Below are 56,688 nucleotides of genomic sequence, written 5' to 3'. Positions count from 1 at the left end.
GCAGCGCTACCCCCACGTCTTCCTTGTCCGGGAAGTGCGTGACCGGCGGTCGCCTGAACATGAGCCGTTTTTAGGCTGATTTAGGAAAAACACATTGAAAAGCCGTCCTGCCGCTCCGCAGGGCGGCTTTTTTGTTTAGGCTCTTTTCCAAGCCTAAAGCAAAGGCCAGGATGGAAGGAAAAAGGGAAGGAGGAAATGTATTGTATATTATGAATACTTACTATGTTAAGCAGAAAGGGAGAGAAGTGGCTTTAAGGGTTTAATCAATTAGGAGCATGGGAGTTAGGGGAGGTATCAGACGTGCAACAGCCCATAGAATAAGCTGGGTTAAATTGTAAATAACTCATCTAAAGTTGTATATTTAGATACATCATTCACTTCCTTTCATTTCCAACCCTAATTCCCCTTACTCATGAAACAGAATTGCGTGTATTTTGGAAAGTCTGCCCTGGCAGCCTCGGTGCTGGTGGGCGTTCTGTTCACCGCCTGTGATACAGACAAGTTGCTGGAGAACCATGACCTCACGGCCACGGACCAAGCCGAGGCCCGCAGTGCCGATGGGCAGCAGATGGTACCCAACGAGGTGCTGGTGAAATTCAAGGCCGGGGCAGCTGAGGAAGCCAAGGCGGCGGTGCTGGCACGCATCAGCGGCAAGGTGAAGGAGAAGATCCTGACCAAGACCATGCAGCGCCTGGGCGACCAGGAGGGCCTGGTGCTGGTGCACACCCCCATGGCTGCCCTGGAGGCGTTGGGCCGGCTGCGGGGTGCCCCGGGCATAGCGTATGCCGAACCCAACTACCTCTACACCCACGGGGCTACCGCTACTGATACCTACTTTACCAATGGTTCCTTATGGGGCATGTACGGCCCCGCCACGTCGCCCGCCAACCAGTACGGCAGCCAGGCCGCCGCAGCCTGGGCCGCGGGCCATACCGGTGGCGCTGCCGTGGTAATTGGCGTCATTGACGAGGGAATCCAAACCAACCACCCTGATCTGGATGCCAACATCTGGGTCAACCCCCATGATCAACGGGATGGGATAGACAATGACGGCAACGGTTACATTGACGACGTGAACGGCTGGGATTTTGACGGGGGCGACAATACCGTGTACGACGGTGGCTCCCGCGGCAGCCTGGATGACCACGGCACCCACGTGGCCGGCACCATTGGGGCAGAAAGCAACGGAACGGGCGTGGTGGGCGTGAACTGGAACGTAAAAATGATTTCCTGCAAGTTCCTGGGCCGCCGGGGCGGTACTTCGGCCAATGCCGTGAAAGCCATTGACTACCTCACCGACCTGAAGGACCGCCACGGCATCAACCTAGTGGCCTCAAACAACTCCTGGGGCGGCGGCGGTTACTCCCAGGCGCTGTTTGATGCCATCAGTCGGGCCAACGCCAAGAACATCCTGTTCATCGCCGCGGCTGGCAACGGCGGCAAAGACGGGGTAGGCGATGACAATGACAGAACTCCCCATTACCCCGCCAACTATGAGGTCGCCAACGTCATTTCGGTAGCGTCCATTACATCCTCGGGGGCTAAATCCTCGTTCTCCAATTACGGGGCCAAAACGGTAGACATTGCTGCCCCGGGCTCAGGCGTGAACTCCACCACCGCCTTCAATTCTTATTCTTCTTACAGCGGCACTTCCATGGCCACGCCGCACGTGACCGGCGCCGCCGCGCTGTACGCGGCCTCACACCCGGGCGCCACGGCTGCCGCTATCAAGCAAGCTATCTTAGGTAATACGGTACCCACTGCGTCTATGGCGGGTAAATGCGTAACCGAGGGAAGGCTGAATGCAAGTAGCTTCTAAGCCACCCACCCCCAAGAAAAGGGCCGTCCTGCTGTAAGCAAAGGACGGCCCTTTTTTCTTGGGGGCTAAGGAAGTTACTGAAAGCTCCGGGACTTATGCTGGCGGGCACTAAGGCGGGCCAACCGACTGGGTACTTCCAGGCCAGGTGGCATCACGGCTGCAGCATGACCTTGCGGGTGGTGGACTGGCCGTTGGGCTGAATGACCTGGAGCAGGTACACCCCAGGCGCCAGGCCTTCGGTGGAGAGCCTTAGCCGCTGGGTAAAAGTAGCCTGTAAAACCCGCGCGCCCACGCTGTTGCTCAATTCGGCGGTAAGCGGGCCGGGCAGGGTTGTCTCCACGGTGAGCTGGCCCCGGGCCGGGTTGGGGAACACCCTTACCGCTGCCTGCTCCAGGGCCGACGCGCTACCCGTAATGGCGCCGGTATACACCGAGTGGTCATAGACCTGGGCGGTGTCCTGGTTGGAAATGACCAGGTTGTCAAACCAGAGTTTGGCCTGGCCCAGGGGACCGTGCTCGGCGGTGATTTCCAGGCGGTCAATGCTGGTCCAGTCAAACTTGCCCTCGGGGTTGAACCAGCCGTTGTCCCAGGAGCCCGTTTCGGTGAAAAGGCTCAAGGGGAGGCGCACGTGGTGCCAGCGGCCGTCAAAGAGCACCTGCTGGGGAGTGAGCGTCACTGCAGCGCGCCAGGGGTGGTCGGTGGGGTCAGCGGTTTTGGTGTCCAGGAAGCGGAGGTCAAAGCGGGTGGCCGGACCTGTGCCCCGGAACAGGAAATCCACCGCGTAGCCTTCCTGCTTCAGGAGAGACAAGTCCAGATTGGGCGCAAAGTCAAACCCGATGCTGCTGTACTGCGGGGCGCCGGTCCACAGCAGGCTGTACCGGCCGTTGTTGGGCTTCTGGTCAAAGTAGAAATCTACCGAGCCGCCGAAGCTTGCGTTTCGGGTCCCTTTTCCCAGAAAATCGGTGTAAACGGCAAAGCCGGTGCGCTGGGGCTGCTTCACGTACGGCGTTTGCGGGGGCACCGTGAAGCCCAGGGCCTGCAGCAGCGGCACGTTGAGGTCGTGCTGAAACAGGTCGGTGCCGCCCTGGTTGAACAGGCCGAAGCCGTGGTGGTAGTCCCAGGTGGTCCAGCCAATCTTCTTCTCCTCCAGGTAGCGGCGCACCTCGCCGTACCAGAACACGCGGTCGGCGGGACGGCTGTTGTTCATCAGCACCCCGAACTCGCCGCAGAACACGGGCACCTGGCGGCTATCCCGGAACTGGGCGGCAATGTCTATTAACTGTTTTACTTTGGCCACGGTGCCGTCCTGGGCGTAGCTGTTGTAGGCGCCTTCCATCCAGGAGCCCCGCAGGCTGGAGGGCAGGGGCGGCATGTCCAGGGCCCGGTGGGGGAAGGGCATGTTGGCCAGCGACACCAGCGAAGGCTGTACCCAGCTGGCACCCTGGTGCGTGAACAGGAACGGATCATAGAAGTGGAAGGTGTAAATGAGCTTCGGGTCTGGGTACACGGGCAGCTGCGCCAGGTTGTGGTAGCTGTTGAAGTTGGTGGCGCCCACAATGAGCGTGTGTTTGGTGTTATGGCGGCGGATGGCCTGGATGATGCGGCCCTGGATGGCGCCCCACTGCGCGTCTGCAATGCCGTGCGGCTCGTTCAGGATCTCAAAGTACAGCTTCTCTGAGCGGTTCAGGTAGCGCTGGGCCAGCTGGGTCCAGACCTTCTCCAAGACGGCTTCTACCTGGGGCTGGGTACTGGCGCTGGGGTCAAAGGAGTGGTTGTCCAGGATGAGGTGCAGGCCCAGCTCCTCGGCCCAGTCCACGGCCTCGTCCAGGAAGGAGAGGAACAGCGGCTCCAGGGTATGGTCCGGCGCGCCCTTGGTCATGGCGTGCAGGTTGAGGGGTAGCCTGATCACGTCGCAGCCCAGGCTTTTGATCTGCGCAAAGTCCTGTTTGGTGTAGCGGGTGAACTCAATTTCCCGGGCGCTGTTGGCTTGAAACCAGTTGGTCAGGTTGATGCCCTTCTTAAAAGGCGTTTCCTGGGCGTTTCCCCGAAACGGGAGGAAAAACATAGCCAATAGGCAGAGCCACCACCACGGGGTGGCGTTACGAAGTTTTCCGGTTCTGGCGGTCATGTGGGTAGGAGTAGAGGTCTAAATCATGTAAGTCTGTAAGGGAAAGTGTTTAAGGTAGGAAAATTCTGGTATTTCTTTATCCTGTTCAGGTTGCAAGAGGCACACCTTTCCCCGGGTAGCCTCACCCTGTGGTTGGCGAAAGCCTGGCGCAGGCAAACGGATTAGATGGTCTTCTCCTGTTTTTGACCCGATTTCTGAAAAACGGGCCTGAAACCCAGAGCGCTCCGGTAACGCAAGGGACGTGAACTAATAGAACTGAACATCAACTTCAACAAGCTATTCCTGCCTCTTTCCGTACAGCAGGAAGTGCTGCATGGGCAGAAAGTCTTCCCGCTTAACCAAAGTAAACCCATTGGCGGCCAGTTCTTTGTTAGCCTGGGCCACGCTCATTTTATGCAGTTCTTTGATGGGCACATTGGGGTCCTCGGCGCGGTACTCCAGCAGCAGAAGCTGGCCGGTGGGTTTCAGGGCCCGGTGCAGCGCCTGCAGCATCTCGCGCGGGTACGCCAGTTCATGGTACACATCCACCATGATGGCCAGGTCTAGGGAATTCTCCGGTAGGTTAGGCGATTGGGCGCTGCCTTTCACCACAGTTACGTTGGAGAGGCCCAGTTCCTTTTTGCGGGCTTCCAGCGCTGAGACAAACGCATCCTGCACCTCCACGGCGTACACTTTCCCATGCGGCACCAATGGCGCGAGACGGAAGGTGTAGTATCCGGTACCCGCGCCCACATCGGCGACTACGCTATTAGGCTGCAGGTTCAGTTTCTGGATGGCCAGGTTCACGTTCTCTTCTTCCTGGCGGGTGTCACGCTCCAACCACTCGCCGCCCGCCGCCGACATCACATGCGCAATCTCCCGGCCCAGGTACACCTTGCCGGTGCCATCGGGGTGCGGGGTTTTGGTGGCGTAAACGGATGTTGTCGCCTGCTGGCTTTTCACCGGCTGCGAATCACAGGCCCCGGCAAAAAGAAGCAACGTGCCCCAAAGCAGGAGGAGAACCAGGTAAGGCGGAAGGAAGGTGTTTCTTTTCATGGGAGAGAAATCAGGTGCGTCTTATAAACCCAGCAAAGAGAGAATGGTTTGCCTGTAAGAGGAAGAAGGTCCTTAAACCTTCTAATGGTCCTACACAGTCCTATTGCTTTCTATCCTCTTGATGCCTTACCAATCCTTCTTTGTCACAGTATCTGATCGTCCCCCTTTGAAGGGGGTAGGGGGTTGATCACTCGTGCAGAAAATGGCCTTCATCCTACGCGAATTTGAAGTAACTACCCATTCTCAAAGTTGTCTGATGCTTTAAACTCCTTTTCATCCCCCAACCCCCTTCAAATGGGGACCATCTGCTTTCCCATCTTAAAAAGTTGAAAAAGCGAGTAAGGTGCATAGCTGTTCTGGTTCGTTTAGAGCCTGTTTTTCTGAAAATGGATGAAAAACAATTCAAGTCACACATTAAAATATTCCGATGAAGGTCATAAGTAGTAAGGGTCCAGGCAAACTTGGGACATTCTGCATAACCCACGGTTTGAAGCATGCTTTAAGGCGCAACCAAGCGACCTATTCCTAGAAGCAGCACCACTTCTTAGTTGCTTCTAGGAAATGACATTATGCGCCTGAGCCAACTTCAACGCAGGACTACTGCTTTGACAGGCGCTGCCAGATCTCGTTGATTTTGTTGCCGGTGCTGCTGAGGCCGCTGTGGTGCCAGTTACCGTCTTTCATGGCAAAGTTGAAGGACAAGGCCATGCCCACGCGGTTAGGGTCGCGGGAGAAGAACTCCAGGTGCTCGGTATATTTGCCGTTCTGGGCGGTGTAAGTGCCGCCGCCGGTGCCAAAGAAGCCGCCGGTTGCAGAGTTGAAGGCAATCCATTGAAACCGGTCCGAGGAAAGTACTTTGATGGTTTTCCTGGGGCCCGGTACCATGGCGTTCATCTGGCCGTCCTGCCCTTCGCGGTGGCTGATGCGCCAGGCGCCGTTCAGGGGAGAGTTGGTGTTTTGGGCAGGCATTTTCTCCCAGGCCAGCGGCGTGGTACCCGCTCCGTTTACCCCCTGGATTTGCCATTTTCCGTTCTTTTGGGTGTAACTTCCCGTAAGTGAGGAGCCTACCTTGGTACTGTCAAAGGTGTTGAACTCATAGGTGGCCGTGAGTTTCCCGTTAGTCAGGCGATAGGTGCCGCCATACGTGCCCATGAATTTCTTCCCGGCCTTGTCAAACTGCGCCACCGTGAAAAAGCCATCGGCGAGGAGCATGACCTGCGTGGCCTGCTGCCCGGTGCGGGAACTGGGCACGAGGTGCCAGGCTCCCTCCAGCTCCGTGGCCTTCGGGGTGGTCTGTCCAGGTGCCGCTGTCTGGGCCTGTGAAGCAGCGGGTGCCTGCGGGGAGGTCCCCAGGGGGCCGGTTGCCAAAAGTACCAGGAGGCTCACTAGTACCTGCGAGATGAAAACGGAGAGTGTTGCCATACGTGGAAGATCAGCTAGGTGGAAGATTTGAGTTTCAGGTACCTTTAATACGAAATCTGAGAGGCTTCCGCCGTTTCTGGCCTGTTTTCAGGATATTTGCGGCATGAAAGCAATTACGTCATCGCTGCGGCATTTTGTGGTGCAGAAAGCCCGGATGTCTAACCAGGAAGCGGTACAGGCCATTGCGGCGGGACGGGTGCTGGTGAACGGACAGAAAGGCCAGCTGAACCAGGCGCTGCGGCCAGAGGACGAGGTGCTTCTGGACGGGCAGGTGCTCAAGGCACCCCAAACCTTTACATACCTGGCCTACTACAAACCCCGCGGCGTGGAATCTACGCTCAACCCCGCCATTGAGCACAACCTGGCCCAGGCCCTGAACTTAAACGTGCGGGTGTTCCCGGTAGGGCGGCTGGACAAAGAATCGGAAGGGCTCATGCTGCTCACGGACGACGGGACCCTCTACAACCGCATCTGCCATGCCGAAAGCCATCAGGAAAAGGAATATGTGGTGACGGTAGACAAGCCCTTAACCCCCGAAGCGCTGGAACAACTGGCCGCCGGGGTGGTGATCATGGGCCAGAAGACGCGGCCTGCTCAGGTACAGCAAGTAAGTGAGAAGACGTTTTCCATTGTGCTCACGCAGGGACTCAACCGGCAGATCCGCCGCATGTGCTATAAGCTGGGGTATACCGTGGAGCGGTTGGTGAGGGTAAGGATGGTAACAATTGAGTTAGGAGAGTTACAGCCGGGGGAGTGGCTTACCTTAACAAATGTGCAAATACAGGAACTACACCAAGATCTCCCTCTCCAAAACATTCCTGATCTTCCAAAATAAAGTATGGATAGGTCGTGACCTGTCCACCCACGCATACCCAATCAATCGCCATCCAGATTCAATCTCCCTTTCTCGCATTTGCGTAAAAAGCAACCATGCGACCAGACCGGAAAAGAAATAGACTCCTCGGCTTCGACTATCGCCAGGATGCCTTCTACTTCGTCACCTCCTGCGTGAAAGAGATGGCCTGTGTCTTTGGCGATGTGGTAAATGGCGCGATGCACTTGAATGGGTATGGGCAGATAGCGGAGCGACAATGGTTCTGGTTGCTGGAGCAATATCCGTATTTGCGCTCCCATGCGTTTGTGGTAATGCCCAATCATATTCATGCTTTAGTAGAGATTAGCAGGGAAGATCTGGAAAGTGGGGCAGAAGCTGCCATGCGTGAAAGGACAGGTCGCGACCTGTCCGTACCTTATGGAATGCAGAAGATTAAATCTCTATCGGAGATCATGGGAGCTTATAAGACCACCACCTCAAAGCTCATCAGGCTGGCCGGTATGCCGGAGTTTGCCTGGCACCGCTCTTTCCATGATCATATCATCAGAGATGAAAAGAGCTTCTTCAATATCAAGAATTATATAGAACATAATCCCGCCAAGTGGAAGGACGATACCTTCAGAAGATAATTAGCCTTTCAGCAAGGAAAGCAAAGCAAATGAAAGGAAAGCAAATTAAAGTACGGACAGGTCGCGACCTGTCCTCCCACGCATTGCTTACGCATTCCCAATTTTCCACCTATTCCTGATCTCCACGTAGTTATAGAGAAATCTGGATAAGAGGCTCGGGAATGCGTGGATGGACAGGTCGCGACCTGTCCGTACTTAGGGGAATAAAAGCTAATTCGGTTTTATGGCAGGGGTGTAAGGGTTTGCCTGCCGCCGCTCCTTTTAAGATCTTATTTTCTAAATAGAAATACAGCATTTAGACCGTAATGACTAAATATAAGCTAGCCTTGCTAAATGAGCAGAAGAGAGAATCTATCTTTCTTTTAGGTAAAGAGAACGCAGGTTGTACCAATAAGTCGTGACCTGTTCTTTTTCTGGAATATGAAACTACCAGCTCAACAAGGGAAACTGCCCAACACCTAGTGCAATCCAACTCCGGCACTAATCTCACCTTCCCAACCCACCAAAGTCATTTTCCTGTCAGGCTCCTGTTTCTAACTTGCCTCGTATAGACAACAAAACGCTACAGGCCCATGAACATCACCTTCTTCAACTCCAAAGTCTACGACAAGCAGTTCTTCACCGAGGCCAACCAGGCGCACGGGCACACCTTAGAGTTCCTGGAGGTACCGCTTAATGAAAATACCTGCGTGCTGGCCAAGGGAGCTACGGCGGTGTGCGCGTTTGTGAATGATACCTTGAATGCGCCCGTGCTGCAGGGCTTAGCCGAGGCCGGGGTGCAGTTGGTGGCCTTGCGGTGCGCGGGCTACAACAACGTGGATCTGCCGGTGGCGGCCCAACTGGGGCTGCGGGTGGTGCGGGTGCCGGCGTACTCGCCTTATGCGGTGGCCGAGCATACCCTGGCCCTCATCTTAGCTTTGAACCGCAAAACACACCGGGCCTACAACCGGGTACGGGAAGGGAATTTCGCCCTCAACGGCTTAATGGGCTTTGACCTGCACGGCAAAACAGTGGGATTAATTGGGCTGGGCCACATCGGGCTGATCACGGCCCGCATTCTCAAAGGCTTCGGGTGCCGGGTTCTGGGATATGATGTGCAGGCCAACCCAGAGGCCGAGGCCTTGGGCGTGGAGTTTACCTCTTTGGAGAACCTGTACGGCGGGTCAGACATCATCTCACTGCATTGTCCGCTCACGCCCCAGACCCACCACCTCATCAATGACGCCTCCATCACCCAGATGAAAGACGGCGTGATGCTCATCAACACCAGCCGCGGCGGCCTGATTGATACCCAGGCCGTGATCACCGGACTCAAAACCGAGAAGATCAAGTACCTGGGCATTGACGTGTACGAAGAGGAGGGAAACCTATTCTTTGAAGACCTCTCGGGCAAAGTGATCCAGGACGATGTGTTCATGCGACTGCTGTCGTTCAACAACGTCCTGATCACCGGACATCAGGCTTTCTTCACCGCCGAGGCCCTGCACAGCATCGCCCAGGTCACCCTCCAGAACATCACCGACTTTGAGCAGGGGCAAAAGTTGGTGAATGAGGTGAAAAGCCAGTCCTGAATTTAGTCCTGAGTCTTGAGTCCTGAGTCCTGAGTTGGGATCGCTGGTTAAGAGGGGTAGTCTAAGGGTTTTGATTTACTAGGTCCATGCAGCCTGTAATAAAGTTGAAACTTGACCTGCATACCTCCTAAATCTACTGGTTGGTTTTAGGCCTGTTTTAAGAAAAGGACATAAAAAAAAGCCTCTCCGGGTGGGAGAGGCTTTTGAAGCAATTTGTCTTTATAGCGAAAGACTAAGCCAGTTTTACGTTGGTGGCGTTTAGTCCTTTTCTTCCTTCCTGAAGCTCATAGACTACCTCGTCGTTTTCTCTGATTTCATCTACTAAACCAGACACGTGCACGAAGTACTCCTGATTTGAATTGTTGTCTTTAATGAAGCCGAAGCCTTTTTCGTCATTAAAGAATTTTACTGTTCCTTGATTCATATGATTGTTATTATACTGTGATGACACTCCTGTACGGAGAATCGTTCAGCAGGGCTGGAAGATAAACCAGATCATTTTCCAAAACCCGCTTTAAAGCAGATCAAGGCCTATAAAAGTAGAAACTATTTTTCACCAGAGCCCAGCCTTTCTGCTAAATGCTAAAAAGTAGGCTCCGGGTGAACGCTCCGCTACTTTTTAGCCAGGGGCATGGGTTTGGGCGTGGTGCTGGGTCCGTCCACCACCAGTCGGCCATCTTTTTCAATGCGCATGGGGTCAATGAAAACCACCCGTTCCTCGCCAGTGGCGGTGGTGCGGCCGTGGTACACGCAGAACATCTGTTTGCCGTCTGGCGAGTACGCGATGCTGTTATGGCCCGTACCGGTGACCTCACCGCCCTGCTCGGTGTTCTTCTGCAGTACCGGGTTGTTGTTGGCTTTAGTGTAAGGGCCCAGCGGATGCTTGGCGGTAGCGTAGCCCACGGCGTAGTTCTTACCCCCAAAGTAGTTGGCCGAGTACATCATGTAATAGGTATCGCCGTGCTTGAAGGTGTAAGAACCCTCGGTCCAGCGGCGGTTCACTTCCTTGGAGGTCACCGAGCGACTTTCCCATTCGGCCTGGGCATCGTTCATCTTGAGCGGCGGTCTGAGCAGCAGCACCGGCTCGCCAATGACGCCGCTGAAATCGGGTTTCAGCTCCACGCCGTACACCCAGCTTTCCTCGATCTCCTTGAACAAGCCCTGATGCTTGGCCCAGTCGGCCACCTCGCTTTGCACCGGGTGCTCATAGGCGCAGCGCGAGTAGTAGAGGTACATCTTGCCGTTGGGCTCAAAGTACACGTTGGCGTCAATGATAGGGTAACCCGGGTCAAAAATAGGCTTGTCTGAGATGTTCTTGAACGGACCCGTAGGTTTATCGGCCACGGCCACGCCGATGCGGAAGTTCTCTTCCTCGTTGCCGGGGTTGTAGCGCCAGTCGGCAGAGTAGAACATGTAGTACTTGCCGTTGTGGTGGTACACCTCGGGGGCCCAGAAGTTCTTCACGTCCCAGGAACCGGCCGTGTTGCCGTAGAATACCTGCCCCTCGTTTTTCCAGTTCACCAGGTCCTTAGACGAGTACGTGCTGAAGCCCTCTTTGGCCCCGCCGCCCGTGCCATACATATAGTACATCTTGCTGGGTGCATCATACAACACATAAGGATCACCGAACTGCACATCCAGCGGGTTTTTGTACATGGCCTGGGCGGGGGTGCTCACCGCCGCAGGGGCGTCCGGAGCCTGGGTCTGGCTGGCCGGTTGGCAGGCCGCCACCAACAGCCCGAAGGAAAGGATCAGAGCGCTTTTTTTCAGGAACATAGGCAAGGGGTTGAGGTGAAGTAGCTAAATATACACAAAAGTTCGCGCACCCGGTTGCCGGCGCAGCGCAGAGCCGCGATCTCAAGGCACTTGGTCAACGACGGGAGTAAGTAATACGTGTCTCTGGGGCGCTCCGGTAATTACTGGCGGGCTGGCTCAGGTCTAGCCTAAAGCGGGTTTTGGGGCCACTTTCTGGAAAATGGCTATAAAATGGAGCGGCTGAGTTTTGTGCAGAACGACTGCTCCTAGAGTACGAGTGGGGCAACGGAGTTCGGGGGTTAGGAGGAGAAAATCTTTAAGCCTGGAGCCTGTACCTGGCGGCCAGAGGCCACTCGGTAACTCGTACACGCCTCTGGCGAACGAGGGAATGGGGGGTAGCATAAGGCGGTTTGGCGCTGGGGTTGTGGCTAATCTATTCGGCCGAGGGTGCGTGACATAGCAGAGGTGGGAGGGACTTGGTGGAGGTGATTGGCTCCTCGGGAGGGTAGCGGAGGAAATTACCTCAGAGGCTTTTTACCAGATAGAAGGCCTAAAAATTGAACGTAGGACTGTGAGAGTACGGTGTGCACCCAACGGGTTAGGCTTTCCTTTTAGAACTTTGCCCAAAAGCTTGTCGGTTTTAGGGCTGTTTTCCTAAAAAGAAGCCAAAAACAGTAAGCATCCTCCCGCAGAGCTATGAGGGCATCTAAAGTGGAAAAGTTCCAAGGCTATAGCGTGGGAGGGCAGTCTACCACCAGAACAGGAACTGGAAGCCTAGTCTTACAGGCCGCTTGGGGAGAGTAAACACAGAGCCGGAAACCGCTTTGTACCTGAAGGATAGTGCGCGCCCCGGGGATTGTTCCTGCCTCTGAAAACATTTCGGGGTGAATCTGGGTAAAATACCTCATACACCCTAACAGACTGCCTCCTACCTAATCTAACCTCTATGCATCCTTCCCCGGAGTTGTTTCAGGCCCTGATTGAGCGAACGCACCAGGCCTTCTTTGTCTATGACATCAATGCCGGCAGGTTTACGTACCAGAGTCCTGTTTTCAGGGCTACCTTTCCGTTGCCCGGGGATGAGATAGACCCCGGCGCCCTGCTGGCGTACATTCACCAGGAAGACCAGGCCTACCTGCATGAGTGTCTGCAGGAGTTGATAGAGCAGGGCAGCAGCCGCGAAGTGGAATTCAGGGTGCAGTTGCCCCAGCTGGAGCAGCAGTGGGTGTGCCTCAACCTGGCGTTGCTGCCGCAGGACCAGGCAGAACCCCAGATCCTGGGCCATGCCGAAGACATTACCACCCAGCGCCAGTACAACGACCACCTCAAGCGGTTCTCCAACAAGAAGGACTCCATCCTCAACATCCTTTCGCATGACTTGGCCGCTCCGCTGGGCATGATCCGCAACCTGACCGGTCTCCTGGCCGAAGAATTGAAGGATTCCTCCAACGAGGAGGTGCGGCACCTGCTGCGGCTCATAGAGCAGGGCAGCCAGCAGGGGGCAGACCTGATCAGGGAGTTCATGAACCAGGAGTTTATGGAGTCTTCCCAGACGCATGTTGTGACCCGCCGCGTGAACATGGTAAGGGTATTGGGCGAAATGCTGGAGGAGTACTACAACGCAAGGGGCGAGTTGCTGCGGACCCGCGTCTCGTTCCACTACAGCAAACCAGAGATCTACGCCGAGATTGACGACCTCAAGTTCATGCAAGCCATTACCAACCTGATCTCCAATGCCCTGAAATTCACCCCCGAGGAGGGGACTGTCACCATCAGCCTGGAGGAAAAGAACGACGGCGAAATTCTGATAAAGATAGCCGATTCGGGCGTGGGCATTCCGGAGCGGTACCACGTCACCCTGTTTGATAAATTTACCCCCGCCCGCCGCCCGGGCCTGCGCGGCGAGAAATCCATTGGGCTGGGCATGTCCATCGTCAAGACCATTGTGGAGTGGCACAAAGGGGAGATCTGGTTTGAGAGCGCAGAAAACAAAGGCACCACTTTCTTCATCAAACTGCCCCGGAGCTCCGCGCAATAACGGTTTGGCCCGCTGGGTCCTGTCTTCGGAATCCTCTTTGTTTGCCGCTTGCGGTGGAGTACTGTTTTGGCCCAGCCACCCTTTCCAGGGCCAGTTTGCCCCGTGGTGCGTCAAGCCGTCAGCTTTCGGCCCCGCATAACGCCCAGCACGGTGAGGTACAGCAGGGGTGGGTCCTGCTGAGGACAGAGGGTGACAAACCCTTCTTCGGCCAGTTGGCGGGCCAGCGTGAGCACCGCGTCTACCGTGAGGTGAGTGGCCTGGGCTACCTCCCCGCACGGGGTAGGATGGTCCTCGGGCACCGGAAACCCCTTTGCCTTTGCGTACAGCACCGCCATAATCTGGTCCTTCTTCTCCATGGTTTCCTAAGATAACAACTTTTTCTGATCCCGCCACCACCCGCCCATCCCGCCACGATGGGGCCGCCGTTTCCCGCCCAGATTTGGTAAAAGCCACTTAAAACCTAGTCGGCCCCAAACGGAACCTAAGCTGAGCTAAAACCAAGGTTTCAACCTCGTTTTGCCGGTGTTTTCTGGAAAATGGGTCGAAAACAGAATGGGGCTATGTGCCTACGCTAAAGCGGAAAACATGAATTGCCTTAAGGAACTGACCGGGAGCAAGTGCAAACGGAGCAGGGGAATTGCTGGGAGCTACACTTGTGCAGCAGGACAAAGAAAAAGCCCAATTACCTTTTCTGCAGGAAATTGGGCTCTGGTAAACGTTAGGTCTGGCCGCCTGGCGTGGGGAGTTGCCCTTGGGCTGGCGTTGGTCGTGTCTGAAGGCAACTGGTGCACAGGCGCCAGCTTAGAAGAAGCTTTTCAGTTTTGAGAGCTTCAGGATCTGTTCTTTTACCTGGAAATTGGCCTTGCTGAGTTGGCGGCCCGATTCGTCGTAGATCTCCACCCGGTGGTCGCCGGCCACAAAGCTGCCTCCCTGGTCGCTGCCCCAACCCGAGAGGTAGAGGTATTCTTCCTTGGGGTCGTACCGCAGGGTGGCGGCAAACGAGTACCCCGTTGGGGACGACTGGGGGTTGAAGTACAGCTGGCCGTTTGGTTTTATGTACTTCACCAGCACGCTTAACTGGCCGGGCGTTTGGGCAAAGGGAATAATCTTCATGCGGCTGAAGATGTATTTGATGTCCCCTCTCTCAAAGGAGGTGCCGTACTCCTTGGGTTTGTCTGAGTTGAAGAAGTCCATGTGCTCCACCAGAAACGGCTGAATGTGCCCCAGGTGGGCGTATTTTGCCCGCACGGCCACGGTTTCCTTTTTCAGTTCGGTAATTTCCAGCTGGTGGGTGGCCTTCTCCTTTTCCAGGGCAGTGATCCTGGCTTCCAGGCTGCGTTTCTGGGCCGCTTCTTTCTCCACCTCCTGTATCTTCACCTGCAAGGCCACTTGCTGCGCCTCTTGCTTCTGCTTTACCTCTTTCAGCTGCTGCTGCAACTCCTGCTTTTGTTTGGCGGCGGCGGCCAGGGTTTGTTCTTTCTGCTGCGCTTCTTTCCGCTCCTGGGTAAGCTGCTGCTCCCGCTCGCGCAGGGTGGCCTGTAGTTGAGCGGTTTGTTGGTGGGCCGCCTGGTATTGCTGCTGGAGCTCGGTTGTTTTCTCCGCCAAGTGGTGGGCTTCCCCGGTTTTTTCCTGGAGCTGGGCTGCCAGGTGTTCCTTTTCCTGCGCCAGGGCAGCCACCTGCTTGTACAAGGCTTGCTTCTGGCGCTCTACCTGCTCCAACTGTTGGGTGGTTTGGGCCAGGGTGGTCTGTAAGTCCTGCAGCTGGGCGGCCTGAGCCTCGGCTGTTTGCAAAGCCCCGTTCTTCTGAACGGTTTCCTGCGCCAGGTGCCGCGCCGAGTCTTCCAGCTTTTGCCGCAGGTGGGTGGTTTCCAGCTCCAGTTCGTGCACCCGGTTCTGCAGGGCCTGCCGCTGGCTGGTCAGTTCCTTGATCTGCCGGTGCGTGTCGTTGGGGTTAGAGCCGGGTGAAGGGTTGGTCTCCGGGGCAGGTTGCTGGCTTTTTTCCATTTCCTGCAGATTCTGCAACAGGGTGTGCTTTTGCTGCTGGGCAAGTGCCAGTTCCTGCTGTTTACGGGCTAACTCGGCGGTAAGTTGGTGCGCCTGCGCCTCTAGCTGCTGCAGCTTTTGTTTCTGCTGCACCGATTCCTTCAGCAGGGTTTCCGTCTGCTGGTCCTGCTGCTTGGCCCGGCTGACCTGCTGGGTGAGTTCCTGTACTTTTTTCTCCAGTGAGCGCTTCAGCTGCGCTTCCAGGGCCAGTTCCTCGGTCTTGCTGGCAATGCTCTGCTGGCACTGCTGGAGCTCCAGTTCCAGGGCCTGCAGCCTCTTTTGCTGGTTGGGTGGTTGGGGGGCGGCTGGGGCTTGCTGGCCTTTTTTCAGGGCCTGCTTCAGCACGTTCACCTCCATTTCCTGTTCCTGCACTTTGCGCTGCAGGGCACTGCGCTCGTTCTTTACCTCAAACAGAGCCTTCACGAAGTGGTCCAGCTCCTGCGACAAGGATTTTTTGTCCTGCTGTAACGCGGCTACCAGCTCATTCTGGTCCCTGAGGCGCATCTGCAGGCGCGTGATCTCAAATTCAATGTTGCGGGTGGGACTCTGCGAACCCACCCTGGGGGGGCTAAACCGGTTAGAGTCATAGGTCCGCTTTTTCTCCAGGTTAGATAGGGTGTCGTAGGCCTCCAGCACCTCTTTAAAATATTCCTCAAAGAAAGGCTCGCCCTGGTTCAGGTCCGGGTGAATCCGCTTAGACAGCTTACGGTAAGCATCCTTGATTTCCCCCTGTGAGGCCGTTTCTTTGATTCCAAGTAATTGGTAGTAGTTCTTCTGCATAGCTTGCTTTGCGGTGGTAATCCTTTATTTCTTAAGCACAGCCTAAAGCTGATGGGTACAATCTGGTATTCTATTCCATTTTTCTGGAGGTTCACCCGCAGGTGAATTCATGCACTAATATACTATTTTAATAATAAATTTATAATTTCTAATATTTTTTTACTTGTTTTAACCAGAAATAGATTATTTCAAAGATTAACTTGGTTGGTGAAAGGATTTCCCTAGCTGCTACTTGCGAAGACCAAGTGCCTGGAGTGATAGCCATTGGCAGGACGAGGGCTAACACCCGTGTTGCTGTGGAGCAGGCTACTTAGCCACAGCCAAGGTTGTAAGAACCATATGCTTTTTTGACGAGCCCTGTCGCTGCAGTAACCGGTCCCGGAAAATAGTACTAGTTGATTACCAGGAAGGTGAGGAAAGGGGCACAACTTATGGCTTCGGTTTTGGGTAGTATCCTGGTTTTTGCGTGAGTTCACCTGATCAAAACTGCTTCAATGCATTCTTTACTTTCCCTTATATTTGAGCATATGGCCTTTCATAAGCCTATTGCGTTGACCCTATTCTTGAGACTATGAACATAAGAAAAGCTGTGATTACAGCTGCCGCCCGTGGCGAAAGACTGTACCCCGTTGCTGATACGGTTCAAAAGGCGATGTTGCCGGTAGTAGACATTGACGGACTCACCAAGCCTGTTCTCCAGATTATTGCCGAGGAGGCGTTTGCCAGCGGCATTGAGGAAATCTGCGTGGTGTGCGCCCCCGGCGATGCCCCCCGCTACCAGGAAGCCTTTGCCTCTTTGCGCACCAACCTGCTGGAGTCTTTCAAGAACACCGACTGGGCCAGGGAAGAAGCCGAGAAGGTGGACCACCTGCGTACCCGCATCCAGTTTGTGGAACAGGAGGAGCCACTTGGTTTTGGGCACGCCGTGTACTGCGCCCGGGAGTTTGTGAAGGAGGAGCCTTTCCTGCTGCTCCTGGGCGACCATTTGTACGTTTCCTCGCTGGCGGGGCAACGCTGCACCTCCCAGTTGATCAACCTGGCCGTGCAGGAAGGCTGCGCCGTGTCGGCGGTGAACCCTACCATTGAACACCAGATCCACCGGTACGGTACCCTCACGGGCAAGCACCTTCCGCACCAGAAGGGCGTGTACCAGATTGAAAAAATCATTGAAAAGCCTTCTTTAAGCACCGCCGAACTGGAGCTGCAGACCCCTGGGCTGCGGGCCGGGTTTTACCTGTGCTTCTTCGGGATGCACGTGCTCACGCCTTCGGTGTTCAGCATTCTGCAGCAACAGATAGAAAGCGGCACCCAGAATGTTCAGCTCACGCCTGCGCTGCAGGAGGTGGCGGCCACCGAGAAATACCTGGCCCTGGAAGTGAAAGGCAACCGCTATGACCTCAGCAAGAAACAAGGCCTGCTGCAGGCCCAGATTGCCCTGGGGCTGGCCGGCCAGGCCCATGATGAAACCTTAACCTCTATGGTGGAACTTCTGGCCGAGGCAAACCAGCGCAAACAAGCCCAGCTGGTTTAACCCAGCGGTGCGGCAAACAAGAGTCCTGAGGTATAAGCAAGAGGCAAATGAATCCATTTATACAAACCATTACATCCACCAACCCCGTAGAGCGCAACCGTTCCTTCTTCCAGATGAGCCGGACTATGTCTTCCAACGACTTGTTCATAGCCCTGCGGGAATTAGACAGTTTCCGGAAAACCACCCCCAGTTTGTACGACAAGGTACGGGCCATCCAGTTCCTGTTTGCCGGCTACCGGTTCTTCCTGATGGAGTCGGCCGAAACGCCGCCTACCGGCAAGATCCCGTACGCCGGGTTTGAAGACCTGCTCTCGCGCCGGTTTGAGCACGCCATTGCCACCTTCCTGAAAGAGATAGACCTCCACGGCCCCAACGCGGCCCTGTTCAGCGGCCTGGCCGAAAGCTACCACCATCTCTCGTTCCAGATCCTGGCCGACCAGGTCAGGAAGAGTGTGCGCTCCAGCAAGGGAAACCAGTGGATGTTCAGGGTAGGGCACCAGGAGGAACACCCCATCAAGATCCACCCGCAGCTCTTGCAGCGCCAGGAAGGATCGCTGTTCTACCCCGTGCTGGAGGAGCAAACCGCCGTACGCATGGACCTGACCCACAGCGGTTGGTCCGATATCTTCTTCCTGGGCATGGACTACCCCGAAGGGGCGCGGGTGCTCAACATCTCCATTGACCTGGGGGTGTTCGGCCGCGACAAAGACATCCGGCCGCCGTTGCAGTCGTACGTGCGCGTAATTCCCGAGCCCGTCCTGCGGGTGACCAGCATTGACCTGAACACTTCCAAGGACATCCAGGACCTGGACGACTTGTTCAACTTCGGGAACGACTACCTGAGCCTGGTGAAGGCCGGGGTGATCGCCTCGGGCTTGGTTCCGCCCTCGTTTGAGGGTACCAACCAATCGCTGCCGGAGATCCTGGCCCGCATGGTGGCCCCGGGCATGGGCCTTGAGCTGGTGACCAAGGTGAACGATATTCCCAAGGGCTCCCGCTTTGCCGTGTCCACCAACCTGCTGGGCTCTATCATTAGCCTGCTCATGCGCGCCACGGGGCAAACCCGGCAACTGGTGGGCGGACTGGAGGAAAGCGAGCGCCGGCTGGTTGCCTCAAGGGCCATCCTGGGCGAATGGATCGGGGGCTCGGGCGGCGGTTGGCAGGATTCCGGCGGCGTTTGGCCGGGCATCAAAGCCATTCAGGGCACTTTCTCGCAGGAAGGCGACCCCGAGTTTGGCATTAGCCGGGGCACGCTGTTGCCCCGCCACCGGGTACTGCAGGGCGAAGACCTGCACCCGGAGATGGCCGACAGGCTGATGAACTCGCTGGTGCTCATGCACGGCGGCATGGCCTCTAACGTGGGGCCCATCCTGGAGATGGTAACCGAGAAGTACCTGCTGCGCGGCGATCAGGAGTGGGAGGCGCGCCAGAAAACCAACCAGGTATTTGACAATATCCTGGCCGCCCTGAAGGAGGGCGACATCCGGAAGCTGGCCGCCAACACGGCGTTCAACTTTGAGCAGCCCATCAAGACCATCATTCCCTGGGCCTCCACCCACTTCACCGAGGAGATCATCCGCCGGGCGAAAAAGGAGTTTGGCGAGGACTACCTGGGTTTCCTGATGCTGGGCGGCATGTCGGGCGGGGGCATGGGCATGTTTGTGAACCCAGACCGGTACCAGGAATACAAAGCCCGGGTGCTGGAGATTTTACGCACCACCAAAGCCGATCTCTCCGATTCCCTGCCGTTCGCCATGGAGCCGGTGGTCTACAACTGGAGCATCAACCACAAGGGCTCCTGGTCCTACCTGCACCAGGGCCCCGAGGCCCTCATGCCGGAGCAGTACTACGCCATCCACGTCTCTGAGCTGGTGAAGAAAGACCCGCAGTCCATCTCGTACGTGCGCCGCGCCGAGATTGACTACTTCACCACCCGGGTGGGCCAGCACAACCAGGCGTACCCGCTGCTGCGCACCATTGTGAGCAACCTGTTCAAGGTGTCTGATCCCTCCAGCCAGGGCAGCCAGCTTCAGGAGAACGAGAAAGCGGCCCGCATCAAAAAGGAGAACGGCTTTGACTTTATCCAGCACGAGGAAATAAGGGAGCAGCTGCAGAAGGGCTACATTGGGTTGTCGCGTAACCGCCTGCCTAATGAAACCACCATTGAAGATGTAAGCGTCGCTGACCTGGCTCACCTGCAAAACCTGCAGGGAGCGGTAGAAACCGGTGAGGCCGCCATCCGGGGCAGCCGGGTGGCCGTGCTAAGCCTGGCTGCCGGGGTGGGCAGCCGGTGGACCAAGGGCGCCGGGGTGATCAAGGCCCTGAACCCGTTTGTGGAGGTGAACGGCGTACACCGTAGTTTCCTGGAGATCCACCTGGCCAAGACCAAGGCCGTCTCTGAGAAGTACGGAGCCCTGCTGCCGCACATTGTGGCCACCAGCTACCTGACCCATGAACCCATCCGGAAGAAGCTGGAACTGACGCAGAAATACGGCTACGCTGGTCCGGTGTACTTGTCCACCGGCCGCTCCATTGGCCAGCGCTACGTGCCCATGGAGCGCGACCTGCGCTTCTTGTGGGAGGAGATGCCTCAGGAGACCCTGGACGAGAACAAGCAAAAGGTGCGTGAGGCGGGCCGCCGGGCCCTCATCAGCTGGGCCAAGGCCAAGGGCGAAGGCTCCGACTACGTAGACAACATTGCCTCGCAGCGTTTCTCGCCGCTGGGGCACTGGTATGAGGTCTCAAACCTGCTGCGCAACGGGGTGCTGGCCCAGATCCTGGAAGAAAACCCCCAGCTGGAGACCCTCATGCTGCACAACATTGATACCCTGGGCGCCGATGTAGACCCGGCCGCCCTGGGCTACCACCTGGAGTCCGGCAACGTGCTCACGTTTGAGGTGGTGCCCCGCCGCATTGAGGACCGCGGGGGCGGATTGGCGCGGGTCAACGGAAAGGTGCGCCTGCTGGAAGGCCTGGCCCAACCCCGTGAGGAAGACGAGCTGAACCTGAGCTACTACAACACCATGACCACCTGGATCCAGATAGATCCGCTGCTGGCCCTGTTTGGGCTGACCCGCGCGGAGCTCAGGAACGGAGATGAGGCGCGGCTGGCCAAAGCGGTGCGCAGCGTGGCGCACCGCATGCCCACTTACGTGACCATCAAAGACGTGAAGTACCGGTGGGGCCACGGCCAGGAAGACATCTTCCCGGTGGCGCAGATAGAAAAACTCTGGAGCGACATGTCGGGCTTGCCCGATCTCAAATGCGGGTACCTGGCCGTACCGCGGCACCGCGGGCAGCAGATGAAGGAGCCCGCGCAGTTAGACGCCTGGGTGTCCGATGGCAGCAAAGACCACATTGTGGCGCTGGGCAGTTTCTCCTGAAACTTGGCCGGTTAGCTAAAAAGAAAAGGAGAGGGGTAAGCCTCTCCTTTTTTTATGATTATACGGGTAACGGCTAGCCCATGGGAGCGGCAATGTAATAGCTGTGGCAGGAGGCGCAATGGATGGAAAATGCAACCGGGCCCTCTTCCTGGCCGGGGGGGGCGTCGGCAGAGTAGTAGCAGATAAAGGTGGTATCAAAGAGGCGATCCACTTCTTTTCGCAAAGGAGCCGGGTAATTTCTGATAATAATGTCTAAGGCATCCTTGGTAACCTCTTCAAGCACTTGCTTCTCCATGCCGAAATATACTTAACAACGTATTAGAAAGGTTCAACTCTTTCAATAATTTAAAAAAGTAAGCAAAAAAATTGAATATATAAAAGCGAGGCCCCGCCCGCAGTCCTCCTCCACCTAAGATTTTACCTTCCAATTCCTGCGCAGGAAGTAATTCCGTAAGCCAGTGGTTTACCTCCCTGCCGTGCTTTGGTGAGGAACTTCTTCTTCGTCCGCCTGCCATCTCCTGCTGTTGCTTACCGGGCACCGCCAGAACTAAGCGTAAAGGGGGCACGTAAAAAATGGTGCCCATTGCCGTTCTGCACTGCTTGTGCCGGGCAATGCAAGTATCAAACCAAACTGATCCCCATGGCTAAAAAAAAGAAAAAGCACCAGTCATTTTACAGAGCGGTAAAGCCCTTCATCAAGGATGACCGGATTGTGTATGCCCTGCTGGGAGCAGTTGGGGCCGGGGTGGCGTTGGCCTCCGCCATTGGGCCAGACAGGGCCAACTCCCTGCTGGAAAGGGTAACGTCGGCCCTGTGGGCGTTCGGACACAACACGCCCATCCGCCAAAAAGAGGAGAAGGCAGAAAAACCAAAAAAAGAGGGCAAGCAACCCAAAGAAGTAAAGCAGCCCAAGTTGGTAGCCGCCGACCAGGCGTAACCCGCCACCGGCGGAGCCAATCGGCAGCGCAGCCCGCGCCAACCTTGCGCAGGGGCAGGGCGTACCCTCAGTAACAAGCAACTTATCACGTACAGGCCAGCAGGAGCTCTGCTTCTGATGGGCACAAAACCTTGAACGCTATGTCAAAGGATAAAAAGAAAGACAAAAAGAGCAAAGGCAAAAAGAACCAGGGAGGCGCGTACAAAGGGGTGAAATCCATTGTGGGGAGCAAGCCCTTGCTGTACTCGCTTTTGGGGGCCGGGGTAGGCCTGGCCATTGGGGCAACGCTGGGCAAAGAAACCCGCCGCGCCATCGCCGATAAACTTACCGGGGGCACCGGGGACCAGGGCAGCCCCACCGGCACCTCGGGCGAAGGCATTTAGTACCCGGTTTATTCCATTCGTAAGTTATCTTCCGGCCCGGCCGACGAGTAGGTTGTCCTGATCAAAACGGGGCCTAACCTAGGCCTTGATTTGGGCTTGTTTTTGGAGAAAACGGCCCGAAACGCCGGCTGGCAGATGCTTTCCCCGTGTGCGCTTCTTCCGAGGCCTGCTCCCCTTGGCTGGGGAAGAAGTGCCTTTTCCATAATCTCCCGTTCAACTGCCGCTCTACCCAATGCTACAACGCCAGGTTTACCGCATGCCCAAGGCGGGTTCCATCAATGACTTGACCCTTGTGACCGAGCAACTGCCGCCTCCCCAACCAGAGGAGGTCTGCGTGCGGGTAAGGGCCATTGGGCTGAACTTTGCCGATGTCTTTGCCATGCAGGGCCTGTACAGCGCCACGCCGGCGGGCTCCTTTGTGCCAGGGCTGGAGTTTTCGGGGGAGATTGTGGCGGTGGGCGGCGCGCTAACGGAGTGGAAGGTGGGCGATCTGGTGATGGGTGTCACCCGCTTCGGGGGGTATGCCACGCACCTCAACCTGGACCAGAGGTACGTGACGCCGCTGCCGGCGCGCTGGAGCTTTGCGGAAGGTGCCGGTTTCCTGGTGCAGGGGCTTACCGCGTACTACGCCCTCACCCAGCTGGGAAATCTGCAGCCCGGCATGACCGTGCTCATCCACAGCGCGGCGGGCGGGGTGGGCATCCTGGCCAACCGCATCTGCCAGAAAGTTGGGGCGTATACCATCGGCACGGTGGGGCAGGCCAGCAAGGTTGACTTCTTGCAGCAGCACGAAGCTTTTGGCGCCGTACTCCTGCGGGACAAACAGTTCCCGCAGAAACTGCGGCAAGCCCTGCAGCAGCGTTCCCTGCTGCTGATCATGGAGTGCATTGGCGGGAAGATTCTGGAGCAGGGCTGGGAGGCCATGGCCCCCATGGGCCGAATGGTGGTGTACGGCAACGCCAGTTTCTCCAGCCACAGCCCCAGGCCCAACTATCCTATGCTCGTCTGGAAGTTCCTGCGCCGCCCCAAAATAGACCCGCTGCGCTTGCCCACCCAGAACAAATCCCTGATGGGCTTTAACCTGATCTACCTGTATGAGCAGGTAGACCTCATGCACCAGTTGCTGCGGGAGCTGCAGGCCCTGCACCTGGCGCCCCAGCACATTGGGCACACGTACGGGTTTGCCGAGATGCACCAGGCCATTCACCTGTTCCAGCGCGGGAAAACCGTGGGCAAAGTAGTGGTGCAGGTAGACGGCTGATCTGGGACTGTTTTTATAGGTTCGGCCCGAAAACAAAGCAGGCGTAAACCCATTTTTATCCCAGCCCTTCCTGCTCCAGCACGGCGCCCCAGGAAAACCGCTGGCACAAGCGCTGCAGGTTCTCGGGTGCTTTGGCCCTGATTTCTACCAATTGGCCCGTAAACGGGTGCACAAAGGCCAGCGAGGCCGCGTGCAGCAGCATATACGGGCTGTCTAATTCTTTCAGGAACATGCGGTTGTGCCGCCAGTCGCCGTGCTTTTTGTCGCCCACTATGTAGTGCCTGATGTGCGCGAAGTGCTTGCGGATCTGGTGCATGCGCCCGGTCTCCGGGGTGACTTTCACCAGGCTGTACCGGGCCGTCTGGTAGCGGCCCACAGCAATGGGCAGCTCCACGGTAGCTACCCGCTCATAGTGCGTCACGGCCTCCTGGGCCTCTTTGTGCTGGTGGTCCTTGTCGGGGCGGATGGGGTTGTCAATGGTGGCTTTTTCGGGGGTGTAGCCCCGCACCACGGCATAGTAGGTTTTCTGGGGCTCGCGCGCCTCAAAGGCCTTCACCAGCGGCGCCGTGGCCTCGGGCGATTTGGCGAACAGCAACACCCCAGACGTTCCGCGGTCCAGGCGGTGCACGGCGTGTACGCGGTACCCCAGTTGGTCGCGCAGCAACTGCAGGGCAAACTCCTTTTTCTCCTCGGCAATGCGCGTGCGGTGCACCAGCAAGCCATTGGGTTTGTTGATGGCCACGTAATGGGCGTCTTCGTAAATAATCTCCAGCACTGGTTTCTACGCTTAAAACCCCAAAACTACGCAGAAATACGCCCACCTTCCGAAGAAGATAAAGAACACTTCGTCTGAAAGAATGGAGACGGGATAGCCCTATCCCGCAGAACCCCAACTGAACATAGGCCAAAGCCCAGGTAAGCCCCAAAACCAGTGTATATTCTCTATGCAGCGCCAGGGAGTTTTGGGGCCTCTTGCCAGCAAATGGCTCCAAAACAGACGTCACGCCGGGGAACCCGCTGGCTGGGGCACGTGCAGCCGGATGAATTCCCGCAGGCCCTGCTCAAACAAGGCCACCTCGGCCAGGGAGTTGTAGGGCGCCAGGCCAATCCGCACCCAACCTCCCTGCGGGTTTACCTGGAGCTTCTCGGCCAGGGTAGAGGCGTAGAAATGGCCATCGGCAAGGCACATGCCGTAGTGCTCCGCGAACCAGCTGGTCACCTGCCGGGCTGGCACGTTGGCCACGGTGAAGGCAAAGGTGGGCGTTTTGGGCGTGCCGGCCGGAGCCCGGTACAGCCGTACCTCTGGCTGGCTCTGGAAGAAGTTTTCCAAACGGGTGGTGAGTTCCTGTTCGTGCGCCGCAATCTGCTGCATGCCGGTCTGCAGCCGTTCTCTGCGGGTGACGCCGCTGCCCAGCCCTTCTATAAAGGAGATGGCGCCTATCAGCCCGGCGATGGCTTCATGGTTCTGCGTGCCCGTCTCCAGTTTGTCGGGGATGTGCTGCGGGGCCGGGGCCAGTTTGTAGACCGGCAGCTTCTCAAAGAGCGAGGCAGCGATAGCCGCAATGCCCACGTGCGGCCCGAAGAATTTATAGGCCGAGCACAGCAAAACATCACAGCCCAGCTGCCGGAAATCGAGGGTGAGGTGCGGTACCGCGTGTACGGCGTCTACCACCACCCAAGCGTTTACCGCCTTGGCCCGGGCAATGATAGGGGCCAGATCAGTAACGGTGCCCGTCACGTTGGAGGACATGCCCACCGCCACCAGCTTGGTGCGTTCGGTGATGATGCTTTCCAAATGGGTCAGGTCCAGGGTGTACGTGGCGGGGTTTACGGGAATAAACTGCACGGCGGCGCCTTTGTCCTGGGCCAGGGTTACCCAGGGGTCTACGTTGGCGCGGTGGTCCAGCTCGGTCACCACCACCTCGTCCTGGTCCGTGAGGAAGGGGCCCAGGCTCCGGGCAATGGCGAACGCCAGCGAGGTCATGTTCTGCCCGAAGGCTACCTCGGCCGGGGCGCAATTCAGCAAATCGGCAACGGTGTTTCGGGCGCTTTCCAGCACTTCCTCGGTTCTGATGCTGGTGGGGAAGGCCCCGTGCAGATTGGCCATGCCAGCCGTGATGTAGCCTACCATGGCCTCCAGGGCCGGCTGCGCCATCTGGGTGCCGCCCGGACCATCAAAATAGATCAAGGGTTTTCTGTCTGGGGTTTCCTGAAGGGCAGGGAAGGCCGCCCGCAACTGCTGGATGGATAGCTGGCTCATGGGTGTGCGGTAGTGAAGTGGGTGAAGGCCGGGCAGGCAGCAACCGGTGCCTGCCGCCGGGCAATATATCCTTTTTCTGGCAAAACAGGGCAGCACCGGACCAGGCCTGAGTGCTATTTTGAGGCCCCGTTTCTGTCCTGATTTGATAAAATCGGCCCTAAAACCGCTTGCCCAACTGCAGGTAGCTTTCTTTGCTTGTGCACCCAGCTGGTCTGGTATTAGGGCAGTGTGAGCAGGAACGTGGTGCCCTGGCCCGGTTGGCTGCTCACCTCCACGTGGCCGCCCAGCGAGTCAAGGTGGGTTTTGATGAGGAACAGGCCCATGCCCCGCCCGTCGGTTTGGGTATGGAACCGCTTGTACAGCTTGAACACGTTGTCTTTGTTCTTCTCCATGTCAAACCCTGAGCCGTTGTCGGCGAAGGTGATCACGGTGCCGGCGGCGGGGTCGCGGTAGAAGGTCAGGTTTACCTCCAGCCTCCGGTCCTGGGCCCGGTATTTCACGGAGTTGGCCAGGAGGTTGAACAGGATGCTGTAAAGTGCGGCCTGGTTGGTGTGGAGGGTAAGCCCGTCGGGCAGGTCTACGTTGATGGTGGCGCCGGCCTCCCGGAGCTGTTCCTCCAGGGCCGACATGGCCTGCAGCACCACGGCCTCCGGGTCTACCCGCTCCAGGACCACCGCGCCGCGCCGGTCCCTGATGCTCAGGATGGTGTTCATGTCGCGCAGCACGGTGTCCATGCGGTACAAACTCAGCCTCAGGTAAGACAAGGACCGGGCAAACGCCTCTGAGTTTTTGTCGATGGTGGTGAGCAGGCTGGCGAGCCCCATGGCGTTGGCCACCGGGGTGCGCAGGTTGTGCGACACCATGTAAGTGAACTGCTGCAGGTCGCGGTTCTTTTTGAAGAGGTCTTTGGTGAGCTGCGACAGCTCCTGTTCAGTGCGCTTCTGGGCCGTGAGGTCGGTATGCATTTCCGCGTAGCGAGTGACCACCCCGTTCTGAACCAGGATAGGGAAAACCTCCACCGACACCCAGATGGCCTCGCCGCCTTTTTTCCGGCTCTGGAGCTCATACGCCACGGGCTCGCCCCGCAGCAGTTTCTCCTCCACCTCGGCCAGGGCCTCCGGCGCAGCCTCCAGGCAGGGAACCAGGGTTTGGGAGTGCCGGCCAAGCACCTCTTCCGCGCCATAGCCAAACAGGCGCAGAAACCCCTGGTTGGCCCATTCTACTTGCCCCTGGCGGTCGGTGACCAGCACGCTGTTGCTTGCTTTGTTGGCCAGCCAGGAAATGTTGTCAAAGGGAGCGGGGGCTTCTACCGTTTGGGGCGATAGGGAAAGCTCTACCTTCTCCCATTCCGTGCCTGTCGCCGCTGGTTGTTCCAGGGAGTGCCCCAGCCAATGGGTCGCGGCGAAGGGCCGGTCGGTTTGCCTGGATTCCTGGGTGTCCTCTGGTTTGGTTTGCCACTTGCTGTCCGGGCCGCACACGTTCCGGCCCACGCAGTAGTACAAGCCGTCTTCCTCAGACCAGGTGACGGCCCAGGAAACCACCACCTCAAAGCCATCTTTGTGGGTCAGGGTAGTCCTGAAGCCCCGGCTCACCCCAAACCTCACCATCTGAAACGCGTGCTCCATCCGGGGGACCTCGGCGGGCGGGAGCAGGTCGGAGAGGGCATGGTTGGTCAGTTCCCAGGCTTCGTAGCCCAGCAGGTCCAGGCTGGCTGGGCTGGTGTAGTGGCAGATGCCGTCGGTATCAACGGTGCAGAACAGCTCCAGGGAGAGCGCCAGTAGTTTCTCCCACTTCACTTCCTGGCTTACCCTGTATTGGATTTGGGACTCTTTCAATGGACACCTCCTTGGTTTTATTTGGATTAATGCTGCTTTGGAGCCTTAAATATAAAAGAAAGTTTATATACAAGAATAGTGTATTGAAACTTTTTTAGGTATAATTAAATATAAAAATGATAGAAACTGGCCTGATTAGCTTAATCTACGTTAAAATTTGACTTTTAAAGCTCAGGCGCTGTGACCATACTGTCTGCCGGTTTTGTAAGCGCCTCGGGCAAGGCTTTGCCAAAAGCAGTTTAAGGTCAGTTTTAGCAAAATCAGGCCTAAAACAAAGAGTGCAGCGTCCTGGCTTTGAACTGGTTAGAAAAGACCAACGGGTGATGGAGCAAATAACAGGTTGTACCTTCTGTCTGCTGTTGCTTTACGCACGATTGCTTATATTAAAGCGTTGAAATGACCGGCAGCCCCGGCGCGCGCTGTGACCCTTTACTAGCTGGGTACTGGCAAAGGCGGAAACAAAAAACGGTGGCTGGGCAGAAAACTACCGGTAGCACCAGAATATGCTTTACATTTAACCCCATAACCTAACCTGTATAAAATGATGAACACACCAAAGAAAAATCCCTTACTGCTTACGCTCCTGTTCCTGCTCACCATGACGGCCCAGGTGTTTGCCCAGGGGGCGAAACCTAAGGCCAGCCCGGCGGCCACTGCCACCGGCAAAGTGGGCGCCGCCACCATTACCATTGCGTACAGCAGCCCCTCGGTAAAGGGCCGTACCATCTGGGGCGAACTGGTGCCGTATGGCAAAGCCTGGAGGGCAGGAGCCAACGAAGCCACTACCTTCACCACCGACAAAGACATTAAAGTGGAAGGCAAAACCCTGAAAGCCGGCAAGTACAGCGTGTTTATGGTGCCCGGTGAGCAACAGTGGCAGGTGATTTTCAACTCCCAGACCGGCCAGTGGGGCACCAACCGCCAGGGCGCTAACTTTGACCCGGCCAATAACGTGCTGACCATGAACGTGAAGCCCAGAAAATCGGCGCAGATGACGGAGAGCCTGAAGTACGAAATCACCCCCAAAGGGTTCTCGCTGCTGTGGGAGAACCTGGAGGTGCCGGTGGCCATCAAATAAGTAAACCACCTGCTGAAAAAAAAGAGAAGCCTGCCCCAAGCAAACGGGGCAGGCTTCTCTTTTATATCTATACAGGCAACGCAGGGCCGTTTCGTTCTACGCAAAAGCCTTAAACGGCGGAGAAGCCCATTGCCCGTCTTACCCAATTTGAGGCTATTGCCTCACTGAAGGTACAAACTTCCGTTCATTTTAGGTCCAGGTTGAAAACATGGACCATCCATAGTTGAAGAACTAAACGGCTCAAATACAGGCCGTGCTGACTACCAGCCAACCTAGCCTTGTTGAACTCCCTTCAGGGCCTGGGCGACGGCTTCAGAAAGGGGCGTGGTGGGCCTGCCAATGAGCTGCGACAGCTGGCGGCTGTCGTCAAACAGGGCGCCGTGCGAGGCGGCCACGTCCCAGCTGGCAATGCCGTGGGCAAACCCTTCGGGCACCCCGAAACTGGCGAGGGCAGCGGCGTACTCTGCCGGCGGTAAGTTCTTGTACGGCACGTCCTTGCCCGACTGGCGGGAGATTTCGGCGGCCAGTTCGGTCAGGGTGAAGGCCTCGTCCCCGGCCAGCTCATAGGTCTTGCCCTGGTGCCCGTCGCTGGTCAGCACGGCCACGGCGGCCTCCGCGAAATCATCGCGGGTGGCAGCGGAGATTTTTCCATCACCGGCGCTGCCAATAAAGGCTCCGCCGGCCAGGGCGCCGCCGATAGAGCCGGTGTAGTTCTCGGTGTACCAGCCATTGCGCAGGAGCGTGTACGGGATGCCGGAAGCCTGCAGGGCGGCTTCGGTGGCCCGGTGCTCGTCTGCCAGGCTAATTTCGGAGGTGTCGGCGTGCAGGATGCTGGTGTACACGATCCATTTTACCCCGGCGGTCCTGGCTGCCTCAATGACGTTGGCGTGCTGGGCCGCGCGCTGGCCCACCTCGCTGGAGGAAATGAGCAGCAGCGTATCTACGCCTTGTAAGGCGCGGGCCAGGGTGTCAGGTTGGGTGTAGTCGGCCTCGCGGGCTTCCACGCCCAGGTCGGCGGCCTTTTGGGGGGAACGCACCAGGGCCACAAGGTTATCCTGGGCTACTTTCTGTTTCAGTTTGCCTACCACCAGGCGGCCGAGCTGTCCTGTTGCTCCGGTTACGGCTATTTTCATACGGGTCTTCTTTAAGGGATTGAAAGGTTTCTGCTGGGTGCGCGGGAGGCAAATTACCCGGCGCGGAAAGGTAACTTTTTTAGGTTGAAACGGGATACCCGGTCTGGGTTCCCGGAAGAAAGCGGTACTGGCCTAAGATAAAGTGCCTGGGTGGCAAAGGGAGAGATTGCTCTGTTGGCTACCCAGGCCCTTAAACTCTTTAAGCCCCTGGCAAAAGGGCTCTACCGGTTCTCAGGCTCATTGGTCCTGCTTTTGAAATCATCCTCGTCCTGGCGGGAAAGAAAGCCCTCGTGCCCGGTGTTGCCAGACGAGCCGGCGTCATACATAGAGCCGGTGGGGCTGTTTCTCAGCTCCTCAGAATCCTGGTTGTAGGTGGCGTGCGGATCGGCGGTGCTTTTCTTGCCCTTGGCAGGGGTGGGGTCCTGCGCTGGTTTATTTTTTTCTTCCATGGTCTTGGGTTTACGGGTTGGTAATTGCTCCACCCGGAGCAGATTCCTTTTTTGTACGGCCAGGAGGGCAGCGAGTTGAGGGAGCAGCACCAGCCAGGTTCTGTTCTGCCAGAGTAGAGGCAACTGCGGCCTGCAGATGGTACACCCTTAGGCCTATCCTGCCAGATGCAGGACCCTGCCGGAACCGGTACCCGCCCGCGGCGCCAACTTTTACGCCGGACTGGGAGTAGAGGGAGGTGAGCTACGGGCGTTAACGGATTGCTATGGAATTTTTGCTACTGGAATCAACGGAAATAAACCTCACCACGGTGGGCGTACGGCTGCTGTTAAGTACTGTGTTAGGGGGCTTGCTGGGCTGGGAGCGGGAAAGTAGGCGCCAGCACGCGGGCTTGCGCACGCACATGGTCATTTCGGTGGGTTCCTGCCTGCTCATGCTCATTTCCATCTACATTCCGCAGACCTACGCGCACTACACCAACGTAGACCCCGGCCGGATAGCCGCCCAGGTGGTGTCGGGTATTGGATTCCTGGGGGCGGGGGCCATTTTCCGGTTGGGCGGGAGCACACACGGCCTTACCACGGCCGCTACCATCTGGTCGGTAGCCGCGGTGGGCCTGGCGGTGGGCGTGGGCTTGTACCAGGCGGCGGTGATCGTGACGCTGCTCCTGCTGTTTGTGCTGGCCATCCTGGACAAAGTGGGGAAACGGGTGTTCAGGGGAGGGGCGCTTAAAACCCTGAAGATCAGCTTTCAGTCGCCCAAAATTGAAACCAGCAAGATCTTTTCGGTGCTGGAAAAACATGAGATCACCACCAAGAACATCAACGTGGTGCAGTCCAACAACAAGCAGCACTCCAAGATCATGCTCTACGTGTTTGTGCCCGAGGCTGTGGACCTGAAACACCTCTACAAAGACCTGAACGACCTGAAACACATTGGGCAAATCTCGCTGGGGCAGGATTTCTAAGGGGAATGCGCAAGAAGCGGGCTTTGAACCGGACCTATCCCCGGTACCAGCCCACGCGCAACCGCCAGAGTACCGCAGATCGCCCCAAGGGCATTGAAAGAAAAGAGAGAACACTTAGGCAGACAGAGCAATGACAGACACCATTCGTTTATTTGTGGCCGCCGCCTTGCCACCCGACCTCAAAGCTTACCTGGGGCAGGCTCGTCAGGCCTACGCCCATCCGCAGATCAGGCCGGTGCCGGGGCAGAACCTGCACCTGACGCTTTTTTTCCTGGGCAACGTGCCGGCGGCCGAGGTACCCAGCATCCGGCAGACGCTGGCGCAGGTAGCCCCGCGGCACCAGCCTTTCACGCTCACCCTGGAGCAGCTGGAGCCCGGCCCCAAACCCAGGGCGCCCCGCCTGATTTGGGCCCGTTTTAGCCAAAACGAGGCATTTTCGCGCCTAAGCCAGGAACTCACCCAGGCCCTGTCAGAGGCTCCGCCCAAACAGGAGAAGTTTATCCCGCACGTTACGCTGTGCCGCTTCCAAAAGGCCGGGCGGCCGCCACAGCATTTGCCCCAGATCGCCCCTACGGAGACCATCCTGTACCCGGTCCATTCGTTTGCGCTCTGGCAGTCGGAACTGGCCTCGCCGCACCCCCGCTACACCGTCATGGAAGAGTTCAGCCTGGGGGTCGGGTAGGCGCCAGCCCTGCCCAAGGCGCATTGGGAAAGAGGGCGCCTTTACGGAGTGAGCGCACAAGGGCGTAAACGGCGGGCGGGCTTGGGGCAGAGCCTTTCGGGGATAGATTTCCATTTTAGGGCTATTTTCCGGAAATTTGCCCAAAAATACTCCAGTCCTTTGACCCAGCCCCAGAAGCAGCACCGCCACTTTATCCTGCACAAGCCCTACGGCTATCTCAGCCAGTTCATCACCGACGCCCGGAAGAAGAAGCTGTTGGGCGAATTGTATCCGTTCCCGGAAGGCACCATGGCCATTGGCCGGCTAGACCAGGACAGCGAAGGGCTCCTGCTGCTCACCACCGACGGCAAAATGAGCGAGTTCGTACGCGGCCGGAAAGTGGAAAAGGAGTACTACGCCCAGGTAGACGGCCTCATTACCCCAGAGGCCCTGGCCCGGCTGCAGCAAGGCGGCCTTTCTATTGCCCACGAAAAGCAGATGTACCAGACGCTGCCCTGCAAAGTGCGGGCCCTGGAGCCTGCGCCCGATTTTCCTGAGCGGTCCCGGCGCGTGCGCGATGACCGGCACGGCCCCACCAGTTGGGTGGCCATCACCCTCACCGAGGGCAAGAACCGGCAGGTCCGCAAAATGACGGCGGCCGTGGGGTTTCCCACCCTGCGGCTCATCAGGGTACGCATCGGCGACATCTACCTGGCGGAAATGGCTCCGGGCGAGGTGCGGGAAGTAGAAGCGTTTGCCCTAAGCACCCCAACCGACTCCGTTCTGGAGCAGCCCGTTTAGAGTCCAAATCCCCCCCGGCAAGCACAGGATGCCAGTTTAGCGCCCCTGCCATCAACCAAAATCTAGCCTAAATGAGCTACGAAGCGGCTGCTGCCAACCCATGATGAAGGGGTTATTACTGGTGGGTGAAATGGGGTTTATACTTATTTAGTGCAATTCATTATTTAATTTACGTTAGCACAGCGGGTTTATTAGTAAAATTTATTATTTTTTTGGTATATTTCTGCCTCTGGCAAATCCCCCTTATAGGAAGACGTATGGAGACTACTTTTACCCCACAAGAGAAAGTAGAAAAGTTGAAAAAGCAGGTAGAGGCCTTAAAGGAGAAATGTGCATTTCTGGAGAGGGTGATCCAAGAGGTGCCTGCGAACATTTACATTTCAGACCTGCAGGAGGGCGTGGTCTGGTGCAACAAAACCAATGAGGAGACCCTGGGCTACTCCCTGGAGGAAATCAGGGAGATGGGCGGGCTGGAATACCTGCGCCGCATTGTGCACCCTGAGGACCACTGCGTGCAGGACAACAGCGTCACCCATTACCAGGAGTTTACCGGGGCCGAGTACGGTGGCATTTTCCGGGCCCGGCACAAAGCGCAGGAAGAGTACAAGTGGTTCATGGGCTGGGCCAAGGCTTTCTCCCAGAACCAGGACGGCGAGGTGGCCGAACTGCTCTGCGTAGACGTGGACATGAGCCCCCGCATGAACACCGAGAAACAGCTCATTACCGCCCTGCAGGAAAACCTCAAACTCAAGAACAAACTCCTCATCAACAGCCTCAGCAAGCGGGAGCAGGAAATCCTGACCATGGTGTGCCAGGGCATGAGCTCCAAACAGATTGCCAGCAAGCTGTACCTGAGCTTCCATACGGTCACCACCCACCGCCGCAACATCCAGACCCGCCTGGGCACCGCCAACGTAGCCGACATGGTGGCTCTGGCCAAGGAAGCCGGCCTGGGTTGATCCTTCATGAGATAATTTCCGATGCTGCTGTCCTTTCGAGATAGGACGATGTGCTTGCCGCCTTTTTTTACCTGTACCATTTATTGCAGAAACATTCTTGCGCCCCAAGATGACATGCCTATTACATGATCTGGAATAATCAACCGATCTTGGCTTTTGATCTTGAACAAGGCTCATTAGGGCGCCGGAATCCAACGATCAGGCCTTCAAAAGCTACTCTCCCCTTGAGGGGAGCGCAGAGGGGTGTTTACACCAGCTGGCCCTTATGTATTTCACTCTTTCTCATACCACCGCATAAACTTCAGCAAAAGAAACCACCGCAATGCCTTGCACCCAGGGAAACACCTCGCTTTGTCCCTCCCAAGGAAAAATTTGCGCTGAGTAAACCCAGTTGATCCTAAAGGGCAGTTCTGGCCTGGGCCTTTTCCTGATTACCCGCTGCCTTGGGCTTCTTCACCCTTTACGGAGCACGGCTCCGCCGATAATTTTCTGTTTTTGGCACCTTTCAGAGAAAACGGCCCCAAAACAGGAGGGCCTTCTACTATGCCTTTGAGGATGCCCCGGTAACTTTCCTGGAAACATTTCGTGCTAAGCATAGAACCAACCAGGAACGCTATGCCAACCCACCTGCACCAAAGCGAAGATGACAAGTTCATCCCCATGACGTCTGTCTCCACCGGCAACCTGAAGCAAGTCCGGCCAGACGTGTACTATTACACCAACCAGATCGTGAATTTTGCCCTGGTGGGCGACGCTAGCCACTGGGTGCTGGTAGATGCCGGCATGCCCAAATGCGCGCAGGAGGTAATGGACGTAGCCAGGAGCGTGTTTGGGGCGCAGGCGCAACCGGCCGCCATCATCTTAACCCACGGCCACTTTGACCACGTGGGCGGGCTGGCGGGCATTCTGGCCACCTGGTCCGTACCGGTGTACGCGCACCCGCTGGAAATCCCGTTCCTTACCGGCCAGCAAGCCTACCCCGAGCCCGACACCACCGTGGAAGGGGGCATGCTGGCCAAGATCTCCTCCATCTATCCGCATGAGCCCATTGACATCAGCGCGGCCAATCCGCAACTGCTGCCGCCGGATGGAACCGTGCCGGGCATGCCGGGCTGGGGCTGGGTGTTCACGCCCGGGCACTCGCCGGGGCACGTGGCCCTGTTCAGGGAGGCGGACCGTACACTTATCTCCGGCGATGCCGTGATCACCGTCAAGCAGGATTCCTTCTACAAAGTGCTGATGCAGACCCCAGAGGTGCAGGGCCCGCCCCGCTATCTCACCACCGACTGGCAAGCCGCCTGGGAGTCGGTGCGGAAGTTGGAGGCGCTCAGGCCCAACCTCATTGTGCCCGGCCACGGCCAGGCCATGGAAGGGGAGGCCCTCGCCCAGGGACTCCGAAAACTGGTGGAGGAGTTTGACACCATCGCCGTGCCAGACCACGGCAAGTTTGTGCCTAAGAAGTAAGCCGTCCCAGGCCACCGTTTTGGCCCTGTTTTAGGGATTACTGCCTTAAAACGGCGGCTCCCCCTTTCAGGGCCAGGGCATCTTCCAGGAGGGCGAAAAGAGAGTCGGGCAGGCCGGTGAGTTGGCCCAGCTTCTGCCGTGCAAAAAAGAAGGCGTAGGCGGCGGTGAGGGCTCCCACCAGCCCCAGCAGGGCTCCCGTGACCCGGCTTTCGCCTTCGGCCTCGGCCAGGGTGGCACCCACCACTGCGCCAGACACGGCCCGGGGCACCAGCTGCAGGGGCGCAATGCGGTTGGGCATGTGGGGTAGTTTGTCGCCAATCAGCTCGGCCAGGGCCAGGATTTTCAGGACCGTGGCCAGGGTGGGGTTCTGCAGCGGCTGCAGCGGGGTGCCCTGCAGGAAAATAGTGGGCGATTTGCTGAAATGGTCGGTGACCAGCGCGGGCGCGGTGACGGCGCGCAGGCCGGCAATGGCGCCTAAAGCCAGCGCTTTCTGCTTGGTGGTAGAGGTTGTTAGTGCCATACAAGTATTTGTTTGTCTGCTTTTCTACATACGAAAAAACCACCGAAGGAACGCACCCCATGGCCCGGGAACCGCCTTGAATTCTACCTTGGGCAAGTGGTTTTCCGGGGGGCAGCGCCGGGCTGGGGCTACTCTCCCAAACTTTTTTTGCCTACCTTCATGTTTAAAGGGAAAGGGAAGCGCCCCGCGCGGCTCCCCGCAAGAGGTTTCCCGTTATGTGTACGTTCCCAATCGCCCCGCTTTACAACATGAGTCCTTCGGTATTGAAAAAAAAGATGGCGCAGGTATGCCTGCTGCTCCTGGTGGCTACGGCCCCGTCCTGCAGCACCTACGCCCAGAAAAACGAAAGCAAGCAAAACAAAACCTGGCTGGACCAGCACCAGGAGGCCGCTGCCTCAGTGGTGGTCCTGAACAACCAGTCGGGCCTGGTGCCCCTGAAAGACCTGGAGCAGAAGATCGCCAGTGTCTCGTTGGGGGTAACGCACGCCGCCCAGTTTGACAGCCTCCTGAACAAATACACCGCCGTGACGGCCTTCCCGGGCGCGGCGTACGGACAAACCGGCACCTACACCGCCTTGCTCCAGGACCTGGCCCCGTACCAAACCGTGCTGGTGCAGGTGGAGGCCGCCCGTCTGAAAGACCCTAAAACCCTGGAACTCCTGACTACCCTGCAGGGGCAGAAGCAGCTGGTGCTGGCCGTGTTTGGCCCTGCGGTGCACCTGGCTTCCGCCGATGCCCTCACCGCGCCCATGATCTGGTCAGAGAAAGCCACGGCAGTTACGGCTGATTACGCTGCCCAGCTGGTGTTTGGGGGCGTGCCCGCCACTGCGCGGCTTGCCAGAACCTATTCTGCCCGGTACCCCAAGGGGAGCGGTTATACCACCCCTGTTATCCGGCTCAAGTACACGGTGCCCGAGGAGGTGGGCCTGAAGAGCCAGGTGCTGGAGCAATCCATTGACCAGCTGGTGACCGAGGCCATTCAGCAGCAGGCTACCCCGGGCGCGGTGGTGCTGGTGGCCAAGAACGGCAAGGTGATTTTCAACAAAGCCTACGGCTCCCACACCTACGACAAAACCCAGCCTACCCAGCTCAACGACATTTTTGACGTGGCCTCGGTGACCAAGGTCTCGGCAACTACCATGGCGGTCATGAACCTGTATGACCAGCAGAAACTGGCCCTGGACTCTACCTACGCCTACTACGTGCCCTCAGCCCGGGGTACCAACAAAGCCGGCATCAAGATCAAAGACCTGTTGTTGCACCAGTCGGGTTTGCCGGCGGGGGTACACCTGCCGCTGCAGCCGCAGGATGTAAGTCCCGTGCCCACCGAAAAATACACGGTAAAAGCCGGGGACAGCGCTTTTGTGCGCAACGACTATTTCCAGGAGGTGGTCTGGCCCCGCATGCTCAACGCCAAAATGAGTCCCAAAGACAAGTACGTGTACGCCGACGTGGGCATGTATTACCTGAAGGAGGCCGTGGAGCGGCAGGCCGCTGTTTCCCTGGACACGTTTGTGGCCCAACGGTTTTACCAACCCCTGGGCATGCAAACCGCCGGCTACCTACCCCTGAACCGTTTCCCGCAGAGCCGCATTGTGCCCACCGAGGTAGACAACTCCTTCCGGAAATCTCTGCTGCGGGGCTACGTGCATGACGGGGGCGCGGCCCGCCTGGGCGGCGTGTCGGGGCATGCAGGGTTGTTCGCCACGGCCAATGACCTGGCCATCCTGTACCAGATGATGTTGAACGGGGGCACCTACGGCGATGCCCGGTACCTGCAGCCGCAGACCGTGAAGCTGTTTACCGCCAAGCAATCGGGGGTAAGCAGGAGAGGCCTGGGCTTTGACCGCTGGGATTCTGACAGTGCCTTGGGCTACCCGGCCAAGCTGGCCTCACCGGACACCTACGGCCATACCGGCTATACCGGCACCTGCGTGTGGGTAGACCCCAGAAACCAGTTGGTGTACGTTTTCCTGTCTAACCGGGTGCACCCCAAGGTGTCTAACAAGCTGATCTCGCTCCGGACCCGCCAGCGCATTCTGGATGCTGTGTACCAGGCCATGTCGCCCAAAGAGAAAGTGGCGGCCGTACAGAGCGAGTAAGCGCGGGAGGGAAGCCATTTACTATCCTCAGGGGTGGTAGAAATTTCCTATCGGCTTTTCTAACGGAAAGAGGATTCGGTCCCGGGTAGAGGGCTGGGCTGTAACAAAACCCGGCAAATAGAGTTTATACTGAGCATGAGTTTCAACGCTTGATCCTGGTACAATGGAAGAGACGTCTAACACAGAACAGAAGTACGAGAAGGCCACCTTTGCCGGCGGCTGTTTTTGGTGCATGGTAAAACCCTTCCACAAGTACGAGGGAGTGATAGAAGTGGTGTCGGGATACACGGGGGGGCACGTGCCCAATCCCACCTATGAACAGGTCTGCTCAGAGACCACCGGCCACTATGAGGCGGTGCAGGTCACGTTTGACCCTCAGGTAATCTCGTACCCCCAGCTGCTGGAAATCTTCTGGCAGGCCATCGACCCCACCGATGCCGGCGGCCAGTTCGGGGATCGGGGTTCCTCTTACCGCACCGCCATTTTCTACCACTCTGAGCAGCAAAAAGAACAGGCGCAGCAATCAAAGAATCAGCTCCAGCAGAGCGGCCCGTTTGAGACGCCCATCGTGACGCCCATCCTGCCCGCGGCCCCGTTCTATCCCGCCGAAACCTACCACCAGGATTACTACAAGAAGAATCCCAGCCACTACAACCGGTACTATGTGGGCTCCGGCCGGGCCGGATTCTTGGAACGCCACTGGCAGAAGTCCTAACTTATAACCAAAAGAGGAGCCCCATATAAGGCTCCTCTTTTGGTTAGTTCCAGTTCCTGTTGGTGGCTATTTTGGAGCCTTTTTCCTGAAAACAGCTCTAATACAGCTTTCAGTGAGGGGAAGAAGTAGGCCTGAAGCCGAACGTCAGATTTGAACTCTGCTGCAAGCCTGGTTTGGCCCTGATTCTCTGAAAACACCTCAATATCGGCATACATGTAAATTGCTCGTTCTAACCAAACGCGGCCCGGGCTTAGCTGACGAAAGTGTTGGCGCCCACCTGGTTCAGGGCTTCGTAATCATCGTCAGAAAGGGGGATGGCGGCGGCCTGGTAGTTTTCTTCCAGGTGCTTCACTTTGGAGGTGCCCGGAATGAGCAGGATGCAGGGCGACCGGTGCAGCAGCCAGCTGAGGGCCATCTGGTGGGGAGTGGCGCCGTACTTCTGGGCAATCTGCTGAATGGTTTCCTGGGCCTGCATGTTGCCGCCGCCCAGCGGGTACCACGGGATAAAGGCCATGGCGTTGTCTTCGCAGTACATGAGCTCAGCCTCCCACTTGCGGTTGTCAAAGCTGTACATGTTCTGCACTGATACGATCTCCACGTATTTCTGGGCCAGCTGGATCTGCTCAATGGTCACCTCAGAAAGCCCGATGTGCCTGATCAGGCCCTGTTCCTGGGCGTCTTGCAGAAACTCCAGCGTCTGCTCAAACGGAACCTCGGGGTCTACGCGGTGCAGCTGGTACAGGTCTATGCGGTCCAGTTTCAGGCGTTCCAGGCTGCCTTCCAGGGCTTGTTTGAGGTGGTCTGGTCTGGCGTTGATGGGCCACTGGTTGGGGCCGGTGCGCAGCAAGCCGCCCTTGGTCCCGATGACCAGTTCCGGGGGGTAGGGGTACAGCGCCTCGGCGATGAGTTCCTCTGAGACATGGGGGCCGTACGAGTCGGCGGTGTCAATGAAGTTGATGCCCAGCTCTACGGTACGCTGCAGCACCCTGATGGCTTCGGCCCGGTCCTGGGGCGGGCCCCAGATGCCTTCGCCCGTGATGCGCATGGCCCCGTAACCCATGCGGTTCACGGTGAGGTCGCCGCCAATGCTGAAGGTAGGATGGAATGTTTTAGGTGTGTCTGCCATAAGGTTGGGTTGGTTTATCCTTCTAGACTTGTACCCGTTTAGGGCAAAGAAGTTGTGCCCGCCGCCTTTACTGTTTTCGCCCTCTTTTCCTTAAAACACCCCCAAAACCGGGCTGGCTGTAGCAGCCGGGCCTTCGGGTTCTTGCCGGTAATTGGGGCTGGTCTGTATCCAGAACCGGGCTGGTCCGTATTGCTTACCTGGCCGGGAGAGAGACTCCCCACGCCCTTTACTGCTAAGAGCCCCATGACTGAAGAACTCTGGTACAAGAATGCCGTCATCTATTCCCTGGACCTGGAAACGTTTATGGACCTGAACGGCGACGGCGTAGGCGATTTTGAAGGGCTTACCCAGCGGCTGGACTACCTGCACGCCATGGGCGTGGACACCGTCTGGCTGGCCCCGTTTCAGCCTACCCCCAACAAAGACAACGGCTATGACATCAAGGACTTCTACGGGGTAGACCCGCGCCACGGCTCCAGCGGTACCTTTGTGGAGTTCATGCACATGGCCAACAAGCGCGGCATCAAGGTGATCATTGACCTGGTGGTGAACCATACCTCAGACCAGCACCCCTGGTTCCAGAGCGCGCGCACCGGCCCCGCTTCGCCGTACTATGACTGGTACGTGTGGTCCAAGAAGAAGCCCTCTGACTGGGACGAGGGCATGGTGTTCCCCGGCGTGCAGAAAGCCACCTGGACCTACGACAAGCAGGCCAAAGCCTACTACTTCCACCGGTTCTACGCCCACCAGCCCGACCTGAACATGGACCACCCCGAGGTAAGGAAGGAGATCAACCGCATCATGGGCTACTGGCTGGCGCTGGGGGTGGCGGGGTTCAGGGTAGATGCCGTGCCCTTCGTGATTGAGACCCAGCAGCCCGGCGACAAAAAGAAGGAGCAGCGCTACGGCATTCTGGAAGACATGCGCCGTTTTTTGCAGTGGCGCCGCGGCGATGCCATTATGCTGGGCGAGGCGAACGTGCTGCCCCAGGAAACCCAGCCGTACTTTGGTCAGACCGGCGAGGGCATCCACCTCATGTTCAACTTCTACGTGAACCAATACCTGTTCTACGCACTGGCCACCGGCGAGACCCAGAAGCTGGCAGAGGCCCTGGAAGCCACCCGCATCCAGTACCCCACTTCGCAGTGGGCCATGTTCCTGCGCAACCATGATGAGCTGGACCTGGGCCGGTTAACCGAGGAAGAGCGCCAGAAAGTGTTTGCCCGCTTCGGGCCAGAGGCAAACATGCAGCTGTATGAGCGGGGCATCCGGCGGCGCCTGCCTTCCATGCTGGGCAACCGGCAGCAGCTGGAACTGGCCTACAGCCTCATGTTCTCGTTGCCCGGTACGCCTGTGATCCGGTACGGCGATGAGATTGGCATGGGCGAGAACCTGGACCTGCCCGAACGCGAAGCCGTGCGTACGCCCATGCAATGGACGGCGAACCGGCAGGCGGGCTTTTCCAGCGCCGAAACGCTGGTGCACCCCGTCATTGACCAGGGGCCGTACGCCTACCAGTACGTGAACGTGGAGCAGCAGCGCCGCACCCCAGACTCGCTCCTCAACTGGATGACTGCCCTCATCCGGCTGCGGCAGGAGTGCCCCGAGATTGGCTGGGGCGACTGGCAGATACTGCCCTCGGCCTTGCCCTCTGTCCTGATCATGCACTATTGCTGGAAAGGCAGTTCGCTGCTCATTGTCCATAACCTGGATGAAAAAGCCGTGGAGGTGAAACTCTCGCTGGAGCAGACCGCCGAGGAGAAGATCATTGACCTGCTGGCCATGAAGGAGAGCGAGGCCGATGCCCAGGGTTGCCACCACATCATGCTGGAGGCCTACGGCTACCGCTGGTTCAGGGCCGGTAACCTGCAGCACCTCCTGCGCAAGCAATAAGGGCGGGCCAAATACTGTTTAGTAAGTGCAATGAGGGAAGTCTTTCGGCCCTCGTTCGCCCTTAAACCCTCTATACGGTAGCTTTTACGCCTACTAATTTGATGCAGCAGTACGCCCACCTTTTGTTTCATGGCCCTTTAACCGATTTTCTGCCCAAAGCGCGCCGCCAGAAGTGGGTGCGGTACCCGTTCCAGTTTCAGGCCACCCTGAAGGATGTGGTAGAAGCCCTGGGCGTGCCGCACCCCGAAATTGGCCGGCTATTGGTCAACGGCCTTGAGGCCACTTTCTCTGACCTGGTGCAGGACGGCAGCCGGGTAGAGGTGTTTCCGGTGGTGGCCGAAACGGCCGGTTCCGCCTTGCCGCCCCTGCAGGTTCCCGCCTCACGGCCCATCCGCTTTGTGCTGGACGTGCACCTGGGCAAACTGGCGCGCTACCTCAGGCTACTGGGGGTTGACAGCCTCTACGAAACCCACTATGACGACAAAACCCTCGCCGATCTGGCCGCGCGGGAGCAACGCGTGGTACTCACCCGGAATGTGGGCCTGCTCAAACTCAAACAGGTAGTCACGGGCTACTGGCTGCGCTCGCAGCACCTGGAAGAGCAACTGCAGGAAGTAATGATGCGGTTTGGCTTGCGGGAGCAGGTCAACCCCTTCACCCGCTGCATGGCCTGCAACGGCCCCATCGGGTTGGTGGCTAAAGAGACGGTCCTGGACCAGTTGCCCCCTAAAACGAAGCAGTATTTTGAGGAGTTCTACCAATGCGCCCACTGCCAGCGGGTGTACTGGAAAGGCTCGCACTTTGACAAAATGCAGCTTTTTCTGCAAAGCCTGGAACTGTAGTCCTGAGCTGTGGCCCACTTCTGCGAAGCAAATCACTTCATCCCGATTTCCTTAGCCTGGAGATTCCTGGGCCGTGAACGGAAACTCGCGTAAAAGCCCCCACGGACCGCCCAGGTACTCCCAGAGGGTAAACCCTGTGCCCTTGATGGAGAAGGGAGTGAAGGTTTGCCGCAGCGTTTGCTCCAGTTCCTTGGCTACGGCCGGTGCTACCTTGTTCTGGATGGTGATGTGCGGCCGCAGTTTCTGCTTGTCCTGCGGGGAAAGGAAAGGCCCCCATTGGGCTTGCAGCGTTTTGTGCAGGTGCTGTAACTCCTCGCTGGCAATTCTGTAAGCCACGCCGCGGCCCAAACTCATCAGGTCCGTTACCTGCAAGGGCAGGGGCGCCAGGGTCCGGCTCAGGGTGCTCAGTACTTCCCCAATGCTTTCTTCCTGCGCCGGTAGCTTATGAAAGAGGGTTAAATGCGCCTGCAGGTAATTGCGCTCCGGCGGAAAATGCTGGATACGCAAGGCGGTAAAGAACGCAGCAGCCTCCTGGTCCAAGGTAAGCGTTAGAATAAGGGGATTAGGCTCCATTTGGTCAGGCTTTAAATAAATATGTACCAGGGCAAAGCGTAGAACTGTACAAGCAAAATTTTATCAATAGCATGGAAACCTTTTCAGCCATGTACAAGGGAAGTCTATCAAAGCTATCTTATGCACTCATCCATAGTTGGTAAAAGCCTTAACAATCCCATTTTACGTGCCCCTGTTGGTGAAAACTCTAACCATCCAGTATCACTAGCCATTATCACTAGCCTATAGCTATTGTTGGTGTTATCACTGTAATTCTTCGGTTTCTAAAGGCCGGATTTCTTAACTAGCCTATAGCTATTGTTGGTGTTATCACCAACAATCAAATCGTAAGCGCTTCAATCTAATTGTAAGCGCCATATCGGGTGCTGGTGAAAACCCGAAGCGGGGACCAAGCTAATGCCTCACAGAACAGGTTCAAGAATTTCAGTTCTGATACCGAGGCTTCTTACCGTGAAATCCAGGTCAGTGATGAGTTCCATCCTCACCAACTCTCCAAAGCTGGAGCTCTTTCCAGCCCCTTCCTTCAGCTGCTTTCTCAGATACGCCGCACGGGTGAGCCTGGCGCTGTCAGTTACTTCCAGGAAGAACAGCTGCCCTAAAAGCCGCATCTGATAGAACCCCGCTTCATTGATTTCCTTTAGCGCCGACGCATCAAACGTTAAAGAGGGACAACCCGGGGCTTCTTCCATATAGAAAGCCTCCCTGTTTTGGAGGAAGTACAACGGCAGATTTCCCTTGTCCCAGCGCGCGAACTCCCTGACTTTCGCGAAGCAATCCGCCTGGCCGTTCTGGGTGTTTCGGTGGTATTCCTGCAAAAACACCTCGTAAATGCCCCGCTTAAATTGCCTGGTGAAGTTTTTCAGGAACCTGGCTTTGGGCTCGAACCGGCCCGTAGGGTGGATGGTGGCGGTGGCGGGATGAAAGTGGAAGAACCGGGACCGGAGTTCAGGCGCAGCACCAAACTGCGGCTGGGCCAGAAACCGGAGGTTGGTGAACGTCTCTATCAAAGCCACTTCGGGGGAAAAGGTGTACAGGTCCTTCCGGCCGATGGTGCCAAAGTACGCGTTGCACGCGTCACAGATGTCAAACCCAATGGGGGTGGCTCCCAGCTGCCGGGTAATGGTGTGGGGCTGCTTCCGGAAGGTCCTTCCTGCGGACTTGTCTTTCAAACACCAGATGCAAACGCCTTTAAGGCTGTATTCCTGCTTCATGAGGAGTGGTTGGGCTCATTTCTATTCTAAGGGAGAGCTAACTTACCGGCGGTACAGCCAGTAAGTGCCGGGCCCCTCGGTTGCCAAAACAAATTGGCGGTTTTATTGTAAGCGAAATATATGCTAAAAGACCCTGTACACCTAGAGGCTTCGCTAAGTCATTTCCTGATGATTGCCAGCGGCCTGTTCTGGACCATCACGTACCTGCTCATCCTGCGGCGGGGCTACCAGGACAAAACCTACGGCATGCCCATGGTGGCGCTCTGCGCCAACTTCGCCTGGGAGTTTATCTTTTCCTTCGTGTACCCGCACCCGCAGCCCCAGTTGTTCATTGACTACCTCTGGCTCTTGTTTGATGCGGGCATTGTGGTGCAGTACCTCCGGTACGGCAAGCGGGAGTTCCCTCAGAACCTGCCGGCCAACCTGTTTTCCCTTACCTTCCTGTTCACGCTCCTGTACTGCGGCCTCATCATTGCGGCCATGGCCCGCGAGTTTGAGGACTACATTGGCATTTACGCCGCCTTTGCCCAGAACCTGTTAATGTCGGTGTTGTTTGTGCGCATGTTCCTGAAGCGCAACAGCGCCGCGGGCCAGTCCGTCTACATTGCCCTGAGCAAACTGATCGGGACGGTTTTTCCGTCCATCCTGTTTTACCTGTACTTCCCCGGTTCTTACCTGCTCATGCTGCTTTACGTCGGCATTTTCATTCTGGACGGGGTGTACTTCTTGCTGCTGTACGCAAAACTGAAATCTAAGGGGCAGAACCCCTGGCAATGGTTGTAGTGGGGCTGAACCAGAACCTTACGGGGACATTGTTTTAGGGCCAGAATCCCGAAAATGGACCAGAATCAGGCGGGTTGTTCGGGCGGCTTCGGCGGCGGTTTGGTATCTTCTTCGGGCGTTCACCGTTCAACCAAGGGAATAGGGGCGTTTAGGGGTTACTTTCAGGAAATCGGCAGGAAAACAGGTTTCCTGTTACCTTTGAACCAGGGGCCTTGGGCCAGGTTACACTTGAGCAAGCGCGTATGAACTATAAAAAGCTAGGAAGCTCCAATTTAACGGTGAGTGAGGTGAGTTTTGGGTGCATGTCGTTGAAGGGCGGCGAGGCCGAAAACCTGCGGCTGCTGCACCGGGCCCTGAACCAGGGCATCAACTTCTTTGACACCGCCGACCTGTACGACCACGGCCAGAACGAGGAACAGGTGGGTAAGGCATTCCTGGGCAGGCGGGACCAGGTGATCATCGCCACCAAAGTAGGCAACCAGTGGCGACCCGACGGCAGCGGCTGGGACTGGAACCCCACCAAGGCTTACATCCTGCAAGCGGTGGAGCAAAGCCTCCGGCGGCTCCAGACCGATTACCTGGACCTGTACCAACTGCACGGCGGCACCATTGAAGACCCCATAGACGAGACCATTGAAGCCTTTGAGCTCCTGAAACAACAAGGCAAGATCAGGTACTACGGCATTTCGTCCATCAGGCCCAACGTCATCCGGGAGTGGGTCAGGCGTTCTTCGCTGGTCAGCGTCATGATGCAGTACAGCCTGCTGGACCGCCGCCCCGAAGAACAGGCCCTGGAGCTGCTCCACCAACACAACATTGGCGTGCTGGCCCGCGGAAGCCTGGCCCAGGGCCTGCTGCTCCACAAGCAAGCGGCCCCGTACCTGGGCCACACCGCCCACGAAGTAGAAGAGGCGGCAGCGGCGGTACGCCAGGAGACCCAGCCGGGCGGAAATCCCCTGGACACCGCGGTGCGGTACGTCCTGCACCACAAGGCGGTGACCACGGCCGTGCTGGGCATCAGGACCGAAGCGCACCTGCAACAGGCCCTGGCGGCCGCCAATGCCCCGGCGCTTACCCCCCAACAAGTAGAGGCCCTGCGGGAGAAAGTTCCGGCCACGTTGTATGAGCAGCACCGGTAAAGGGGTTTTGGACCCGTTTTCAGGGAAATAGGCCCAAAACAGAAGCAGGGGAGGCGAAGGGTCGCCCCAATTCTAGAAGAGAACCAATACACACACCAACACTAAAAAAGGCACATGAACTACAGAACACTAGGCAAAACGGGATTTAACGTATCAGAGATAGCGCTGGGCACCTGGCAGGTAGGGGGCCGCTGGGGCGATCCGTTCAATGAGCAGAACGCCGAGCGTATCATCAACTCGGCCATTGACGCCGGGGTCAACTTCATTGACACCGCCGACGTGTACAGCGACGGCCAGAGCGAGGCCGCCGTGGCCAGAGTGGTGAAGAACCGCTCCGAGGAGATTTTTGTGGCCACCAAATGCGGCCGCCAGATACAGCCGCATACCGCCGAAGGGTACACCCCCCAGAAACTGACCGGCTACGTGGAGCAAAGCCTGCGCAACACCGGTCTGGAAACGCTGGACCTGATTCAACTGCACTGCCCGCCCACCGAGGTGTACACCCGCCCCGAGATTTTTGAGGCCTTTGACCGCCTCAAAGAGCAAGGCAAGATCCGGAACCTGGGCGTAAGCGTGGAACTGGTAGACGAGGCGCTCATGGCCATGCGCTACCCCAACGTAACCACCGTGCAGGTGATCTTTAACATGTTCCGCCTGAAGCCCAGTGAGCAACTGTTCGCCGCCGCCCGGGAAAACAACGTGGGCCTGATTGTGCGGGTGCCCCTGGCCAGCGGGTTGCTGAGCGGCAAAATGTCGGCGCAGACGTCCTTCGGGCCCGAAGACCACCGCAGCTTCAACCGCAACGGCGAGGCCTTTGACAAAGGCGAAACCTTCTCCGGGGTAGACTTCGACTTGGGCTTGGAGGCCGTGGAGGAGCTGAAAAAGCTGTTCCCGGGTCAGGAGCCCCTGGCGGCCTGGGCCCTACGCTGGGTGCTTATGTTCCCCGAGGTGAGCACCGTGATACCCGGCGCCTCGCGCCCCGAGCAGGTGGCCTCCAACCTTCAGGCCGCAGCCCTGCCCGCGCTCACGCCCGACCAAATGGCCGGCGTGCAGGCCGTGTATGAAAAGTACATCAAGCCCAGCGTGCACCAGCTCTGGTAAGAAAACTGTTGGTGCGCTACTGTGCTCTTCTTCAATTATTCCTACAAGACCGTATGAAATTGGCAATAAGCGGGAGAGTAGGGTAGAGATGTAGCAAAACAAAGAGGGGGCGTCCCCCGATGCCCCCTCTTCACAAACAAAAATAAAAACCCTGGAATGGAAGAATGCTTTATTCATTTCCATCTGGTCACAAATAACCGTGCTTCTTTCGGGGAACCCAATACCTAAATGTAGGTATTTCTTACAGTACTCCCCCGTTTAAGGGCCTATTTTGGTATTTAACTATTTAAAGATAGCACAATAATGGCTCTCTTTGCTGGCGCCCAAGGCAGCCAACCAGCGCCCACGTACTTTTACGGACCGTTTTTCTAACAAGATTTTCCTGCATGTATACCCGCGAGCAAGCCTCCCAACTCAGACAAGCCTTCTGGACTACCTTTGGCCAGTACATTGCCCCGCACCCTTCGGCCGAAGGCACCAAGATCAACTGGTCTAACTACAAGACGGGGCTCAAGCACGTGTACTTTAGGATGCGGGCCGAAAAGAAGGTGGCCTCCATTGGCATTGAAATGACCCACCCAGACCCCGAGATTCAGGAGCTGTTCTTCGCCCAGTTTCAGGAGCTGAAGACCTACCTGCACGAGACCCTGGGCGAGGAGTGGGAGTGGGACCTGCACACCACCAACGAGTACGGCGAAACCATCAGCCGCATCTACAAGGAGCTAAGCCCGGTCAACATCTTCAACCGCGAAGACTGGCCCGCCTTGATCTCGTTCTTCAAACCGCGCATCATCGCGCTGGATGAGTTCTGGAGCGATGCCAAATACAGCTTTGATGCCTTACGGTAAACAGGCCAAGCCAGTGGTGCCTACTGCGCTGGAGGCTACCAAAGCGCCTCCTCATCATCCTCGTTTTCATGGTGCTGCCGGTAAAAACCTTTCTGAGAGTCCAGCGGCGTTCCTTTGCCCTCCAGGTGGTCTTGGATGTCAATCTGCATCTTCATCTGGTCCAATTGCAGAAACTCCTTCCAGAGCACCTGGTCGTTCAGGGTCATGCTCTCCACTATTTCTTCCAGCCGGAGGCTCTGGCCCTGGGCTACCTGGTTGATGAGGTGCGGGTCTGAGGTAAGGAGTTGGTTGATTCTTTCCCGGAAATACCCGTTCAGTTCGCGGTACCGCTCCAGGTCCCATTCTGCCTTGTCGTTGGTTGCGTTCATAGCTCTTCTGCTTGGTTCTGGGTATTGTACGCAAAAGCGCCCCTTGGAGTACACCTGAAATCCCCGGCAACCCTTTGCGGCCCTTTCGACGGAAAATGCTACTGCCTGTCCTAATCCAGTTGGGACCCTAAACCGGTAAACTTGCGTGCGCTAGAAGGGCGTGCGCTAGAAGGGGATGAAGGGAAAAGCCTCGCCGCTGCGGAACTGCACTCTTTCCGGCGGAAGGCTCAGCAAAGCATCGGCTTTCAGGAGGCTGGTCAAATCACCGGAGCCGGTGGTATCCACGGGCGTAGCTTTCAGAACGCCGTTTTCGTTTGACAGCGTCACGGGCACATGGTAGGTGAGCGCGGGTTTAAACGTAAGATTCTGGGCCAGTTGCGCGGAATAGGGTGCAGTCTTGCTTAAACTCAGGGATTGGTGCAGCCAGGGTTTGAAATACAGCTGATAACAGACAAACGTAGACACCGGGTTTCCCGGAAAGCCAAATACCACCTTCTGGTCAGGAATAGTACCGAACAGCATAGGCTTGCCGGGTTTTTGGGCAATTTTATGGAAAACCTGCCGTAAACCCAATTGCTCCAGAACCTGCGGCAGAAAATCGAATTTGCCCTTGGAGACTGCCCCGGAAAGTAGCAGCACCTCATGCCGCGCCAGGATAGAAGTTAGTTCCAACTTCATGGTCTCTGGCTCATCGGGCAGGTGGAACAAAGCGGCAGGAATGTTCTCCTGCTGCAAAGCCGCCGCCAGCATATAGGCGTTGGAGCGCCGGATCTGGTGCGGGAGCGGAGTCTGGTCTACCTCCACTAACTCATCGCCGGTAGAGCAGATGGCTACTCTGGGAAGTTGGTACACTTTAACCCTGGCTAATCCTACAGAGGCCAGGGTTCCCACCATGGCTGGGGTGATCTTCGTTCCGGGGGTAAGCAAGACCTCTCCGGCTTTGCCGTCTGCGCCCTGGGTGTGGATGTTCTGTCCGCTCACCACTAGCTCCGTCTGCACGGTGGCCGAAGATGCTTGTAGTGAGCAGACCTCGTAAGGAATTACCGCATCGGTGTTCTGGGGCAGCATGGCGCCGGTCATTACCTCAATGCAGTTTTCGGGGTCTTTTAAATAAATTTGGGGAGTACCGGCGGCCTGGGTTTGCTCTATCTGAAAAGTCCTTTTACCGGAAGCAAAGGTTTGGGAGTTGATGGCAATGCCGTCCATGGTTACCCGGTGAAAAGGAGGGAAGTCACGGTCGGCAAGGACTTCCTGCGCCAAAACCCGGCCTACGGAGTTAAGTAAGTCTACTTCCTGGATTCGTAACAGTATGGTATGCTGCAGTACCAGTTGTAAGGCTTCATCAACGGAGATCATGGCGCAAAGATCAGGATTCTAGCTGTATTCCAACACAAGCTTCAGGCCGATGTACAGGACAAACACGCCGGTAAGGCCTTTCACCGCCTGAGGTTTGATCTTGCGCAAACTTACCCGGGTACCCAGTTGCCCGCCCAGGAAAACGGCCAGCAGCAGCGGCACCAGCAAAGAAGGCGCTGCCTTGAAGTTTCCGCTGGCTAGTTGGCCCATTAAACCGGCAATGGAATTCACCAGAATGAAGAAGGAAGCGAGGGCGGCAATGGTGCGGGCATCGGCCCACCGCAGCAAGTGCAGAATGGGCGACAACAGAATTCCTCCGCCAATGCCCACCAACCCCGAGATAAACCCTGAACCAACTCCCAACCCCAGATTGAACAAACCCGAATGCTGGGCATATTCCATCTTTTGGGAAACCGGCTGCGTGAAGAACTGAAGGATGAGCAAGGCCCCTGACAAGGCTAACACACTCCCCAGACAGATAAAAAACACCGATTGCGTTAAGGAAAAGGTAGCCCCCAGGAAAGCCGCCGGTACGCTGCAGATGGCCAGAGGCAAAAATTTCTTCAAATCAAAGATGCCTTCCTTGATGAACAGGTACGTACTGCCCGACACCACTACCAGGTTGCACAGCAGCGCCGTGGACTTGATTTCCAGAAAATTTGGCAGGAAAAGAGCCAGTAAAGCCAGGTAGCTGGAACCGCCCCCAAACCCCACCGAAGAGTACAGCGTGGCGATGACAAAGAAACTGAAGATCAGCAACAGAAGGTTGAAGTCCCAGGCCATGGTTAACTAACTACTAAATGGTTATGTAGTTGCTCCTGCCAAGCCTCCATGCCGCCTTTCATGCTGTAAACCTCGGCCCCAGCATGTTTATCCAGTACCATTTGCGCGGCTTTCAGGCTACGGCCTCCTTTCTGGCAAATGGTGACCATGGGTAAATGCGTGGGCAACTGGTCTACCTGGTGCTCAAACATGGATAAGGGCGTCAGCAAGGCTTTTTGTAAATGCCCCGCTACGTATTCGTTTTCTTCCCGCACATCCAACAGCAAAAGCTTTTTGCCCTGGTTCATCCATTCCATCAACTCAGAAGGGGCAATTTCGGGAACGGTGGTGCAGGACGCTACCGCGTAAGAAGCTTGCAGGCGCTGAATGCGCTGGTTTTCTGGTTTGGCTTTCAGTTTAATTTTGTGTTGGGACTGGTTCAGGAAATCAAGCATGAGCAGGTAGCCTGACAGCGATTTGCCTACGCCGGTAATCACCTTCACGGCCTCCAGCGCTTGCTGGCAGCCCACCAAACCTGGCACCACGCCCAGTACCCCGGCGGTATTGCAATCAGGGATTTCCACTGCTGTGGGTGGGTTGGGGTACAGGCAGCGGTAGGTTGGGCCCCCTGCAAAATTGAAGACGCTTACCTGTCCTTCGTATTGATGCAGGGCTCCATAAACGAAAGGTTTGCCTAATAGAACACACGCGTCATTGATCAGGTACCGGGCTTCAAAGTTATCGGTGGCATCCACCACCAGGTCATATTCCTTGATGATCTGTAGTGCGTTCTGCGTCGTTAAATGGGTTTGATAGGGCACCAGTTGGATAGCCGGATTCAGCTGCGCGAGCTTCTGGGCAGCCACTTCTACTTTAGGCTTGCCCACTTCCGGGGTACTGTAGAGCACCTGTCGGTGCAGGTTGGTAAGGCTGATCAGGTCGCCGTCCACCAAACCCAACATACCCACGCCCATTCCGGCCAGGTACTGCAAAACAGGCACCCCCAGGCCGCCGGCACCTACCACCAGCACTTTGGCGTTTTGGAGCTTCTTTTGGGATTCTGGCCCGAAACCAGGAAGCTGGAGTTGCCGGCTATAGCGGTTGTCCATGGCGAAGTTTTTGGGTGATGTAGGCATATTCCTCGGGGCTGTTGGCGTTGTAGAGCTCCTCGTCATCCGCCGGGTGAATGAGTTTGATGTTTGTATTCAGCAGGAACTTGCGGGGACAGGTTTTACCGGTTTGGGTAAAGGCCAGCGCGGGTTCATAGGCCTGAGGCTCCCAGATGGCCAGCAACGGTTCTGGCAAGTCAGAGCCGTTCTGGGCGTAGGCCGTGGCAACTTTGCTGGTATCTCGCTCTATGACCAGCTTATCCAGGGTATTTGGGGTTACCAGCGGCAAATCGCAGGCTACTACCAGCCAGGCAGCGGTGGGGTGTTGCCGCAGGGCACTCAAGATCCCATTTATGGGGCCGCGCAGGTCATGAGTATCTACCAGGTAATTCAGGTCCGGCTCTACCTGGTTTTCCTGGCCCGGCCGAACGCTCAGGTACACCTTGGAGCAAAACGGCTGAAGCAACTGGTACAGGTGCTGCCGCTGCGAGATGCCGTGATAGGGAATGAGGCCTTTGTCCTGGCCCATGCGCGAGCTCTGGCCCCCGCTCAGCACCAACCCGAATATTTCCTGATCAGGCTGCATGGATGTCTGATTTACCGCCGGTTTTCTGAATCAGCCTGATATCGGTGAGCTGGATGTCATGGCTCAGGGCTTTGCACATATCGTACACGCACAGCGCCGCGGCCGAGACGCCGGTCAAAGCTTCCATTTCCACGCCGGTTTTGCCTTCGCAGCGTACCAGGCAGGTAACTTTCAGGGAGTAGTTTTCTGCTGGTTCAATCTCCACTTTACAGGTAGACAAAGCCAGGGGGTGGCAAAGCGGAATGATATCAGAAGTTTTCTTGGCCGCCATCACACCGGCAATGATGGCCGTCTGGATCACGCCGCCTTTTTTGGTCAGGAAATTCTGCCCGGATAGCTGCTCAAACACCGCCTCCGGAAAACGAACTTTGCCCTCGGCCACCGCCGTGCGCACGGTCACCTCTTTAGGAGACACATCTACCATGCCGGGCAGCCCGTTTTCATCTATATGTGAAAGTGAACTCATGTAATTGCTTAAATACAAGGTGTTTATAGCGTAGTTTTGGGAAACCGGGCCTAAAACAAATTTTGGTTACTCTTCAGATCAGCCGCCCAGCAGCGACATAGAGGCGTGCCAGGCATGGCTTGCTTCGGCCGCGAAACCGTCTTTCTCGCGCTGGCTTACCGCATCCAGGATTTCCTGCTCTATTTGTTCCTGGGAAAAGCCCAGCCGCAGCAGATCGCGCAGGTTGGTAGCCGGAGGACCGTACAGGCAGGTGCGCAACTCGCCGGTGGCCCCCAACCGGATTCGGTTGCAGGTACCGCAAAAGGTTCTGCTGAACGAGGGAATGATCCCGAACGTGCCTTCATAGCCCGGCACCCGGTAGTTCACCGAGGTAGAGGAAGGGGCATTGGGCAGTTGCTCCAGCACGGGGTAATGGGCGTTAAGGTGCGCGTAAATCTTACGGTAGCTCCACTGCGGCGTCTGGAAGGTCTCGGTGCCGTTGAAAGGCATTTCCTCCAGGAAGCGCACGGCCAGAGGGTAATCCTTGGTAAGCTCCACAAAGGGCACCAGGTCCTGGATGTTCTTGCCCTCGGCCACCACGCAGTTAAGTTTCACCTCAAACCCGCTTTCCAGCAACTGGAAAATACAGGCGTACACCGCCTCAAAGCTGTCGCGGCGGGTGATCTGGTGGAATCGCTCGCGGTCCAGGGAATCCAGGCTGATGTTGATTTTCCTGATTCCGATTTCCTTCAGCGCCTGTATGTGCTTCTTTGACAGCGTGCCGTTGGTGGTAATGGTGATTTCCTCCAGGCCGGGTATCTGGCTTAGTTTTCGTAAAAAAGGGATAATCCCGGCCCGTACAAACGGCTCGCCGCCCGTTATCCTGATCTTGTTCACGCCCAAGCTGCAGAAAAGCGCCGAGAGCTGGTACAGTTCCTCAAACGACAACAGTTCCTGGCGCGCGGCAAAATCCATTCCTTCCTCTGGCATGCAGTAATAGCACCGGAAGTTGCACCGGTCAGTGACCGAGAGCCGCAGGTACGTTAATTGCCGGCCGTATTTATCTATCAACAAGGGTTTGCTCATGGTTGGCATTAGGGGTGGGCATTAACCCAAACGCTGTTGTCCTGGTAATATTCTTTCTTCCAGATGGGAACGGTTTTCTTCAGCTCGTCAATCAGGAACCGGCAGGCGGTAAAGGCGGCATCGCGGTGCGCTGAGGCCACGCCAATGATCACCACCGGCTCGCCCACCAGTTTCTCGCCCACGGCGTGCAGCATCACCAGTTTCTCAATGGGCCACTGCTGTTGGGCCGCCCTGGCTATTTTCTGCATTTCCTTCAGGGCCATGGGCGCGTAGGCCTCAAAGACCAGTTTCGTTACTTCCTTGCCTTGGGCGTGGTTTCTAACGGTGCCAATGAAAATATCAATGCCGCCGGCGCCGGGAGATTGCAGGGAATGGTAGGCTTCTGTGACATCAACCTCTTCAACTAGTTTAATCAGCATGGTGTAAAAATTAACCTCCGCTCACCGGTGGAATCAGCGCCACTTCCTGCCCGGATTGTAAGGGTTGATCATCGTCGGCATACTCGCTGTCTACGGCAACGGCCAGCGAACTAAGTTTACCCATGGCCGGGTATTGGCCCGCCAGCCAGGCTTTCAGTTGGCCCACCGTCTGGATTGTTTCCTCAGGTTTAATTTTCAAGGTGCCGCTCCCTACTATCTCTCTTGTGATCCCAAACAGCAGGATTTCCATATTCTATACTCTAAGATGTACCGGTCAAGCCGCTCATGCAGGCAGTCCGGTGCTAAAACTACTTCTCTTTTTCCCTTGAACCAAAAGTAAGGTCAATTGAATGAACAACTCTGTAGAAGTAAGGTCAATTGAATTTACGGATTATATAAAGAATTGAGAAAATTAGCACCGGAAGCCTGGTTCATGCACCTACGGAAAAGCAGGGTTGGTGTTGCTTAAGGGTTACTTGGTTAGATGAAGCTTTAGTATGCTTGGCATGAGTCAAGTTGCTATAATGGAATAAGTTATCATTTGAAGTTTTCTGATTCATCTTCCAAGCCTCTGATAGAGAAAGAACCCGTTTCTCTACTGCTTTTCATAAAACAGCAGAAAAATAGGTAACGGGTTACATAAGCATGTCTAAGGTAATGGGAAGTCTTCTGATCCGTTTGCCGGTGGCATGAAAGACCGCATTGGCAATGGCCGGGGCCACGCTCACAATCCCAATTTCACCCAAACCTTTGGCACCCAGGGGATTCACTATTTCGTCCTTCTCCTCCACAAAAATGACATCGGTCTCAGGAATGTCGGCGTTCACGGGCAGATGGTATTTGTCCAGGTCATGGTTGATGAAGCGGCCCAGGTGGTTGTCCATGACGGTGTGCTCCTCCAAGGCGCACCCAATGCCCCATACGGTGCCGCCCAGAATCTGGCTGCGGGCCGTTTTGGGGTTGATGATTTTACCACCGGCAATGGCGCTCACCAGCCGGGTAACTTTCACGGTGCCCAGATCTTCGTCTACCTGAACTTCGGCAAAGGTGGCCGAATGAGAGTAGCTGGAGTATTTCTGCTGCTCTTTGGCGGGTTTGGCAGACACTTTCGCTTCCAAGGGTTTCCCTTCATTCAGCGCCAATACCTCCAGCAGAAGGACAGACTGAGCCGGAGCCTGGGACAGGAACATGCGGCCGTTCGCAAAAGAAACCTCTTCTGGTTTGGCGTCTTTGAAGATCTCATGCCCACTTTTCTGTGCCACTTTCAGGAATTCTTCCTGTAGTTTCTCGCATACCTGCTTTACCGCCGATCCTACCGAGGAAACGGTCCAGGAACCGCCTTCCAGGGGAGATTTAGGTAACGAAGAATCACCTAGTTTAAAGGAGACATCCTCAATGGGCAATCCCATGGTTTCAGCGGCAATCTGGGTCATGACGGTGTAGGTTCCGGTGCCAATGTCGGCGGTGGCGCAGCTTACCTCTAGTTTTCCCTCTGGCGAAAGCACTGCCTTGGCGGCGGCTTCCTTCTGCTTGGCTTCCCAGCCCCCGTGGGCCATTCCCCAGCCTATGAGCTGATGCCCTTTCTTCATTGACCGAGGCTCCATTTTCCGGTTGGCCCACCCAAACCGCTCCGCACCCTGACGGTAGCACTCTTTTAGTTCCTTGCTGGAGAAGGGCTTGCCTTCGTTCAAATCAGTGTCGGTGTAGTTCTTCAACCGGAACTCCATGGGGTCCAGGCCAGCTTTGTAGGCCATCTCATCTATGGCAATCTCCAGGGCAAAGGTGCCGGTGGTGCCGCCGGGAGCCCGCATGTCTAAGGGAGTGTACACATCCAAGCTCACCAGTTGGTGGCTCACCTGCACGTTGTCGCAGTGGTAAAGCACGCCGGGCCAAATGACCACGTCTTCGTTGTAATCCTCAAACGTGGAAGTCTCCCCGAAGGCATTGTGCTGAATGGCCTGCAGCTTTCCGTCTGGGGAGGCTCCCATGGCGATGCGCTGGGCGGTGGTAGGCCGATGCCCAAACGAAAACATCTGTTGCCGGGTGAGCACCACTTTCACCGGTCTTTTCAGTTCCCGGGCAGCCAACACCGCCAAAAACAGCTGGTACTGTGGCCGAAGCCCCGACCCGAATGCACCGCCCACGAACGGAGAATAGACCTGCACCTTTTCCTTAGGTACTCCAAAAGCATTGGAGATGTATTCCTGGCTGTTCTGCACTCCCTGTATTTTGTCATAGATGATGAGGGAGCCGTCTTCCTGCCAGATAGCAATGGAAGCGTGCATTTCCATGGGGTTATGGTGCTGCGCCGTATGCGAGTAGACTTCCTCCAGTTGTAGCTCTGCCGCGGCAAACGCCTGCTCGGCATCGCCCCGCGGGTCTGGTGGGGGCGTGGATTTATACTTTTTAGGTTTATAGGCATTGGATATGTTCGCCTCAAAATCCGTGGAATGAGGCTCACGTTCGTATTCCACTTTCACCAGCAGGGCGGCGTAACGGGCCAGTTCAAAGGTTTCTGCTACCACCAGCGCAATGGGCTGCATGCTAAA

General features: G+C 56.8%; 52 protein-coding genes (2 of these 52 only partly in view). 25 read left to right on the top strand and 27 right to left on the bottom strand.

What is annotated here, in order from left to right; translation table 11 throughout:
• Positions 1-74: the end of a S8 family peptidase gene (locus tag JT718_RS05480; RefSeq protein ID WP_205500865.1), read on the top strand. The gene continues 1,330 nt to the left of window position 1, outside the view; only the last 74 of its 1,404 coding nucleotides appear in the window; the start codon falls outside the window, past its left edge; it ends in the stop codon at positions 72-74.
• Between the two features lie 338 nt (positions 75-412).
• The gene (locus JT718_RS05475) at positions 413-1,819 is read left to right on the top strand and encodes a S8 family peptidase (protein ID WP_205500864.1); all 1,407 of its coding nucleotides are present in this window, start codon (positions 413-415) and stop codon (positions 1,817-1,819) included.
• 151 nt (positions 1,820-1,970) lie between these two features.
• Here the strand turns inward: JT718_RS05475 and JT718_RS05470 are convergent, their stop codons facing one another.
• The 3 genes from JT718_RS05470 to JT718_RS05460 form a co-directional block, all read right to left on the bottom strand.
• Positions 1,971-3,947, bottom strand: coding sequence for a cellulase family glycosylhydrolase (locus JT718_RS05470; RefSeq protein ID WP_205500863.1), 1,977 nt, complete (start codon positions 3,945-3,947; stop codon positions 1,971-1,973).
• 276 nt (positions 3,948-4,223) lie between these two features.
• Entirely contained in the window at positions 4,224-4,982 is a 759-nt protein-coding gene (locus tag JT718_RS05465; RefSeq protein ID WP_205500862.1) for a class I SAM-dependent methyltransferase, read from the bottom strand.
• A 597-nt stretch (positions 4,983-5,579) separates the two neighbouring features.
• A complete protein-coding gene (locus tag JT718_RS05460; RefSeq protein ID WP_205500861.1) occupies positions 5,580-6,404 on the bottom strand; it encodes a DUF4488 domain-containing protein in 825 nt (274 codons plus the stop codon).
• A 103-nt stretch (positions 6,405-6,507) separates the two neighbouring features.
• On the opposite strand from JT718_RS05460, the gene JT718_RS05455 reads away from it, so the two are divergent.
• The 3 genes from JT718_RS05455 to JT718_RS05445 all read left to right on the top strand — a co-directional run bounded on the left by JT718_RS05455 (position 6,508) and on the right by JT718_RS05445 (position 9,439).
• A complete protein-coding gene (locus JT718_RS05455; protein ID WP_205500860.1) occupies positions 6,508-7,239 on the top strand; it encodes a pseudouridine synthase in 732 nt (243 codons plus the stop codon).
• A gap of 95 nt (positions 7,240-7,334) precedes the next feature.
• A complete protein-coding gene (locus JT718_RS05450) occupies positions 7,335-7,868 on the top strand; it encodes a transposase (protein WP_205500859.1) in 534 nt (177 codons plus the stop codon).
• A gap of 572 nt (positions 7,869-8,440) precedes the next feature.
• Positions 8,441-9,439: a 2-hydroxyacid dehydrogenase gene (locus JT718_RS05445; protein ID WP_205500858.1), complete on the top strand. Its 999-nt coding sequence runs from the start codon at positions 8,441-8,443 to the stop codon at positions 9,437-9,439.
• 232 nt (positions 9,440-9,671) lie between these two features.
• Here the strand turns inward: JT718_RS05445 and JT718_RS05440 are convergent, their stop codons facing one another.
• Positions 9,672-9,863 (bottom strand): cold-shock protein, encoded by a 192-nt coding sequence (locus JT718_RS05440; RefSeq protein ID WP_205500857.1) that lies wholly within the window; start codon positions 9,861-9,863, stop codon positions 9,672-9,674.
• A gap of 188 nt (positions 9,864-10,051) precedes the next feature.
• Positions 10,052-11,215 carry a glycoside hydrolase family 43 protein gene (locus tag JT718_RS05435; RefSeq protein WP_205500856.1) on the bottom strand — a complete coding sequence of 388 codons (1,164 nt, stop codon included), beginning with the start codon at positions 11,213-11,215 and terminating at the stop codon, positions 10,052-10,054.
• A 925-nt stretch (positions 11,216-12,140) separates the two neighbouring features.
• Here JT718_RS05435 and JT718_RS05430 point away from each other — a divergent pair.
• Positions 12,141-13,232: a PAS domain-containing sensor histidine kinase gene (locus JT718_RS05430; RefSeq protein ID WP_205500855.1), complete on the top strand. Its 1,092-nt coding sequence runs from the start codon at positions 12,141-12,143 to the stop codon at positions 13,230-13,232.
• 110 nt (positions 13,233-13,342) lie between these two features.
• Here JT718_RS05430 and JT718_RS05425 read toward each other — a convergent pair whose 3' ends face one another.
• Positions 13,343-13,588 carry a hypothetical protein gene (locus JT718_RS05425; RefSeq protein WP_205500854.1) on the bottom strand — a complete coding sequence of 82 codons (246 nt, stop codon included), beginning with the start codon at positions 13,586-13,588 and terminating at the stop codon, positions 13,343-13,345.
• A 445-nt stretch (positions 13,589-14,033) separates the two neighbouring features.
• Complete coding sequence (locus tag JT718_RS05420) at positions 14,034-16,055, bottom strand: J domain-containing protein (protein ID WP_205500853.1); 2,022 nt, start codon at positions 16,053-16,055, stop codon at positions 14,034-14,036.
• A gap of 571 nt (positions 16,056-16,626) precedes the next feature.
• Here JT718_RS05420 and JT718_RS05415 point away from each other — a divergent pair.
• Both JT718_RS05415 and JT718_RS05410 read left to right on the top strand, forming a co-directional pair.
• Entirely contained in the window at positions 16,627-17,586 is a 960-nt protein-coding gene (locus JT718_RS05415) for a UTP--glucose-1-phosphate uridylyltransferase (RefSeq protein WP_205500852.1), read from the top strand.
• Positions 17,587-17,633: 47 nt separating this feature from the next.
• Positions 17,634-20,969, top strand: a complete 3,336-nt coding sequence (locus tag JT718_RS05410; protein WP_205500851.1) for a UTP--glucose-1-phosphate uridylyltransferase — start codon at positions 17,634-17,636, stop codon at positions 20,967-20,969.
• A gap of 73 nt (positions 20,970-21,042) precedes the next feature.
• Here the strand turns inward: JT718_RS05410 and JT718_RS05405 are convergent, their stop codons facing one another.
• The gene (locus JT718_RS05405; protein WP_205500850.1) at positions 21,043-21,264 is read right to left on the bottom strand and encodes a hypothetical protein; all 222 of its coding nucleotides are present in this window, start codon (positions 21,262-21,264) and stop codon (positions 21,043-21,045) included.
• Between the two features lie 345 nt (positions 21,265-21,609).
• Here JT718_RS05405 and JT718_RS05400 point away from each other — a divergent pair, with 345 nt between their 5' ends.
• The 3 genes from JT718_RS05400 to JT718_RS05390 all read left to right on the top strand — a co-directional run bounded on the left by JT718_RS05400 (position 21,610) and on the right by JT718_RS05390 (position 23,550).
• Complete coding sequence (locus tag JT718_RS05400) at positions 21,610-21,906, top strand: hypothetical protein (protein WP_205500849.1); 297 nt, start codon at positions 21,610-21,612, stop codon at positions 21,904-21,906.
• Positions 21,907-22,046: 140 nt separating this feature from the next.
• Positions 22,047-22,289, top strand: coding sequence for a hypothetical protein (locus tag JT718_RS05395; protein ID WP_205500848.1), 243 nt, complete (start codon positions 22,047-22,049; stop codon positions 22,287-22,289).
• Between the two features lie 232 nt (positions 22,290-22,521).
• Positions 22,522-23,550, top strand: coding sequence for an alcohol dehydrogenase catalytic domain-containing protein (locus tag JT718_RS05390; RefSeq protein ID WP_205500847.1), 1,029 nt, complete (start codon positions 22,522-22,524; stop codon positions 23,548-23,550).
• A gap of 55 nt (positions 23,551-23,605) precedes the next feature.
• On the opposite strand, the gene JT718_RS05385 is transcribed toward JT718_RS05390, so the two are convergent.
• The 3 genes from JT718_RS05385 to JT718_RS05375 form a co-directional block, all read right to left on the bottom strand.
• Positions 23,606-24,325 carry a pseudouridine synthase gene (locus tag JT718_RS05385; RefSeq protein WP_205500846.1) on the bottom strand — a complete coding sequence of 240 codons (720 nt, stop codon included), beginning with the start codon at positions 24,323-24,325 and terminating at the stop codon, positions 23,606-23,608.
• A gap of 225 nt (positions 24,326-24,550) precedes the next feature.
• Entirely contained in the window at positions 24,551-25,810 is a 1,260-nt protein-coding gene (locus JT718_RS05380) for a cysteine desulfurase-like protein (protein WP_205500845.1), read from the bottom strand.
• Between the two features lie 218 nt (positions 25,811-26,028).
• Positions 26,029-27,645 (bottom strand): PAS domain S-box protein, encoded by a 1,617-nt coding sequence (locus JT718_RS05375; RefSeq protein WP_205500844.1) that lies wholly within the window; start codon positions 27,643-27,645, stop codon positions 26,029-26,031.
• A gap of 541 nt (positions 27,646-28,186) precedes the next feature.
• On the opposite strand from JT718_RS05375, the gene JT718_RS05370 reads away from it, so the two are divergent.
• Entirely contained in the window at positions 28,187-28,723 is a 537-nt protein-coding gene (locus tag JT718_RS05370; protein ID WP_240336939.1) for a DUF2911 domain-containing protein, read from the top strand.
• A gap of 272 nt (positions 28,724-28,995) precedes the next feature.
• Here the strand turns inward: JT718_RS05370 and JT718_RS05365 are convergent, their stop codons facing one another.
• Together JT718_RS05365 and JT718_RS05360 are read right to left on the bottom strand one after the other, a co-directional pair.
• A complete protein-coding gene (locus JT718_RS05365; RefSeq protein ID WP_205500843.1) occupies positions 28,996-29,856 on the bottom strand; it encodes an SDR family oxidoreductase in 861 nt (286 codons plus the stop codon).
• A gap of 221 nt (positions 29,857-30,077) precedes the next feature.
• A complete protein-coding gene (locus JT718_RS05360; RefSeq protein ID WP_205500842.1) occupies positions 30,078-30,305 on the bottom strand; it encodes a hypothetical protein in 228 nt (75 codons plus the stop codon).
• A 263-nt stretch (positions 30,306-30,568) separates the two neighbouring features.
• Here JT718_RS05360 and JT718_RS05355 point away from each other — a divergent pair, with 263 nt between their 5' ends.
• The 5 genes from JT718_RS05355 (at position 30,569) to JT718_RS05335 (ending at position 35,155) form a co-directional block, all read left to right on the top strand.
• Positions 30,569-31,270: an MgtC/SapB family protein gene (locus tag JT718_RS05355; RefSeq protein WP_205500841.1), complete on the top strand. Its 702-nt coding sequence runs from the start codon at positions 30,569-30,571 to the stop codon at positions 31,268-31,270.
• A 130-nt stretch (positions 31,271-31,400) separates the two neighbouring features.
• Positions 31,401-31,952, top strand: coding sequence for an RNA 2',3'-cyclic phosphodiesterase (gene thpR / locus JT718_RS05350; protein WP_205500840.1), 552 nt, complete (start codon positions 31,401-31,403; stop codon positions 31,950-31,952).
• Between the two features lie 159 nt (positions 31,953-32,111).
• On the top strand, positions 32,112-32,732 hold the full coding sequence (locus JT718_RS05345; protein WP_205500839.1) for a pseudouridine synthase: 621 nt from the start codon (positions 32,112-32,114) through the stop codon (positions 32,730-32,732).
• Positions 32,733-32,989: 257 nt separating this feature from the next.
• A complete protein-coding gene (locus JT718_RS05340; protein ID WP_205500838.1) occupies positions 32,990-33,691 on the top strand; it encodes a LuxR C-terminal-related transcriptional regulator in 702 nt (233 codons plus the stop codon).
• Between the two features lie 615 nt (positions 33,692-34,306).
• On the top strand, positions 34,307-35,155 hold the full coding sequence (locus tag JT718_RS05335; protein WP_240336938.1) for an MBL fold metallo-hydrolase: 849 nt from the start codon (positions 34,307-34,309) through the stop codon (positions 35,153-35,155).
• A gap of 37 nt (positions 35,156-35,192) precedes the next feature.
• Here JT718_RS05335 and JT718_RS05330 read toward each other — a convergent pair whose 3' ends face one another.
• Entirely contained in the window at positions 35,193-35,675 is a 483-nt protein-coding gene (locus JT718_RS05330; RefSeq protein ID WP_205500837.1) for a DUF4126 family protein, read from the bottom strand.
• Positions 35,676-35,950: 275 nt separating this feature from the next.
• On the opposite strand from JT718_RS05330, the gene JT718_RS05325 reads away from it, so the two are divergent.
• Entirely contained in the window at positions 35,951-37,777 is a 1,827-nt protein-coding gene (locus tag JT718_RS05325) for a serine hydrolase domain-containing protein (protein ID WP_205500836.1), read from the top strand.
• A gap of 163 nt (positions 37,778-37,940) precedes the next feature.
• Entirely contained in the window at positions 37,941-38,492 is a 552-nt protein-coding gene (msrA, locus tag JT718_RS05320; RefSeq protein WP_205500835.1) for a peptide-methionine (S)-S-oxide reductase MsrA, read from the top strand.
• Positions 38,493-38,742: 250 nt separating this feature from the next.
• On the opposite strand, the gene JT718_RS05315 is transcribed toward msrA, so the two are convergent.
• Positions 38,743-39,618, bottom strand: coding sequence for an aldo/keto reductase (locus JT718_RS05315; protein ID WP_205500834.1), 876 nt, complete (start codon positions 39,616-39,618; stop codon positions 38,743-38,745).
• A 243-nt stretch (positions 39,619-39,861) separates the two neighbouring features.
• Here JT718_RS05315 and JT718_RS05310 point away from each other — a divergent pair, with 243 nt between their 5' ends.
• Together JT718_RS05310 and JT718_RS05305 are read left to right on the top strand one after the other, a co-directional pair.
• Complete coding sequence (locus JT718_RS05310; RefSeq protein WP_205500833.1) at positions 39,862-41,511, top strand: alpha-amylase family protein; 1,650 nt, start codon at positions 39,862-39,864, stop codon at positions 41,509-41,511.
• 101 nt (positions 41,512-41,612) lie between these two features.
• Entirely contained in the window at positions 41,613-42,353 is a 741-nt protein-coding gene (locus tag JT718_RS05305) for a Mut7-C RNAse domain-containing protein (protein WP_205500832.1), read from the top strand.
• Between the two features lie 51 nt (positions 42,354-42,404).
• Here JT718_RS05305 and JT718_RS05300 read toward each other — a convergent pair whose 3' ends face one another.
• Both JT718_RS05300 and JT718_RS05295 read right to left on the bottom strand, forming a co-directional pair.
• Complete coding sequence (locus JT718_RS05300) at positions 42,405-42,926, bottom strand: 2'-5' RNA ligase family protein (protein ID WP_205500831.1); 522 nt, start codon at positions 42,924-42,926, stop codon at positions 42,405-42,407.
• Between the two features lie 401 nt (positions 42,927-43,327).
• Positions 43,328-44,095, bottom strand: a complete 768-nt coding sequence (locus JT718_RS05295; protein WP_205500830.1) for a hypothetical protein — start codon at positions 44,093-44,095, stop codon at positions 43,328-43,330.
• Positions 44,096-44,257: 162 nt separating this feature from the next.
• Here JT718_RS05295 and JT718_RS05290 point away from each other — a divergent pair, with 162 nt between their 5' ends.
• From JT718_RS05290 to JT718_RS05275, 4 genes are all read left to right on the top strand, one after another.
• Positions 44,258-44,920, top strand: a complete 663-nt coding sequence (locus tag JT718_RS05290) for a transmembrane-type terpene cyclase (RefSeq protein WP_205500829.1) — start codon at positions 44,258-44,260, stop codon at positions 44,918-44,920.
• A 242-nt stretch (positions 44,921-45,162) separates the two neighbouring features.
• Positions 45,163-46,059 carry an aldo/keto reductase gene (locus tag JT718_RS05285; RefSeq protein ID WP_205500828.1) on the top strand — a complete coding sequence of 299 codons (897 nt, stop codon included), beginning with the start codon at positions 45,163-45,165 and terminating at the stop codon, positions 46,057-46,059.
• A 114-nt stretch (positions 46,060-46,173) separates the two neighbouring features.
• On the top strand, positions 46,174-47,160 hold the full coding sequence (locus JT718_RS05280) for an aldo/keto reductase (protein ID WP_205500827.1): 987 nt from the start codon (positions 46,174-46,176) through the stop codon (positions 47,158-47,160).
• A 386-nt stretch (positions 47,161-47,546) separates the two neighbouring features.
• Positions 47,547-48,008: a DUF4268 domain-containing protein gene (locus JT718_RS05275; RefSeq protein ID WP_205500826.1), complete on the top strand. Its 462-nt coding sequence runs from the start codon at positions 47,547-47,549 to the stop codon at positions 48,006-48,008.
• A 35-nt stretch (positions 48,009-48,043) separates the two neighbouring features.
• On the opposite strand, the gene JT718_RS05270 is transcribed toward JT718_RS05275, so the two are convergent.
• The 10 genes from JT718_RS05270 to JT718_RS05225 all read right to left on the bottom strand — a co-directional run.
• Positions 48,044-48,376 carry a hypothetical protein gene (locus JT718_RS05270; protein WP_205500825.1) on the bottom strand — a complete coding sequence of 111 codons (333 nt, stop codon included), beginning with the start codon at positions 48,374-48,376 and terminating at the stop codon, positions 48,044-48,046.
• A 165-nt stretch (positions 48,377-48,541) separates the two neighbouring features.
• Positions 48,542-49,732, bottom strand: coding sequence for a molybdopterin molybdotransferase MoeA (locus tag JT718_RS05265; protein ID WP_205500824.1), 1,191 nt, complete (start codon positions 49,730-49,732; stop codon positions 48,542-48,544).
• An 18-nt stretch (positions 49,733-49,750) separates the two neighbouring features.
• Entirely contained in the window at positions 49,751-50,515 is a 765-nt protein-coding gene (locus JT718_RS05260; RefSeq protein ID WP_205500823.1) for a sulfite exporter TauE/SafE family protein, read from the bottom strand.
• Positions 50,516-50,517: 2 nt separating this feature from the next.
• A complete protein-coding gene (locus JT718_RS05255) occupies positions 50,518-51,630 on the bottom strand; it encodes a HesA/MoeB/ThiF family protein (RefSeq protein ID WP_205500822.1) in 1,113 nt (370 codons plus the stop codon).
• Positions 51,587-52,189: an NTP transferase domain-containing protein gene (locus tag JT718_RS05250; protein WP_205500821.1), complete on the bottom strand. Its 603-nt coding sequence runs from the start codon at positions 52,187-52,189 to the stop codon at positions 51,587-51,589. Before JT718_RS05250 ends, JT718_RS05255 begins: the two co-directional genes overlap by 44 nt.
• On the bottom strand, positions 52,179-52,655 hold the full coding sequence (gene moaC, locus JT718_RS05245) for a cyclic pyranopterin monophosphate synthase MoaC (RefSeq protein WP_205500820.1): 477 nt from the start codon (positions 52,653-52,655) through the stop codon (positions 52,179-52,181). Before moaC ends, JT718_RS05250 begins: the two co-directional genes overlap by 11 nt.
• A 78-nt stretch (positions 52,656-52,733) precedes the next feature.
• A complete protein-coding gene (gene moaA / locus JT718_RS05240; protein WP_205500819.1) occupies positions 52,734-53,720 on the bottom strand; it encodes a GTP 3',8-cyclase MoaA in 987 nt (328 codons plus the stop codon).
• Between the two features lie 8 nt (positions 53,721-53,728).
• On the bottom strand, positions 53,729-54,139 hold the full coding sequence (locus JT718_RS05235) for a molybdenum cofactor biosynthesis protein MoaE (RefSeq protein ID WP_205500818.1): 411 nt from the start codon (positions 54,137-54,139) through the stop codon (positions 53,729-53,731).
• A 10-nt stretch (positions 54,140-54,149) separates the two neighbouring features.
• On the bottom strand, positions 54,150-54,389 hold the full coding sequence (moaD, locus tag JT718_RS05230) for a molybdopterin converting factor subunit 1 (protein ID WP_205500817.1): 240 nt from the start codon (positions 54,387-54,389) through the stop codon (positions 54,150-54,152).
• A 385-nt stretch (positions 54,390-54,774) separates the two neighbouring features.
• Positions 54,775-56,688: the 3' portion of a xanthine dehydrogenase family protein molybdopterin-binding subunit gene (locus tag JT718_RS05225; RefSeq protein ID WP_205500816.1), read on the bottom strand. The gene runs 306 nt beyond the window's last position; 1,914 of the gene's 2,220 nt are visible here — the last part of the coding sequence; its start codon lies beyond the right edge, outside the window; the stop codon is at positions 54,775-54,777.

Origin of the sequence: Rufibacter psychrotolerans (assembly GCF_016924645.1) — a bacterium.
GTDB classification, from domain to species: Bacteria; Bacteroidota; Bacteroidia; order Cytophagales; family Hymenobacteraceae; genus Nibribacter; species Nibribacter psychrotolerans.
The sequence above is the reverse complement of the archived record's forward strand: the minus strand, read 5'-3'. Positions and strand labels throughout refer to the sequence as shown.

Bases quoted from the DNA above. Each gene is read 5' to 3' on its own strand.
- JT718_RS05475 (WP_205500864.1), top strand. From the start codon at position 413: ATGAAACAGAATTGCGTGTATTTTGGAAAGTCTGCCCTGGCAGCCTCG.
- JT718_RS05470 (WP_205500863.1), bottom strand. From the start codon at position 3,947: ATGACCGCCAGAACCGGAAAACTTCGTAACGCCACCCCGTGGTGGTGG.
- JT718_RS05465 (WP_205500862.1), bottom strand. From the start codon at position 4,982: ATGAAAAGAAACACCTTCCTTCCGCCTTACCTGGTTCTCCTCCTGCTT.
- JT718_RS05460 (WP_205500861.1), bottom strand. From the start codon at position 6,404: ATGGCAACACTCTCCGTTTTCATCTCGCAGGTACTAGTGAGCCTCCTG.
- JT718_RS05455 (WP_205500860.1), top strand. From the start codon at position 6,508: ATGAAAGCAATTACGTCATCGCTGCGGCATTTTGTGGTGCAGAAAGCC.
- JT718_RS05450 (WP_205500859.1), top strand. From the start codon at position 7,335: ATGCGACCAGACCGGAAAAGAAATAGACTCCTCGGCTTCGACTATCGC.
- JT718_RS05445 (WP_205500858.1), top strand. From the start codon at position 8,441: ATGAACATCACCTTCTTCAACTCCAAAGTCTACGACAAGCAGTTCTTC.
- JT718_RS05440 (WP_205500857.1), bottom strand. From the start codon at position 9,863: ATGAATCAAGGAACAGTAAAATTCTTTAATGACGAAAAAGGCTTCGGC.
- JT718_RS05435 (WP_205500856.1), bottom strand. From the start codon at position 11,215: ATGTTCCTGAAAAAAAGCGCTCTGATCCTTTCCTTCGGGCTGTTGGTG.
- JT718_RS05430 (WP_205500855.1), top strand. From the start codon at position 12,141: ATGCATCCTTCCCCGGAGTTGTTTCAGGCCCTGATTGAGCGAACGCAC.
- JT718_RS05425 (WP_205500854.1), bottom strand. From the start codon at position 13,588: ATGGAGAAGAAGGACCAGATTATGGCGGTGCTGTACGCAAAGGCAAAG.
- JT718_RS05420 (WP_205500853.1), bottom strand. From the start codon at position 16,055: ATGCAGAAGAACTACTACCAATTACTTGGAATCAAAGAAACGGCCTCA.
- JT718_RS05415 (WP_205500852.1), top strand. From the start codon at position 16,627: ATGAACATAAGAAAAGCTGTGATTACAGCTGCCGCCCGTGGCGAAAGA.
- JT718_RS05410 (WP_205500851.1), top strand. From the start codon at position 17,634: ATGAATCCATTTATACAAACCATTACATCCACCAACCCCGTAGAGCGC.
- JT718_RS05405 (WP_205500850.1), bottom strand. From the start codon at position 21,264: ATGGAGAAGCAAGTGCTTGAAGAGGTTACCAAGGATGCCTTAGACATT.
- JT718_RS05400 (WP_205500849.1), top strand. From the start codon at position 21,610: ATGGCTAAAAAAAAGAAAAAGCACCAGTCATTTTACAGAGCGGTAAAG.
- JT718_RS05395 (WP_205500848.1), top strand. From the start codon at position 22,047: ATGTCAAAGGATAAAAAGAAAGACAAAAAGAGCAAAGGCAAAAAGAAC.
- JT718_RS05390 (WP_205500847.1), top strand. From the start codon at position 22,522: ATGCTACAACGCCAGGTTTACCGCATGCCCAAGGCGGGTTCCATCAAT.
- JT718_RS05380 (WP_205500845.1), bottom strand. From the start codon at position 25,810: ATGAGCCAGCTATCCATCCAGCAGTTGCGGGCGGCCTTCCCTGCCCTT.
- JT718_RS05370 (WP_240336939.1), top strand. From the start codon at position 28,187: ATGATGAACACACCAAAGAAAAATCCCTTACTGCTTACGCTCCTGTTC.
- JT718_RS05365 (WP_205500843.1), bottom strand. From the start codon at position 29,856: ATGAAAATAGCCGTAACCGGAGCAACAGGACAGCTCGGCCGCCTGGTG.
- JT718_RS05360 (WP_205500842.1), bottom strand. From the start codon at position 30,305: ATGGAAGAAAAAAATAAACCAGCGCAGGACCCCACCCCTGCCAAGGGC.
- JT718_RS05355 (WP_205500841.1), top strand. From the start codon at position 30,569: ATGGAATTTTTGCTACTGGAATCAACGGAAATAAACCTCACCACGGTG.
- thpR (WP_205500840.1), top strand. From the start codon at position 31,401: ATGACAGACACCATTCGTTTATTTGTGGCCGCCGCCTTGCCACCCGAC.
- JT718_RS05340 (WP_205500838.1), top strand. From the start codon at position 32,990: ATGGAGACTACTTTTACCCCACAAGAGAAAGTAGAAAAGTTGAAAAAG.
- JT718_RS05335 (WP_240336938.1), top strand. From the start codon at position 34,307: ATGCCAACCCACCTGCACCAAAGCGAAGATGACAAGTTCATCCCCATG.
- JT718_RS05330 (WP_205500837.1), bottom strand. From the start codon at position 35,675: ATGGCACTAACAACCTCTACCACCAAGCAGAAAGCGCTGGCTTTAGGC.
- JT718_RS05325 (WP_205500836.1), top strand. From the start codon at position 35,951: ATGGCGCAGGTATGCCTGCTGCTCCTGGTGGCTACGGCCCCGTCCTGC.
- msrA (WP_205500835.1), top strand. From the start codon at position 37,941: ATGGAAGAGACGTCTAACACAGAACAGAAGTACGAGAAGGCCACCTTT.
- JT718_RS05315 (WP_205500834.1), bottom strand. From the start codon at position 39,618: ATGGCAGACACACCTAAAACATTCCATCCTACCTTCAGCATTGGCGGC.
- JT718_RS05310 (WP_205500833.1), top strand. From the start codon at position 39,862: ATGACTGAAGAACTCTGGTACAAGAATGCCGTCATCTATTCCCTGGAC.
- JT718_RS05305 (WP_205500832.1), top strand. From the start codon at position 41,613: ATGCAGCAGTACGCCCACCTTTTGTTTCATGGCCCTTTAACCGATTTT.
- JT718_RS05300 (WP_205500831.1), bottom strand. From the start codon at position 42,926: ATGGAGCCTAATCCCCTTATTCTAACGCTTACCTTGGACCAGGAGGCT.
- JT718_RS05290 (WP_205500829.1), top strand. From the start codon at position 44,258: ATGCTAAAAGACCCTGTACACCTAGAGGCTTCGCTAAGTCATTTCCTG.
- JT718_RS05285 (WP_205500828.1), top strand. From the start codon at position 45,163: ATGAACTATAAAAAGCTAGGAAGCTCCAATTTAACGGTGAGTGAGGTG.
- JT718_RS05280 (WP_205500827.1), top strand. From the start codon at position 46,174: ATGAACTACAGAACACTAGGCAAAACGGGATTTAACGTATCAGAGATA.
- JT718_RS05275 (WP_205500826.1), top strand. From the start codon at position 47,547: ATGTATACCCGCGAGCAAGCCTCCCAACTCAGACAAGCCTTCTGGACT.
- JT718_RS05270 (WP_205500825.1), bottom strand. From the start codon at position 48,376: ATGAACGCAACCAACGACAAGGCAGAATGGGACCTGGAGCGGTACCGC.
- JT718_RS05265 (WP_205500824.1), bottom strand. From the start codon at position 49,732: ATGATCTCCGTTGATGAAGCCTTACAACTGGTACTGCAGCATACCATA.
- JT718_RS05260 (WP_205500823.1), bottom strand. From the start codon at position 50,515: ATGGCCTGGGACTTCAACCTTCTGTTGCTGATCTTCAGTTTCTTTGTC.
- JT718_RS05255 (WP_205500822.1), bottom strand. From the start codon at position 51,630: ATGCCTACATCACCCAAAAACTTCGCCATGGACAACCGCTATAGCCGG.
- JT718_RS05250 (WP_205500821.1), bottom strand. From the start codon at position 52,189: ATGCAGCCTGATCAGGAAATATTCGGGTTGGTGCTGAGCGGGGGCCAG.
- moaC (WP_205500820.1), bottom strand. From the start codon at position 52,655: ATGAGTTCACTTTCACATATAGATGAAAACGGGCTGCCCGGCATGGTA.
- moaA (WP_205500819.1), bottom strand. From the start codon at position 53,720: ATGAGCAAACCCTTGTTGATAGATAAATACGGCCGGCAATTAACGTAC.
- JT718_RS05235 (WP_205500818.1), bottom strand. From the start codon at position 54,139: ATGCTGATTAAACTAGTTGAAGAGGTTGATGTCACAGAAGCCTACCAT.
- moaD (WP_205500817.1), bottom strand. From the start codon at position 54,389: ATGGAAATCCTGCTGTTTGGGATCACAAGAGAGATAGTAGGGAGCGGC.